Origin of the sequence: Achromobacter sp. ACM05 (genome assembly GCF_019218915.1) — a bacterium.
GTDB classification, from domain to species: Bacteria; Pseudomonadota; Gammaproteobacteria; order Burkholderiales; family Burkholderiaceae_B; genus Achromobacter; species Achromobacter animicus.
Map to the genome: position 1 here is coordinate 453,835 of NZ_JAHUWQ010000005.1, position 56,546 is coordinate 510,380.

54 protein-coding genes (2 of these 54 only partly in view) are annotated in these 56,546 nt (G+C 65.4%); 20 read left to right on the forward strand and 34 right to left on the reverse strand.

Translation table 11 applies throughout. From position 1 onward, the window contains the following. From rnc to KW836_RS26845, 15 genes are all read right to left on the reverse strand, one after another. Positions 1–130 carry the beginning of a ribonuclease III gene (rnc, locus tag KW836_RS26775; RefSeq protein ID WP_175122947.1) on the reverse strand. 632 nt of this gene lie to the left of the window's left edge, so 130 of the gene's 762 nt are visible here — the first part of the coding sequence; it begins with the start codon at positions 128–130; its stop codon lies beyond the left edge, outside the window. Positions 131–132: 2 nt separating this feature from the next. Further along, positions 133–1,020 carry a signal peptidase I gene (gene lepB / locus KW836_RS26780; protein WP_218345225.1) on the reverse strand — a complete coding sequence of 296 codons (888 nt, stop codon included), beginning with the start codon at positions 1,018–1,020 and terminating at the stop codon, positions 133–135. 22 nt (positions 1,021–1,042) lie between these two features. After that, positions 1,043–2,836 carry a translation elongation factor 4 gene (gene lepA, locus KW836_RS26785; RefSeq protein WP_191576748.1) on the reverse strand — a complete coding sequence of 598 codons (1,794 nt, stop codon included), beginning with the start codon at positions 2,834–2,836 and terminating at the stop codon, positions 1,043–1,045. Between the two features lie 292 nt (positions 2,837–3,128). Next, entirely contained in the window at positions 3,129–4,613 is a 1,485-nt protein-coding gene (locus tag KW836_RS26790) for a DegQ family serine endoprotease (RefSeq protein WP_175122950.1), read from the reverse strand. A gap of 38 nt (positions 4,614–4,651) precedes the next feature. Then, a complete protein-coding gene (locus KW836_RS26795) occupies positions 4,652–5,740 on the reverse strand; it encodes a MucB/RseB C-terminal domain-containing protein (RefSeq protein ID WP_218345226.1) in 1,089 nt (362 codons plus the stop codon). Then, positions 5,740–6,246, reverse strand: a complete 507-nt coding sequence (locus KW836_RS26800) for a sigma-E factor negative regulatory protein (protein WP_105237797.1) — start codon at positions 6,244–6,246, stop codon at positions 5,740–5,742. The genes KW836_RS26795 and KW836_RS26800 overlap by 1 nt, the downstream gene beginning before the upstream one ends. Before the next feature lie 12 nt (positions 6,247–6,258). Continuing rightward, a complete protein-coding gene (rpoE, locus tag KW836_RS26805; protein ID WP_008161984.1) occupies positions 6,259–6,858 on the reverse strand; it encodes an RNA polymerase sigma factor RpoE in 600 nt (199 codons plus the stop codon). Positions 6,859–7,350: 492 nt separating this feature from the next. Continuing rightward, the gene (gene fabF / locus KW836_RS26810; RefSeq protein WP_175122952.1) at positions 7,351–8,580 is read right to left on the reverse strand and encodes a beta-ketoacyl-ACP synthase II; all 1,230 of its coding nucleotides are present in this window, start codon (positions 8,578–8,580) and stop codon (positions 7,351–7,353) included. A gap of 183 nt (positions 8,581–8,763) precedes the next feature. Further along, positions 8,764–9,003 (reverse strand): acyl carrier protein, encoded by a 240-nt coding sequence (gene acpP / locus KW836_RS26815; RefSeq protein WP_003813816.1) that lies wholly within the window; start codon positions 9,001–9,003, stop codon positions 8,764–8,766. 191 nt (positions 9,004–9,194) lie between these two features. Further along, entirely contained in the window at positions 9,195–9,947 is a 753-nt protein-coding gene (gene fabG, locus KW836_RS26820) for a 3-oxoacyl-ACP reductase FabG (protein WP_175122953.1), read from the reverse strand. Positions 9,948–9,950: 3 nt separating this feature from the next. Further along, positions 9,951–10,886 carry an ACP S-malonyltransferase gene (gene fabD, locus KW836_RS26825; RefSeq protein WP_175137339.1) on the reverse strand — a complete coding sequence of 312 codons (936 nt, stop codon included), beginning with the start codon at positions 10,884–10,886 and terminating at the stop codon, positions 9,951–9,953. Between the two features lie 96 nt (positions 10,887–10,982). Further along, the gene (locus KW836_RS26830) at positions 10,983–11,969 is read right to left on the reverse strand and encodes a beta-ketoacyl-ACP synthase III (protein ID WP_218345227.1); all 987 of its coding nucleotides are present in this window, start codon (positions 11,967–11,969) and stop codon (positions 10,983–10,985) included. Beyond that, the gene (plsX, locus tag KW836_RS26835) at positions 11,969–13,036 is read right to left on the reverse strand and encodes a phosphate acyltransferase PlsX (protein WP_175137337.1); all 1,068 of its coding nucleotides are present in this window, start codon (positions 13,034–13,036) and stop codon (positions 11,969–11,971) included. The genes KW836_RS26830 and plsX overlap by 1 nt, the downstream gene beginning before the upstream one ends. A 59-nt stretch (positions 13,037–13,095) precedes the next feature. Continuing rightward, a complete protein-coding gene (rpmF, locus tag KW836_RS26840) occupies positions 13,096–13,278 on the reverse strand; it encodes a 50S ribosomal protein L32 (protein ID WP_006218037.1) in 183 nt (60 codons plus the stop codon). A gap of 52 nt (positions 13,279–13,330) precedes the next feature. Continuing rightward, complete coding sequence (locus KW836_RS26845) at positions 13,331–14,005, reverse strand: DUF177 domain-containing protein (protein ID WP_218345258.1); 675 nt, start codon at positions 14,003–14,005, stop codon at positions 13,331–13,333. A 72-nt stretch (positions 14,006–14,077) separates the two neighbouring features. Between KW836_RS26845 and KW836_RS26850 the strand changes: the two genes are divergently transcribed. From KW836_RS26850 to KW836_RS26860, 3 genes are read left to right on the forward strand one after another with little or no spacing between them, the layout of a single operon-like run. Continuing rightward, the gene (locus tag KW836_RS26850; protein ID WP_218345228.1) at positions 14,078–14,680 is read left to right on the forward strand and encodes a Maf-like protein; all 603 of its coding nucleotides are present in this window, start codon (positions 14,078–14,080) and stop codon (positions 14,678–14,680) included. After that, positions 14,677–15,387 carry an SAM-dependent methyltransferase gene (locus KW836_RS26855; protein ID WP_218345229.1) on the forward strand — a complete coding sequence of 237 codons (711 nt, stop codon included), beginning with the start codon at positions 14,677–14,679 and terminating at the stop codon, positions 15,385–15,387. Before KW836_RS26850 ends, KW836_RS26855 begins: the two co-directional genes overlap by 4 nt. 2 nt (positions 15,388–15,389) lie before the next feature. Further along, a complete protein-coding gene (locus KW836_RS26860) occupies positions 15,390–16,175 on the forward strand; it encodes an N-acetylmuramoyl-L-alanine amidase (protein WP_218345230.1) in 786 nt (261 codons plus the stop codon). A gap of 26 nt (positions 16,176–16,201) precedes the next feature. Here KW836_RS26860 and msrQ read toward each other — a convergent pair whose 3' ends face one another. The 4 genes from msrQ to KW836_RS26880 all read right to left on the reverse strand — a co-directional run bounded on the left by msrQ (position 16,202) and on the right by KW836_RS26880 (position 19,617). Further along, positions 16,202–16,849: a protein-methionine-sulfoxide reductase heme-binding subunit MsrQ gene (gene msrQ, locus KW836_RS26865; protein WP_218345231.1), complete on the reverse strand. Its 648-nt coding sequence runs from the start codon at positions 16,847–16,849 to the stop codon at positions 16,202–16,204. Positions 16,850–16,860: 11 nt separating this feature from the next. Then, on the reverse strand, positions 16,861–17,823 hold the full coding sequence (gene msrP, locus KW836_RS26870; protein ID WP_175122961.1) for a protein-methionine-sulfoxide reductase catalytic subunit MsrP: 963 nt from the start codon (positions 17,821–17,823) through the stop codon (positions 16,861–16,863). Positions 17,824–17,990: 167 nt separating this feature from the next. Further along, positions 17,991–18,653 (reverse strand): HAD family hydrolase, encoded by a 663-nt coding sequence (locus KW836_RS26875; RefSeq protein ID WP_175122962.1) that lies wholly within the window; start codon positions 18,651–18,653, stop codon positions 17,991–17,993. Position 18,654: 1 nt separating this feature from the next. Next, positions 18,655–19,617: an RluA family pseudouridine synthase gene (locus KW836_RS26880; protein ID WP_370633079.1), complete on the reverse strand. Its 963-nt coding sequence runs from the start codon at positions 19,615–19,617 to the stop codon at positions 18,655–18,657. 524 nt (positions 19,618–20,141) lie between these two features. Between KW836_RS26880 and KW836_RS26885 the strand changes: the two genes are divergently transcribed. Then, positions 20,142–23,240 carry an Rne/Rng family ribonuclease gene (locus tag KW836_RS26885; protein ID WP_218345233.1) on the forward strand — a complete coding sequence of 1,033 codons (3,099 nt, stop codon included), beginning with the start codon at positions 20,142–20,144 and terminating at the stop codon, positions 23,238–23,240. 118 nt (positions 23,241–23,358) lie between these two features. Here KW836_RS26885 and KW836_RS26890 read toward each other — a convergent pair whose 3' ends face one another. Continuing rightward, positions 23,359–24,255 carry a LysR family transcriptional regulator gene (locus KW836_RS26890; protein ID WP_175184242.1) on the reverse strand — a complete coding sequence of 299 codons (897 nt, stop codon included), beginning with the start codon at positions 24,253–24,255 and terminating at the stop codon, positions 23,359–23,361. 171 nt (positions 24,256–24,426) lie between these two features. Between KW836_RS26890 and KW836_RS26895 the strand changes: the two genes are divergently transcribed. Beyond that, entirely contained in the window at positions 24,427–25,362 is a 936-nt protein-coding gene (locus KW836_RS26895; RefSeq protein WP_218345234.1) for a dihydrodipicolinate synthase family protein, read from the forward strand. Positions 25,363–25,429: 67 nt separating this feature from the next. On the opposite strand, the gene KW836_RS26900 is transcribed toward KW836_RS26895, so the two are convergent. From KW836_RS26900 to argE, 7 genes are all read right to left on the reverse strand, one after another. Beyond that, positions 25,430–26,977, reverse strand: a complete 1,548-nt coding sequence (locus KW836_RS26900) for a UxaA family hydrolase (RefSeq protein WP_218345235.1) — start codon at positions 26,975–26,977, stop codon at positions 25,430–25,432. A 77-nt stretch (positions 26,978–27,054) separates the two neighbouring features. Next, complete coding sequence (locus tag KW836_RS26905) at positions 27,055–28,062, reverse strand: tripartite tricarboxylate transporter substrate binding protein (RefSeq protein WP_218345236.1); 1,008 nt, start codon at positions 28,060–28,062, stop codon at positions 27,055–27,057. Positions 28,063–28,365: 303 nt separating this feature from the next. Further along, positions 28,366–28,914 carry an acyloxyacyl hydrolase gene (locus KW836_RS26910; RefSeq protein WP_063956455.1) on the reverse strand — a complete coding sequence of 183 codons (549 nt, stop codon included), beginning with the start codon at positions 28,912–28,914 and terminating at the stop codon, positions 28,366–28,368. A gap of 287 nt (positions 28,915–29,201) precedes the next feature. After that, complete coding sequence (gene accD / locus KW836_RS26915; protein WP_175122969.1) at positions 29,202–30,077, reverse strand: acetyl-CoA carboxylase, carboxyltransferase subunit beta; 876 nt, start codon at positions 30,075–30,077, stop codon at positions 29,202–29,204. Between the two features lie 37 nt (positions 30,078–30,114). Then, positions 30,115–30,978, reverse strand: a complete 864-nt coding sequence (gene trpA / locus KW836_RS26920) for a tryptophan synthase subunit alpha (protein ID WP_218345237.1) — start codon at positions 30,976–30,978, stop codon at positions 30,115–30,117. 2 nt (positions 30,979–30,980) lie between these two features. Beyond that, positions 30,981–32,180, reverse strand: a complete 1,200-nt coding sequence (trpB, locus tag KW836_RS26925; RefSeq protein WP_175122971.1) for a tryptophan synthase subunit beta — start codon at positions 32,178–32,180, stop codon at positions 30,981–30,983. Between the two features lie 120 nt (positions 32,181–32,300). Further along, the gene (gene argE / locus KW836_RS26930) at positions 32,301–33,452 is read right to left on the reverse strand and encodes an acetylornithine deacetylase (RefSeq protein ID WP_218345238.1); all 1,152 of its coding nucleotides are present in this window, start codon (positions 33,450–33,452) and stop codon (positions 32,301–32,303) included. 190 nt (positions 33,453–33,642) lie between these two features. Here argE and KW836_RS26935 point away from each other — a divergent pair, with 190 nt between their 5' ends. After that, a complete protein-coding gene (locus KW836_RS26935) occupies positions 33,643–34,956 on the forward strand; it encodes an MFS transporter (protein WP_175122973.1) in 1,314 nt (437 codons plus the stop codon). Positions 34,957–35,052: 96 nt separating this feature from the next. Here KW836_RS26935 and KW836_RS26940 read toward each other — a convergent pair whose 3' ends face one another. Continuing rightward, entirely contained in the window at positions 35,053–37,332 is a 2,280-nt protein-coding gene (locus KW836_RS26940; RefSeq protein WP_218345239.1) for a bifunctional (p)ppGpp synthetase/guanosine-3',5'-bis(diphosphate) 3'-pyrophosphohydrolase, read from the reverse strand. Positions 37,333–37,440: 108 nt separating this feature from the next. Between KW836_RS26940 and KW836_RS26945 the strand changes: the two genes are divergently transcribed. Together KW836_RS26945 and KW836_RS26950 are read left to right on the forward strand one after the other, a co-directional pair. Continuing rightward, positions 37,441–38,274 carry a zinc-dependent peptidase gene (locus KW836_RS26945; protein ID WP_218345240.1) on the forward strand — a complete coding sequence of 278 codons (834 nt, stop codon included), beginning with the start codon at positions 37,441–37,443 and terminating at the stop codon, positions 38,272–38,274. Further along, complete coding sequence (locus tag KW836_RS26950; protein WP_218345241.1) at positions 38,271–38,780, forward strand: NAD(P)H-dependent oxidoreductase; 510 nt, start codon at positions 38,271–38,273, stop codon at positions 38,778–38,780. Before KW836_RS26945 ends, KW836_RS26950 begins: the two co-directional genes overlap by 4 nt. Before the next feature lie 106 nt (positions 38,781–38,886). Here KW836_RS26950 and KW836_RS26955 read toward each other — a convergent pair whose 3' ends face one another. Together KW836_RS26955 and pncB are read right to left on the reverse strand one after the other, a co-directional pair. Continuing rightward, a complete protein-coding gene (locus KW836_RS26955; RefSeq protein WP_056321843.1) occupies positions 38,887–39,237 on the reverse strand; it encodes a RidA family protein in 351 nt (116 codons plus the stop codon). 72 nt (positions 39,238–39,309) lie between these two features. After that, positions 39,310–40,485 carry a nicotinate phosphoribosyltransferase gene (gene pncB, locus KW836_RS26960; RefSeq protein WP_175122977.1) on the reverse strand — a complete coding sequence of 392 codons (1,176 nt, stop codon included), beginning with the start codon at positions 40,483–40,485 and terminating at the stop codon, positions 39,310–39,312. A gap of 157 nt (positions 40,486–40,642) precedes the next feature. Between pncB and fdxA the strand changes: the two genes are divergently transcribed. From fdxA to KW836_RS27020, 12 genes are all read left to right on the forward strand, one after another. Then, positions 40,643–40,966 carry a ferredoxin FdxA gene (gene fdxA, locus KW836_RS26965; RefSeq protein ID WP_006218015.1) on the forward strand — a complete coding sequence of 108 codons (324 nt, stop codon included), beginning with the start codon at positions 40,643–40,645 and terminating at the stop codon, positions 40,964–40,966. A gap of 43 nt (positions 40,967–41,009) precedes the next feature. Further along, entirely contained in the window at positions 41,010–41,810 is an 801-nt protein-coding gene (locus KW836_RS26970) for a ferredoxin--NADP reductase (RefSeq protein WP_218345242.1), read from the forward strand. 212 nt (positions 41,811–42,022) lie between these two features. Continuing rightward, entirely contained in the window at positions 42,023–43,249 is a 1,227-nt protein-coding gene (locus KW836_RS26975; RefSeq protein WP_218345243.1) for a polyhydroxyalkanoate depolymerase, read from the forward strand. A gap of 78 nt (positions 43,250–43,327) precedes the next feature. Further along, entirely contained in the window at positions 43,328–43,987 is a 660-nt protein-coding gene (rsxB, locus tag KW836_RS26980) for an electron transport complex subunit RsxB (RefSeq protein WP_218345244.1), read from the forward strand. Beyond that, complete coding sequence (gene nth, locus KW836_RS26985; protein ID WP_175122981.1) at positions 43,984–44,619, forward strand: endonuclease III; 636 nt, start codon at positions 43,984–43,986, stop codon at positions 44,617–44,619. Before rsxB ends, nth begins: the two co-directional genes overlap by 4 nt. A gap of 351 nt (positions 44,620–44,970) precedes the next feature. After that, positions 44,971–45,744 (forward strand): ABC transporter ATP-binding protein, encoded by a 774-nt coding sequence (locus KW836_RS26990; protein ID WP_175122982.1) that lies wholly within the window; start codon positions 44,971–44,973, stop codon positions 45,742–45,744. After that, positions 45,741–46,451 (forward strand): ABC transporter ATP-binding protein, encoded by a 711-nt coding sequence (locus KW836_RS26995; protein WP_062840538.1) that lies wholly within the window; start codon positions 45,741–45,743, stop codon positions 46,449–46,451. Before KW836_RS26990 ends, KW836_RS26995 begins: the two co-directional genes overlap by 4 nt. Positions 46,452–46,515: 64 nt before the next feature. Further along, positions 46,516–47,730: an ABC transporter substrate-binding protein gene (locus tag KW836_RS27000; RefSeq protein WP_056568137.1), complete on the forward strand. Its 1,215-nt coding sequence runs from the start codon at positions 46,516–46,518 to the stop codon at positions 47,728–47,730. Between the two features lie 99 nt (positions 47,731–47,829). Further along, positions 47,830–48,717, forward strand: a complete 888-nt coding sequence (locus tag KW836_RS27005; protein WP_175122983.1) for a branched-chain amino acid ABC transporter permease — start codon at positions 47,830–47,832, stop codon at positions 48,715–48,717. After that, positions 48,714–49,697, forward strand: coding sequence for a branched-chain amino acid ABC transporter permease (locus tag KW836_RS27010; protein ID WP_175122984.1), 984 nt, complete (start codon positions 48,714–48,716; stop codon positions 49,695–49,697). The genes KW836_RS27005 and KW836_RS27010 overlap by 4 nt, the downstream gene beginning before the upstream one ends. Positions 49,698–49,809: 112 nt before the next feature. After that, complete coding sequence (locus KW836_RS27015; protein ID WP_218345245.1) at positions 49,810–50,832, forward strand: ABC transporter substrate-binding protein; 1,023 nt, start codon at positions 49,810–49,812, stop codon at positions 50,830–50,832. Positions 50,833–50,920: 88 nt separating this feature from the next. Continuing rightward, positions 50,921–51,763, forward strand: coding sequence for a branched-chain amino acid aminotransferase (locus KW836_RS27020; protein ID WP_175122986.1), 843 nt, complete (start codon positions 50,921–50,923; stop codon positions 51,761–51,763). A gap of 99 nt (positions 51,764–51,862) precedes the next feature. Here the strand turns inward: KW836_RS27020 and KW836_RS27025 are convergent, their stop codons facing one another. The 4 genes from KW836_RS27025 to KW836_RS27040 form a co-directional block, all read right to left on the reverse strand. Continuing rightward, on the reverse strand, positions 51,863–52,624 hold the full coding sequence (locus KW836_RS27025; RefSeq protein ID WP_175122987.1) for an ABC transporter ATP-binding protein: 762 nt from the start codon (positions 52,622–52,624) through the stop codon (positions 51,863–51,865). After that, positions 52,624–54,459 (reverse strand): ATP-binding cassette domain-containing protein, encoded by a 1,836-nt coding sequence (locus KW836_RS27030; RefSeq protein ID WP_175122988.1) that lies wholly within the window; start codon positions 54,457–54,459, stop codon positions 52,624–52,626. The genes KW836_RS27025 and KW836_RS27030 overlap by 1 nt, the downstream gene beginning before the upstream one ends. Positions 54,460–54,462: 3 nt before the next feature. After that, complete coding sequence (locus KW836_RS27035) at positions 54,463–55,500, reverse strand: branched-chain amino acid ABC transporter permease (RefSeq protein ID WP_105237747.1); 1,038 nt, start codon at positions 55,498–55,500, stop codon at positions 54,463–54,465. A 178-nt stretch (positions 55,501–55,678) separates the two neighbouring features. Then, positions 55,679–56,546: the 3' portion of an ABC transporter substrate-binding protein gene (locus KW836_RS27040; protein ID WP_218345246.1), read on the reverse strand. It continues 296 nt past the right edge of the window; the window shows 868 of its 1,164 coding nt (coding positions 297–1,164); its start codon lies off the right edge, out of view — the gene reads right to left on this strand; the stop codon is at positions 55,679–55,681.

A 56,546-nucleotide genomic window follows, 5' to 3' on the forward strand; every position in this document is an offset into this window, starting at 1 on the left:
CGGAATCCCCAAGGAATTCCAACCGCTCGTTATGGCGCGCACCGTGGCTACGGTGCGTCAGCGCCTGTTCAAGCAAGGCCGCATCACCGAAGTGGTAATCCAGGCGGTTTTCTAGCGTGGCTAGCGACATAATCAGTTGAATCGGCCGATACGGCTCAGATCGCTGAAGTTCATCCAGATGAAGAAAGCGCGGCCGACGATGTTGGCTTCCGGAACGAAGCCCCAATACCGGCTGTCCGCGCTGTTGTCCCGATTATCGCCCATGGCGAAATAATTGCCCTCGGGTACTTTGCAGCGTACCCCATTGTGGCTGTATTGGCAGTTTTCACGGTACGGAAAAGTCCACCTCTCCGGGGAATACACCTGCGGAACCTTCTCTTCCAGCAGGATCTTGTGCTCAACGTCGCCCAACTTCTCTTTATATTGCGCGATGTATGAAACACGATCCGGCTCGAAATAGTCACCATCACGCACGTGCGGGACCAGTTCGCCATTGACATAAAGCTTCTTGTCGATGTATGCGACTTCGTCGCCCGGCAGGCCCACGACGCGCTTGATGTAGTCGACGTTCGGATCAACGGGGTACCGGAACACAAATACGTCGCCGCGCTTCGGCTCGCCGACGGGGATGACCTTCTTGTCGATCACGGGCAGGCGCAGACCATAGCTGAACTTGTTCACCAGGATCAGGTCGCCGGACTGCAGCGTGGGCAGCATCGAGCCGGACGGAATGCGGAACGGCTCGACCACGAACGAGCGCAGCATGAACACGAACAAGATGACGGGAAAGAAGCTGACCGCGTATTCGACCCACCAGGGCACGCGCCGCGCGGCGTCGCCGGCTTCGCGCCGCAGGCGCTCGGCCTCTTGCGCATCGCCCACCAGTGCCGCGTCGTATTGCGCCATCGCGGCCTGCGCACGGCGCTCACGCCCCTTGCGCAGTACGGCCAGATCGAGCACCCAGATAACGCCGGTAACCACCAGCAGAATAAAAAGGATCAGGGCAAAGTTCCAACTCATCAGCTAATCGCCTTCTGGGGTTCTATTTGTCTTCCACCTGCAGGATGGCAAGGAACGCCTCCTGCGGAATTTCCACGCTACCCACCTGCTTCATGCGCTTCTTGCCCGCCTTCTGCTTTTCCAGCAGCTTCTTCTTGCGCGAGATGTCGCCGCCGTAGCACTTGGCCAGCACGTTCTTGCGCAGCGCCTTCACGTTCTCGCGCGCGATGATTTCGGCGCCGATAGCCGCCTGGATGACCACGTCGAACATCTGGCGCGGAATCAGGCCGCGCATGCGGGTCACCACGTCGCGCGCGCGGTGGCGCGCGTTGCTGCGGTGGACGATGACGGCCAGCGCGTCGACGCGGTCGTTGTTGATCAGCAGGTCGACACGCACCACGTCAGCGGAGCGGTATTCCAGGAACTCGTAGTCCATCGAGGCATAGCCGCGCGACACGGACTTCAGCTTGTCGAAGAAGTCCAGCACGATCTCGGCCAGCGGAATCTCGTACACCAGGTGAACCTGGCGGCCGTGATAGCTCATGTTGACCTGCACGCCGCGCTTGTTGTTGCACAGCGTCATGACCGGACCGACATAGTCCTGGGGCATGAACAGCGTGACCTTCACGATGGGCTCGCGGATGTCCTGGATCTTGCCGATCTCGGGCATCCGCGACGGGCTTTCCACGGTGATCACGGAGCCATCGCGCTGCTCGACTTCGTACACCACCGACGGCGCGGTGGTGATGATGTCCATGTCGAATTCGCGTTCCAGACGCTCCTGCACGATTTCCATGTGCAAGAGGCCAAGGAAACCGCAGCGGAAACCGAAGCCCAGCGCTTGCGACACTTCGGGTTCGAACATCAGCGCGGCGTCGTTGAGCTTGAGCTTTTCGAGCGAATCGCGCAGTTGGTCGTATTCGGAGCTTTCGACCGGATACAGCCCGGCGAACACCTGCGGCTTGACTTCCTTGAAGCCCGGCAACGGGTTGGCGGCGGGCTTGTTGGCCAGCGTGACGGTGTCGCCGACCTTGGCGTCTTCAAGCTGCTTGATGCCGGCGATGATGAAGCCCACCTCGCCCGCCGACAGATGCGGACGCTGCTGCGACTTGGGCGTGAACACGCCGGTCTGCTCGCACAGGTGGGTGGCGCCGGACGCCATCAGCAGGATCTTGTCCTTGGGCTTGAGCACGCCGTTGATGATGCGCACCAGCATGACCACGCCGACGTAGTTGTCGAACCACGAATCAATAATCAGCGCCTGCAGCGGCGCATCGGGATCGCCTTCCGGGGCGGGCACGCGGGCCACGATGGTTTCGAGGATTTCGTCGATGCCCATGCCGGTCTTGGCGCTGGCCAGCACGGCGTCCGAGGCGTCGATTCCGATGACGTCCTCGACTTCCTGGCGGGCGCCTTCGGGATCGGCCTGCGGCAGGTCCATCTTGTTCAGCACCGGCACGACTTCCACGCCCAGTTCGATGGCGGTGTAGCAGTTGGCCACCGTCTGCGCTTCCACGCCCTGCGATGCGTCCACCACCAGCAGTGCGCCTTCGCAGGCGGACAGGGACCGGCTGACTTCATACGAGAAGTCCACGTGCCCCGGGGTGTCGATCAGGTTCAGGTTGTAGATCTTGCCGTCCTGCGCCTTGTAATGCAGGGCGGCCGTCTGGGCCTTGATGGTGATGCCGCGCTCGCGCTCGATTTCCATGGAATCGAGGACCTGCGCCGACATCTCGCGATCCGCCAGTCCGCCGCAGCGCTGGATCAGGCGATCGGCCAGGGTCGACTTGCCGTGATCGATGTGGGCAATGATGGAAAAGTTGCGGATATGCTGCATGCTTGAATTTATAAGGGACGGAACAGACGGCACACGGCCGGGAGACACCGCCGCCGGAATGTGCACGGCCGACGTGTGAGGCGCTGACGGGCTAGGCCCGGACAAAACTGAGGGGGCGCCAAGCGCCCCCTCTTGCGGCAACCAGCCATTTTAGCCGGTCTTGAGCCATTTTTTTTGTCCGGGGCGCGCCCCGGGACAAAAAGCGCCCTGGGGTGGCCGCACCTGGCGGTTTCCCGCCATGCTCGCTGCCCGGTGGCGGCGCCGGGCAGGCGCCCGCCGGTCCGGGCCGTCATCACTTGGACGCAGGCACCGCTACCCATTGCGTCTGGTCGCCACGGCGCACCAGCAGGCCCGTCGCGCGGCTCTTGTCCAGCTTGGCGACCAGTTCGCCGAACTGCTTTGCGCCGGTGACATCGGTGTCGTTCAGCGCCAACACGATGTCGCCTTCCTGCAGACCCGCCTTCGCGGCAGCGCCATCGGCAACCTTCACCTGGACGCCGCCCTTGATGCGTAGCTTCTTCTGGGTATCGGCGGGGACGTCGATGACGCCCAGGCCCAGCGCGTTGGTGACCTCAGGTTCCGGCGCAGGCTTCTTGCCGGCGGCAGCGGCCTTCTCGGTGGGGATCTCGCCCACCTTGACCGACAGCGTCATGCTTTTGCCCTTGCGCCAGATTTCCATGTCGGCGCGCGTGCCCGGCTTGGTCTCGCCGACGATGCGCGGCAGGTCGGACCAGCGCTTGATCGGTTCCTTGTTGAACTTCAGGATCACGTCGCCCGGCTGCACACCCGCCTGCTCGGCAGGGCCTTCGGCTTCAACGCTGCTGACCAGCGCGCCTTCTGCCTTGGGCAGGCCGATGGCCTCGGCCACATCCTTGCCGACTTCACCGATCTGCACGCCAACCCGGCCACGCGTGACCTTGCCGGTCGTGCGCAGTTGGTCCACCACGCGCATGGCTTCGTCGATCGGAATGGCCAGCGAGATGCCCATGAATCCGCCGCTGCGCGAGATGATCTGGGAATTGATGCCCACGACCTCGCCGTCCAGATTGATCAGCGGGCCGCCCGAATTGCCGGGATTGACCGCCACGTCGGTCTGGATGAACGGCAGGTATTCGCCGGTATCGCGGCCGATGGCGCTGACGATGCCGGAAGTGACGGTGGAATCCAGGCCGAACGGCGAGCCGATGGCGAGCACCCACTGGCCCTTCTTGAGCTTTTTGGGATCCCCGATCACCAGCGGCGTCATGTCCTTGGCTTCGATCTTGATGAGCGCCACGTCCGTACGCTCGTCCGTGCCGATGACCTTGGCCTTGAATTCGCGTCCGTCGGTCAGGGTGACGTAGATGTCCGTCGCGTCGACGACCACGTGGTTGTTGGTCAGGATGTAGCCGTCGGCCGACACGAAGAAGCCCGAACCCACGCCGCGCGGCACGGTGCGCTCTTCAGGCGGCGTCGGTTGCGGACGCTGGCGCGGATTGGGCGATTGCGGTCCGGGCGGCTGGAATTCGGGACCGAAGAACCAGCGGAACAGTTCGTAGGGATCGCTGCCGCCAGGACCATTGCCGCCGCCGCGCACCGGAACCGTGGCGGTCGTGCGGATGTTGACGACGGCCGGATCGGCCTTTTCAACGATAGCCGTGAAGTCGGGCAATCCGACCGCGGCAGGCGCCGTCTGCGCCACCGTCACCGGCACGTAGGCGGTGGACAGCATGGCCCCCGCCGCGACAGCCGCCAGAAAGCGCCGGAAAAAAGCGTTCGAGACCGTCATTGCTTTCATATGTCACTCCGAAATTGCTGCTTGCGGAACGGCGGGAATTATTTGGCCCCGCCCTCCGCGGGTGCGGCTGCCGCGGGTGCGGGAGGCACGTACTCAGTGGCCTGCGCAAGTTGTTCCAGCGTGGCGGCGGGCACTTCGCCCACCGCGGTCAGCCAGAAATCCGCAATGCGCGCGCCATATACATTGATCGCGCCGCGCTGGGACGCGCCGTGCGCCGGCTGGTGGTTGCGCTGGCTGTCATAGGGCTCGATGAAGACCGAGATTGCCGCCAGGCCGTCGGACAGCACCATCTGGCTGACCGGCAATCCGCGCTTCATGGCGCGTGAGACCTGCATGATCGTCTTGAAGCCGTCGGGCGCCGGAATGCGCCAACCCTGCGCCGCCAGGTCCACGGGCTGCATGTTGGCCTCGAGCACCTTCCAGTCGCGGGTATTCCAGCGCGAGGACAGCGATTGCGGATCGACTTCGGAGCCCAATCGCAGCGAGGTGAACGACACCTGCTCGACCACGCCACGCGCGGCATTGAGCGTCTGGGCCTTCAGCAGCAGATTGGTTTCGACGTCCGCGCACAGGCGATAGCCGTAACGCAGCTTGTCCAGCGGTTCGATCGTGATCAGCCGGCATTCGCGGCCAGCAACGCGGTGCGGCGTGGGTTCCGTGCGGATCTTGTAGTGTTCCGACAGGTTGGCCGGATCGCCCAGCAACAAGCCGGGGAAGCGATCTCCGCGGCGGCGCTCGACAAGCACGGTCTTGCGTTCGGGGATCAGGCACTGCACGTCGTCGTTGTGACGCAGGTATTCGCGCGGCTGGCCGTCAAGGATCTCGAGGCGTTCGCGCTCGCCGGTGCCATCCAGGACGTGCACGAGGCGCGAGGACTGGATAACGTCGCCCTGCTGATACATGAAGACGCCGGCGTAGTCCTGCTTGCGGGCCGCCTGCTGAATGCGCGTGAGCAGCTGCACGACGTCTTCAGTCTGGCCGGCCGGCGTGGCGCCAGCGGCGGCCGCGGGACCGTGCGCGGCAAGGAAAGCGGTGAGGAGCGTGGCGGCGAACCAGCCGGCGCGATGAGCCTGCCACGAGGCAGCTCGTCCCAGCACCGGCCAGCGTGATGGAAGCACAAGCGCCATCAACGTCCCGCTCCGACATCGAACGACACCTGCCGGACCGCGCTGGGGCCGGCCATCTGGCGATGGGCCTCCAGGTAGTCGCGCAGGCCCGAGTCGTCGGAGGCCGAAGCCGGCGAGCTGGCGTCGGCCAGCACGCGCACATCCGTCGCCGGCGAGCCGGTGACGTACGGCTGCGCCACCCACGCGACCGTGGCCACTGCGGCGGCGACGGCCAGGCCGGACAGGCCCATGCGCAACGGCGAGCGGCGCCGAGGCGCCGCTACGATGGGCAGTTCCGCGTCCAGCGCGCGCGCCAGACGGGCCGAGAAGGCCGCGCTGGGCGTCAGCGCCAGATCGGAATTGCGCAGGGAATCACCAATCAAATGATAGGTGTCCCAGGTCTGACGTCCCTCTTTGGACAACAGACTGGGAAGAATATCGTCGGAATCTTCTCCGTCCATCCAGGCGGAAACCGATTCCTCCCAGGAGGACTCGGCGATCTCAACGGATTTGGCTGCTGTTTGCATGACTGCCACTCCTTACCAGCGACGCTCGACATCGGTGTCGAGCAACGGACGCAACTTGGTCGCAATGGCTTCACGCGCACGAAAAATGCGGGAGCGCACCGTACCGATCGGGCAATCCATGCTCTGGGCGATGTCTTCGTAACTCATACCTTCGATTTCACGCAGGACAATTGCGGTGCGCAATTCTTCAGGTAGTTCCTCAATGGCCGCGTTCACCGTCTCGGCGATTTCGCGGCTGGCAACCATGGATTCCGGCGTGCTTATATCCGTTAGGTTGTCGGTTTCGTTAAAAGTTTCACCGTCTTCCGTTTCAATCGCGTTGGGCGCGCTGGGGCGCCGCCCCTGCGAGGCGAGCCAGTTGCGCGCCGTATTGATGGCGATGCGGTACAGCCAGGTGTAGAAGGCGCTTTCGCCGCGGAACTGGGGCAAGGCGCGGTACGCCTTGATGAAGGCCTCCTGCGCCACATCCTCGATTTCGGCGGGATCGCGGATCATCCGGGCCAGCAGACGGAGGATCTTGCGCTGGTACTTGAGCACCAGAAGGTCAAATGCCTTCTTGTCGCCCCGCTGCACGCGGGCGACAAGCTCGGCGTCGACTTCGCGCTCGCTCATGAGGCCTCCCGCAAAGGACGCGTCGGGCGTGCCTGCCGCGCCGTTCCCGCGACGAGGCGCAGACGGCGCCAGGATTCGGGTCGCAGCGTGTGCTTCCAGACGGTGAGGGTGATTTTGCTAGTGGTAAAGGCCGTACTCCCGGTGGGCAAAGGCTGCAGGATAAGCGTCAGCCACGCTGGGCCCCGTTGCTGGTCCAGGAGCAGCGCGTCCTGCCAGCCTTGCGGCCGGCGTAGCTGCCAGTGGCCAGTCCCGGTCGCGGTACGTAGCGCCGTTACCGGGGACGGGGCGTTCCGAGCCGAGTGTAACAGCCCGGCCAAGAGGAATAGAAGGGCCAGGAGCGCGGCCGCAGCCCAGGCATAACCATGCCAGGCTGCCGCTGTCAGCACGCTGGCCGCCGCAGCGGCCAGCGCCAGCCCGAAAAGCACGACGGCTCCCCTGGGCTGCGAGACAGGTAGGCGGAACGACCAACGCCCCCCGACCAAGTCGTCCAAATCAGACCCGGCGAACGGCCATCGAGCCGTTGGTGCCGCCAAAGCCGAACGAATTGGACAGACCCACGTCGATCTTCATCTGCCGCGCTTCGTTCGCGCAGTAATCCAGATCGCATTCCGGATCCTGATTGAAGATGTTGATCGTCGGAGGCGAGACCTGGTTGTACACAGCCAGCGTCGTGAACACGGCCTCGATGCCGCCGGCCGCGCCCAGCAGGTGGCCGGTCATCGATTTGGTCGAGTTGACCACCAGCTTCTTGGCGTGGTCGCCGAACGCCAGCTTGAGCGCGTCGGTTTCGTTCTTGTCGCCCAGCGGCGTGGACGTGCCATGCGCGTTGACGTACTGGACGTCTTCGGCATTCAGGCCGCCGTTGCGCAGCGCGTTGATCACGCCGCGGCGCGGGCCGTCCTTGTCCGGTGCGGTGATGTGGTGGGCATCGGAGCTCATGCCGTAGCCAGCCAGTTCACCGTAGATACGCGCGCCGCGCTTCTTGGCGTGCTCGTATTCTTCCAGCACCAGGACGCCAGCGCCCTCGCCCAGCACAAAGCCGTCGCGGTCGCGGTCCCAGGGACGCGATGCGGTCTGAGGATCATCGTTGCGGGTCGACAGCGCGCGCATGGCGGCAAAGCCGCCAATGCCCAGCGGCGACACGGTGGATTCGGCGCCGCCAGCCACCATGACGTCGGCATCGCCGTATTCGATAAGGCGTGCGGCATCGCCAATGCAATGCAGGCCGGTCGTGCAGGCCGACACCACGGCGTAGCTGGGGCCCTTCATGCCGTAGGCGATCGACAGATGCCCGGAAATCAGGTTGATCAGCGAACCCGGCACGAAGAACGGCGAAATGCGCCGAGGTCCCTTGGCAAGGTAATCGACCTGGGTTTCTTCGATGCGCGGCAGACCGCCGATGCCGGAGCCCACGATCACGCCGATACGCTCGGCGTTTTCTTCGGTGACTTCCAGGCCGCAATCGCGCCAGGCCTGCATTCCGGCAGCCAGGCCGTAATGGATGAACGTATCCATCTGGCGGGCTTCCTTGGCCGAAATATAGGTACTGATGTCGAAGTCTTTGACTTCGCCAGCAATGTGGGTGGTGATGGCCGAGGGATCGAAACGGGTGATGCGGCTGATGCCAGAACGTCCGTTGACGATATTGTCCCAAGCGGTGGTCAGATCATTTCCTACGGGGGAAACGATACCCAGGCCGGTGATGACGACACGTCGCTTCACGGATGACTCCTCAAACAGACAAAAGAAAGGCGGTTTTCGGGATGCGCTGCGCGTGTGGACCACATGAAGGCAGGTGAGGCATTACAACGCCCGACCTGCCGGTGGACCACACGGCACTCCTGAAACCGCCCTGATTCCAGGTTGGCCGACGTAATCGGGCAACCAGGACGATATAGGCTGAGCTTACTGCTTACCGTGCGAATTGATGTAGTCAATCGCTTGTTGCACGGTCGTGATCTTTTCGGCCTCTTCGTCGGGGATCTCGGTCTCGAATTCGTCTTCGAGGGCCATGACCAGTTCGACCATGTCGAGCGAATCGGCACCGAGGTCGTCAAGGAAGGAGGACTCGTTCTTGATCTCGGCTTCGTTGACGCCAAGTTGTTCAGCGACGATCTTCTTGACGCGCTGTTCGATGCTTTCCATGCAGATCTCCAATTGGGAAAAATCCCGCGAATTATAGCCAAGCGCGGAGTGATGCAACGCCTGACCGTGACAAAAATAACACCGCGCATTTGTTCTGTCGCCGAGACCGGCGCAGGTTGACCATGTGCGGCGTTTCCGGAGAATCGCGCGCCGCCTTGCCGGCTGCCCGGCGGCGGCGAGTGATTCGTGATTTATTGCATGTACATCCCGCCGTTGACGTGCAGGGTGGTGCCGGTAATGTAACCCGCCTGCGGCCCGGACAAAAAGGCCACGGCATGCGCAATGTCAGCCGGCGACCCCAAACGGCCCAGCGGAATCTGTTGCAGCAGCGCCGCGGTCTGGTTTTCACCCAGCGCACGCGTCATGTCGGTGTCGATGAAGCCAGGCGCCACGCAGTTCACGGTGATGTTGCGGCTGCCCAGTTCACGTGCCAGAGCACGCGCCATGCCCGCCACGCCCGCCTTCGCGGCTGCGTAATTGGCTTGGCCCGCGTTGCCGCTGGAGCCCACCACGGAAGTCACGTTGATGATGCGTCCCCAGCGGGCCTTCATCATGCTGCGCAACACGGCGCGCGACAGGCGGAAGACGGAAGCCAGGTTGGTGTCGATGACGGCCGACCAATCGTCGTCCTTCATGCGCATCGCCAGCGTATCACGGGTGATGCCGGCGTTATTGACGAGGATGTGCGGACCGCCGCCTTCCTTGCCCAGCGCGTCGATCAGCGCATCGCAGGCAGCGGCGTCGGTCACATCCAGCACCACGCCGCGGCCGCCGAAAGGCGCCAGCGCTTCAGTGATGCCAGCCGCGCCCGATTCGGACGTGGCGGTGCCGACGACGGTTGCGCCGCGCCCGGCCAGTTCCAGGGCGATCGCCCGGCCAATGCCGCGGGTCGCGCCCGTGACGAGCGCGATCTTGCCCTGCAGTTCGGTCGAGGTGTTGTCCATTGATCAGTTTCCGTTGACGGCTGCCATCGCCGCTTCCAGCGAAGCAGGATCGGTGATGGCCAGGCCGGTGAGTTCGGGGTCGATGCGCTTGGTCAGGCCAGCAAGCACCTTGCCCGGACCGCATTCGATGACGTGCGTGACGCCTTGCGCCTTCATGGCGCGCAGGGTTTCGACCCAGCGCACAGGATGCCACGCCTGACGAACCAGCGCATCGCGGATCGCGTCGGGGTCGGTGGGCGAAGCCACATCGACGTTGTTGATGACCTGCACTTGCGGCGCGGACACAGCGGCGCCGGCAAGCGCGCCAGCCAGCACGTCGGCGGCGGGCTTGAGCAGGCTGGAGTGGAACGGCGCGGATACGGGCAGCAGCAAGGCGCGCTTGGCACCGGCAGCCTTGGCCAGTTCGCAGGCGCGTTCAACCGCGGCCTTGTGGCCGGCGATCACGACTTGCGCGGGCGCATTGAAGTTGACGGCTTCGACCACTTCGCCTTGAGCGGCTTGCGCACACGCGGCGCGCACGGCGTCGTCGTCCAGGCCCAGGATGGCGGCCATGGCGCCGGTGCCGACCGGCACGGCGGCCTGCATGGCGTCGGCCCGCACGCGCACCAGGCGCACGGCGTCTTCCAGCGCCAGCGAACCGGCGGCGGTCAGCGCGGCGTATTCGCCCAGGCTGTGGCCGGCCACGACATCAGGCTTGCGACCGCCCGCGGCGATCCAGGCGTTATAGAAGGCAACGCCAGCGGTCAGCATGGCCGGCTGCGTATTGGTGGTCAGGTTGAGCTGTTCGACGGGACCCTGCGCGATCAGCGCGCCCAGGTCCTGACCCAGCGCCTGCGAGGCCCGTGCGACGGTGCCCGCGACCGCCGCCACGCCGGACCAGGCGTCCAGCATGCCGACAGCTTGCGAACCCTGGCCAGGAAAGACAAAAGCGATTTTCATGATTGAGCGTGTGGATTGATTCAGTGTCTGTGTGGAATGCCAGGCGCGCTCTCCGGCCGCCCGCGGCACACATGCCGCCGCGGCCAGGGCACACCCTTACATGCGAGCCAGTACCGAGCCCCAGGTGAATCCGCCGCCCACGCCCTGCATCAGGATGAGCTGGCCCGGCTTGACGCGGCCGTCGCGGCGCGCCGCATCGAGCGCAAGCGGCACGCTGGCCGCGGACGTGTTGGCGTGACTGTCGACGGTGATGACGACCTTCTCGACGGGCACGTCCAGCTTGCGAGCCAGGAAATTCAGGATGCGCACGTTGGCTTGATGCGGGATCAGCCAATCGACGTCGGCAACGGTGACGCCGGCTTCGGCGCAGGTGTCGCGCGCGGAGCGGTCCAGGACGGTGACGGCCTGCTTGAAGACGGCCTGGCCGTCCATGCGCAGGAACGGATCGCCCGTGACGTCGCCGTAGGCCACGTTGCCCGCGGCGCTGAGGATCTTCATCTGGCTGCCGTCGGCATGCAGTTGCGCGGCCAGGATGCCGGGCGTGTCGGAGGCCTTCAGCACAACAGCGCCGGCGCCGTCACCGAACAGCACGCAGGTGCTGCGGTCGTTCCAGTCGAGGATGCGCGAGAACACTTCGGCGCCGATCACCAGCGCGCAGCGCGCGCGGCCCGCGCGGATGAAGCTGTCGGCGGTGGTGAGCGCGTAGACGAAGCCGCTGCACACGGCCTGCACGTCGAACGCGGCCGAACCCTTGGCGCCGAGGTTGGCCTGCACCAGGCAGGCCGTGCTGGGAAACACGAAATCGGGCGTGGACGTGGCCACGATGACGAGATCGATATCGGAAGCATCAACGCCCGCATCGGCCAGCGCGCGGCGCGAGGCCTCGGTGGCCAGCTGGCTGGTGGTCACGCCACGCTCGGCCAGATGGCGCTGACGGATGCCCGTGCGCTCGACAATCCATTCGTCGGAGGTGGCGATATCGCGCGTCGCCAGTTCCGCAGCCAGTTCGTCATTCGAAACCACGCGTTCCGGCAAGAAGCTGCCGGTGCCCGCGATCACGGAGTATTTCATTGCGGTATCCATCAAGCGGTATCCCCAGCCACGTTGGGCGACGCCGCCGATGGGCGATCGCCGGATTGAACGCGCTTGGTAATTTGAGCGACCGTCTGCGCGGTGCGCTCCAGCAGTTTACTCACTACGGCTTCGCGCGCGCGTTGCAAGGCAAAACCGAAGGCGTAAACGTCCGCGGATCCGTGGCTCTTGATGACGACGCCACGCAAGCCGAGCAAAGCCGCGCCGTTGTAGCGGCGGTTGTCCACGCGGTTGCGCAGGCGGTTCAGCACAGGCTTGGCCACCGCGCCGGCGATCAGCGTGATCAGATTGCGCTTGAACTCTTCGCGAATGATGCTGGACAGCATCTTCGCCAGTCCTTCCACGGACTTGAGCACGACGTTGCCGACAAAGCCGTCGCAGACGACGACGTCGACCGTGCCCTTGAAGATGTCATTGCCTTCGACGTTGCCGTAGAAGTTCAGCGGGCTGCCTCGCAGAAGCTCGGCGGCTTCCTTGACGACTTCGTTGCCCTTGATGACTTCCTCGCCAATGTTCAGCAAGCCCACGGTGGGGTTGTCGCGATGGTCCACCGCCTGCGACAGCGCGGCGCCCATGATGGCGAATTGCAGCAGGTGCTCGGCCGTGCAGTCCACATTCGCGCCCAGGTCCAGCACCGTGGTGGCGCGGCCCGTCTGGTTCGGAATGGACGTGGCGATCGCCGGGCGGTCGATGCCGTCCAGGGTCTTGAGCACATAACGTGAGATGGCCATCCAGGCGCCCGTGTTGCCTGCGGAAATGCAGGCGTCCGCCCGCCCATCCTTGACGGACTGGGCAGCGAGGCGCATGGAGGAGTCTTTTTTGCGGCGCAGGGCGACCTCGACCGGGTCGTCCATGGTGACGACTTCGGAAGCCGCCACGATCTCAAAGCGATCGCGCGCCACGTTGCGGTGCTCGGAAAGCGCCGCTTCGATAGCGTCGGGAAGCCCGACCAGCAATAGCCGGGTGTCCGGAAATTGCCGGGCGAACTCGATCGCAGCCGGAATCGTGACGGGCAGACCGAAGTCTCCGCCCATACAGTCTATGGCGATGCGTATCACGGGTGCCAGGTATCAGCGCTCAGCCGAAATGGTCCGAGTACGAGTTCGGCCCGGGGGCCTTATTCGTCGGCCTTGGTCTTCAGGACCTTGCGGCCACGGTAGAAGCCGTTGGGGCTGATGTGGTGACGCAGGTGCGTTTCACCGGTGTTCGGTTCGATGGCGGTCGACGGGGCCACCAGAAAATCGTGCGAACGGTGCATACCGCGCTTGGAGGGGGACTTCTTGTTTTGTTGAACGGCCATGATGACTCCTAGAAACGGGGCGCATTGTACGCGATGCGGCCCGATGTTGATCTCAATCTTTGTGCTTCAGTTGTTCCAGCACCGCAAACGGCGACGGACGCTTGACAGCGGGCTCCTCTTCAGGAGCTTCGCTGGCCTTGGCCTGCGCGCCCGGGCATACATCATGCTTGGGCACATACGGAATGCTCAGAATGAGCTCATCTTCGATCTGGGCCAACAGATCAAAATGATGCGAACCCACCACCTTTTCAGGTAGCTGGGCCACAGAATCCCTTCCTACGCCTTCGTCGTCCTCGTCGTCGTCATCGTCGCCTTGATCGGCAAAGGAATGATCATCGTCGAGGTCGTCTTCGGATTTGACCAGTTGCAGCACGACTTCGCTGTCGACCGGATACGCAAACGGCGCATTGCACCGCTGGCACACAACCACCGGATTCGCCTTCACATGCAGGCGCAAAAGCGGTTGGCCCATCAGCAAGCCGGTTTTGCCTTCTTCGCCTTGCACGGACCAGGTCACAAGTCCGGCTTCGCCCAGCGGTTGCTCGGGCAGGCCATCGACCACGCGGGCAAGACGCACCAAGGCGATGCTGCCCTGCGCGCTTTTACCCAGACGGGCAAAGGCGAAGGCGTCGATGCGCTTGACGTCAGAGTCCGCCGCATTCACACCAGCACCGGCCGATCCGTCCGCGCGGCGACTCGCATCGCCAGGCTTTCCCTTCGGTGTCATGTTGATGTTCCTGCAAAAATGCCGCAAAACGTTAGATAATACTGTGACTTACGTATTACCGTCAAATGCCGCATGCCCCACAAACCTAGCTTGATCCTCGCGTCCAGCTCGCGATACCGCAAAGAACTGTTGTCGCGCCTGCGGCTGCCCTTTTCCGCGATTTCCCCCGATGTAGACGAAACGCCACAACCTGGCGAAACCCCCGAAGTGCTGGCGCTGCGCCTGTCCGTCGCGAAGGCGATGGTGGTGGCGGAAAAACATCCAGGCAGCATCGTGATCGGCTCTGACCAGGTTGCCACCGTGGACGGCGCCCCCATCGGCAAACCGGGCGACTTCACGCGGGCCCAGGCGCAACTGCGCGCGCTGTCGGGCAGACTGGTGGAGTTTCACAGCGCGCTGGCCGTGACCGACGGCCAACGCGTGGAAAAGGCCGACATTGTGACGCACTGCCGGTTCCGCCAACTGTCCGACCGTGCCATCGACGCCTACCTGCGCGCCGAAGAGCCTTACGATACCGCAGGCAGCGCCAAGGCGGAAAGCCTGGGCATTGCCCTGATGGAAAGCATTCAAAGCGACGACCCCACCGCCATCATAGGCCTGCCGCTGATCGAGTTGACACGCATGCTGGCAACTTTCGGACTGGATCCGCTCGACGCCCCGGGAGCATCCGCATGAACGGCGCCCTGCACCTGATTCCGGTCAGCCTGGGCGACGCGCCGCCCGAGCGCTGGCTGCCCGCCGACGTGCGCTCGTTAGCCGGCCGGCTGGACACCTACATCGCCGAGAACGCCAAGACCGCCCGCGCCTTCCTGAAGCTCATCGGCACCACCCGGCCGCTGCAGGAAATCACCATCCACACCCTCACCGACAAGGCCGACGCCCCGCAGATCAAGGCATGGCTCGACCCCGCAAAGCGCGGCGCGGAGATCGGCCTGGTTTCCGAGGCAGGCTGCCCCGCCGTCGCGGACCCCGGCGCCAAGATCGTGGACGCAGCGCACCGCATGGGGATCGCTGTCAAACCCTGGGTAGGCCCCTCTTCGATTCTGCTGGGCTTGATGGCCAGCGGCCTGGACGGGCAGCGTTTCGCCTTTCATGGTTATGCCCCGGTGGAACCCGGCGAGCGCGCCAAGCAACTGCGCGCCTGGGAGCAGCACTCGGCCCGCCACAACCAGACGCAGTTGTTGATCGAGACGCCGTACCGCAACGCGGCGATGTTTGCCACGCTGATCGCCACCCTGAAGGGCGACACCAAGCTGTGCGTGGCGCGCTCGATGACGACGGCAGACGAATGGGTGGTCACCCATTCGGTGGCCGACTGGAAGAAGTTGCCGGCGCCCCAGCTGGACAAGCTGCCGACGCTGTTCCTGTACCTGGCGCGCTGATCATGACCCGCCTATTTTCCACGCTGCTGGCCGCGGCGGTCCTGGCCGGCTGCGCGGCGCGCGGGCCCGCCGGCCTGGATCTGGACACCTCGATCACCGCCGTCAGCCAGAGCAGCCGGGTGCGATCCGTGGTCGTGCACTACACCACGGTCGACGACGCCGAGTCGCTGCGCCTGCTTTCCAAGGGCAAGGTCAGCGCGCATTACCTGCTGGACCTGGATGGCCGCGCCTATCGGCTGGTCGACGAAAACCGCGTCGCATGGCACGCAGGGGCCAGTTCCTGGTACGGCAACATCGCAATGAACAGCACCTCGATCGGCATCGAGATCGTCAATCCGGGCTGGACCGAAGGCAGCGACGGGGAGCGCGTGTGGCACCCCTATGACGACCGCCAGGTCCGGGCGCTGACCATCCTGCTGCGCGACATCATCCGCCGGCACAACATCGTGCCGGAGAACGTCGTGGGCCACAGCGACATCGCACCGCAGCGCAAGGTGGATCCCGGCCCGCTGTTCCCCTGGAAGACGCTGGCGGACGCGGGTATCGGGCGCTGGTACAACGAGGCAGGCGCGGCCCAGCATCTGGCTCGCCTGCAGATCGAGGGCGTGCCGGATGTCGCATGGTTTCAGAAGCAGCTGCAGCGGCTTGGCTACGCCAGTCCGCAGGACGGCACATTGGACCGCGCAACGATCAACACGCTGGCCGCGTTCCAGATGCACTACCGCCCTGCCCTGCACGACGGCCAGCCTGACGCGGAAACCGCGGCCATCATGCTGGCCATGCAGTAGCTGCGGCGCCTCAGCGCGCTAGCGGACTACGCCCGCGCGCGCCACCAGGCAACGACGCGCCAACCCAGCAGCAGCGCCAGCACCGCGGCGTAGATCGCGGGCTCGGACAGGTCATTCTTGCCCGCCTTGTGCCACCAGTAGTGCAGAATCGCCAGCAGGCCGATGGCATAGATGGCACGGTGCAGCGTCTGCCAGCGCTTGCCCAACCGCCGCATCGCCCACTGCGTCGAGGTGGCAGCCAGCGCTGCCATCAGCACGAAGGCCGAAAATCCCACCATGATGAAGGGACGTTCGACGATGTCACGCACCATTTCGGCGGGTTCGAAGCCACGGTCCCACCACACCCACGCCATGAAATGCAGCGCCGCGTAGAAGAAAGCGAACAATCCGCACATGCGCCGGACGCGTACCAGCGCGGGCTGACCCGTGAGACGGCGCAGCGGCGTGATGGCCAGGGTGACCAGCAGGCATACCAGTGCCCAGGTGCCAGACGATCGCGTCAGGAATTCAACGGGATTGGCCGTGAGGCCGTCGTGCATCCCCAGCCATATCCAGCGCGCGAACGGCGCCAGGCCCAGCAGAAAGAGCAGCGGCTTGAAGCGCCCGATCGTCCGGGCCGAGAGCTGCGCCTTCCTGGGTGCCGCAGCCGAGGCAGCGCGAGGAGCAACGGACACGGATCAGCGCCTCAGTAATTGGCCTTCAGGTCCATGCCCTGATAAAGCGACGCCACCTGATCGCCGTAGCCGTTGAACATGAGCGTCTTGCGCTTGGGCGTGAACAGGCCGTCCTCGCCGATGCGGCGCTCGGTGGCCTGGCTCCAGCGAGGATGCGCGACGTTAGGGTTCACATTGGCGTAGAAGCCGTATTCTTGCGGGGCCGACTTGACCCAGGACGTGACGGGCGGCTTTTCCACCAGCCGGATCTTCACCAGCGATTTGCCGGACTTGAATCCATACTTCCACGGCACGGCCAACCGCAGCGGCGCGCCGTTCTGGTTGGGCAGCACGCGCCCATAGACGCCAAAGACCAGCATCGCCAGCGGATGCATGGCTTCGTCCAGGCGCAACCCCTCCACATACGGCCACTCCAGGATGGCAGCACGCACGCCCGGCATATTTTCCCGCTGAACGGCAGTGACAAATTCGACGTACTTGGCGTTGCCATTCGGCTCCACCTGCTTGAGCACCTCGGACAGCGAATACCCAACCCACGGAATGACCATGGACCAGCCCTCGACGCAGCGCAGGCGGTAGACGCGGTCTTCCATGGGCGCGAGCTTGAGCAACTCTTCGATGGTGAACGTGCGCGGCTTGTTGACCTCGCCCTCGACGCTCACGGTCCACGGCCGGGTCTGCAACTTGCCGGCATTTTTGGCCGGTTCGCCCTTATCTACGCCGAACTCGTAGTAATTGTTGTAGGACGTGATGTCAGCCAGGGACGTCTGCTTGTCCATGATGCTGAACGCAGGGTTGGACTTGCCCGGCAGCGCGCCGGCGTCCTGCGCGTGGGCGGCGCGCGTAGCCCAGCCGGGCAGCCCGACGGCGGCAGCGGCAGCGCCAGCGCGCAACATGAGTTCGCGGCGCGATCGCCACACGGCCTCGGAAGTGATCTCGGACGGCAAAAAGTCGTCGGGCTTGCGTATCAGCATCGTAATCTCCGGTATGGCGCCGCGCTCCGTGAGCGCGCGCCCGCGTCAACCATGGACGCTGGACGGGGCTATCTTATTCCGCGGCGGTCTTGCGAAGCACGCGCAGCGCCTTGCGGATAGACCCGCCGGACCGGCGGACGTTCCTGCCGGCCTTCATCAGCCAGAGCCTACGCGCCGGCACTCACGCGCGGCATAAGCCATTCGCGCACGAGCGGAACGGTGTCCAGCACTGCTTGCGGGGCACATCCCTCAAGCTCCTTCAGGGTGTGTGCCCCGTAGGTGACCCCCAGGCCGTGCACACCCGCGTTGCAGGCCATCTGCAGATCGTGCGAGGTATCGCCCACCATGATGACCCGCGACGGATCCACGTCCAGTTCCTGCATCAGTTCGTGCAGCATGGCCGGATGCGGCTTGCTGAAGGTCTCGTCGGCGGTGCGGGTCGCGTCAAACAGTGGGCCCAGGCCGGTCGCGGCCAGCGCGCGCGTCAGGCCGACGCGGCTCTTGCCCGTGGCGACAGCGAGCCGCACGTTCTGGCTGGCCAGGTCGGTCAGCAACTCGTTGATGCCCTCGAACAGGCGCAATTCCGGGTCGCGCAGCAGGTAGTGCGTGCGGTAGCGCTCAAGGAAGCGAGGCAGCATGGCCTGCGTCAATTCGGGGACGGCACGGCGCAACGCGCTTTCGAGCGAAAGGCCGATGACCCAGCTCGCCTCGGACGCGGACGGCACCGCCAGATCCAGATCGCGGCAAGCGCCCTGAATGGCGGCCACGATGCTGTGCGTGGAATCCATCAGGGTGCCATCCCAGTCAAAGACGACCAGCGAATACGACATATCAGGCAGACTCCAGTATTTTCAGGATGTTCCGGCAAGCTGGCGGCAGCTCGGCGGTCAGTGTCATGACCTCACCCGTCAGCGGGTGAGGCAGGGTGAGGCTGTGAGCGTGCAGGAACATGCGGTTGAAGCCCTGCCGCGCGAATTGCGCACGTACGTCGTCGTGGCCGTATTTGTCGTCCCCGACGATAGGAAAGCCGCTGGATGCCAGATGGACCCGGATCTGGTGGGTGCGTCCGGTGCGCAGCTCGGCGTCGACCAGACTGTAACCACCAAAACGCTGTTTGAGCGTGACAACCGTGTGCGCCGTCTGCCCGTCCGGATCCACCTTGACGCGGCGCTCGCCGGACTGCGTGGTCCATTTGGTCAGGGACAGCTTGATGTGCTGGCGGTCGTTGACCCAATCGCCCTCGACCAGCGCGAAATAATGCTTGTCGCTCCGGCCCTCGCGCAGCATGGCGTGCAGCGCCAGCAGCGCGCTGCGCTTCTTGGCGACCATCAGCAACCCAGAGGTTTCGCGGTCCAGCCGGTGCACGAGTTCCAGGAACTTGGCCTGCGGGCGCGCGGCGCGCAGTTGTTCGATCACGCCGAACGAGACCCCGCTGCCGCCGTGGACGGCAACGCCAGCGGGTTTATCCACGACGAGCATGGCGTCGTCTTCGAAGACGATCGGAAATTCGGCGGCGGGCACGGGACGGGGCTTGCCGGGGTCCGGAAGGCGCAGGGGCGGAATGCGGACCACATCGCCCTCTTCGATCCGGTAATCCACCTGGATGCGTCCCTTGTTGACGCGGACTTCGCCGCCGCGGATCGCCTTGTAGATGTGCGTCTTGGGCACCCCCTTGCACAGCCGCATGAGGAAGTTGTCCAGACGCTGGCCGGCATGCTCGGCGCCCACTTCAACCATGCGGACGGCGGGGGCTGCTTTAGACGCGGATACGGGGGAGGAAGTTTCTTTGCGCATTGCGGAAAGCGACATATAATCGGGACAGCCTTAAGGGGCTGAACTAGCCGCCTGGCGTAGAGATGCAACCAACACGCAACTCCGTCGAGCGCGCGGGCCGCCATTGTACTGCCTGCTCATTCAACCCCTGGGTCTCTTGGTCGCCGGCGCAACCGAGCCCTGCGGAATAGTGGTGTGGCATTCATCTTGCCCGCTGTTCCGGCAGGTCCGTTGCATGCCGCAAGCGGCTCTGAAGCACTGCAAGAATCGTCGCATATTTAAAGCACCAGCTGCGTGTGGGCAACCAATCCGACCGCAGCTGCCGTTCACAGCATTTTTTCCGTCAAACCACATTCAGTGAAGCTGACCCTCCTGCTGACAGAACCCCGTGCCCCACGGCACGACGTGCCCGCCTGACCCGCGGCGGATACGCCTGGGCGCCGCCCAGGTACGGTCCGCACCTTCTTGCCCGCTTCAGCCGCAGCCCGAGTGGCCCGAGGTCACGCGCCGATATCGGCGCGTCATGACAACGGAGAAACCCTCTCATGAAGCGCATGCTGTTCAATGCGACGCATCAGGAAGAATTACGCGTCGCTATCGTCGATGGGCAAAAACTCATCGACCTTGACATCGAGACTGCCGGCCGCGAACAGCGCAAAGGCAATATCTACAAAGGTGTCATCACCCGGATCGAACCCGGCCTCGAAGCTTGCTTCGTCAACTACGGCGAAGACCGTCACGGCTTTCTGCCCTTCAAGGAAGTTGCGCGCAGCTTCTTCAAGGAAGGCGTCGATGTCCGTACCGCCCGCATCCAGGACGCCCTGCGCGAAGGCCAGGAACTGATCGTCCAGGTCGAAAAGGAAGAACGCGGCAACAAGGGCGCAGCCCTGACCACGTTCATCTCGCTGGCTGGCCGCTACCTGGTCCTGATGCCCAACAACCCCCGCGGCGGTGGTGTTTCGCGCCGCGTCGAGGGCGAGGATCGCCAGGAACTGCGCGACACGATGGAACAGCTCGACCTGCCCCAGGGCATGAGCATCATCGCCCGCACCGCAGGCATCGGCCGCAACGTCGAAGAACTGCAATGGGACCTGTCCTATCTGCTGCAGCTCTGGACCGCCATCGACGGCGCCGCGCGCGACAACTCCGCGCCCATCCTGATCTATCTCGAATCCAGCCTGGTCATCCGCGCGATCCGCGATTACTTCTCGCCCGAAATCGGCGAGATCCTGATCGACACCGACGAGATCGCCGACCAGGCCACCGCCTTCATGAGCGTGGTGATGCCGGACAACGTCCAGCGCGTCAAACGCTACCGGGACGACATCCCCCTCTTTTCGCGCTTCCAGATCGAACACCAGATCGAAACGGCCTACTCGCGCACGGTGCAACTGCCCTCGGGCGGCGCCATCGTGATCGATCACACCGAAGCCCTGGTTTCCGTGGACGTGAACTCGGCCCGCTCGACCCGCGGCGCCGACATCGAGGAAACCGCGCTGCGCACCAACTCGGAAGCGGCCGACGAAGTGGCCCGCCAGTTGCGCCTGCGCGACCTGGGTGGCCTGATCGTCATCGACTTCATCGACATGGAAGACAGCAAGAACCAGCGTGCCGTCGAACAGCGCCTGCGTGATGCCCTCCATTTCGACCGTGCCCGCGTCCAGATGGGCAAGATCTCGCGTTTCGGCCTGATGGAACTGTCGCGCCAGCGCCTGCGTCCGGCCCTGAACGAAGGCTCGCACATCACCTGCCCGCGCTGCAACGGCACCGGCGTGATCCGCGACGCCGAATCCAGCGCCCTGCACGTCCTGCGTCTGCTGCAGGAAGAAGCCATGAAGGAAAACACCGCGGCAGTCCACGCCCAGGTGCCCGTCGACGTGGCCACGTACCTGTTGAATGAAAAGCGTGCCGACATCACCAAGATGGAAGCCCGCCTGAAGGTCAACCTGATGCTGATCCCCAACAAGCATCTGGAAACGCCGCACCATCACATCGAGCGCCTGCGCCACGATGATCCCCGCCTGGAAGAGCTGAAGACCAGTTTCGAACTGGTGGAAGCGCCGGCCACGGATGCGCCCTGGCAGCCGCGCGAAAGCGAAATCAAGTCGCGTCCGGAAGCCCTGGTCAAGGGCATCACGCCGTCGCAGCCCGCCCCCGTCTCGACGCCCGCAGCGCCGGCCGCCGCACCCGCCGCGCCCGCGGCAGGCGCCGGTCTGGGCGGCCTGTTCAAGCGTCTGGTCAGCTGGCTGACCGGCGGCTCCGAACCCGCCAAGCCCGCCCCCGTAGCCGCCGAAGAAACCGCCAAGCGCGCGGGCTCGTCGCGTGGCAAGGGCCGCAGCGGCCATGACGGCCAGGAACGCCGCGGCGAACGCCACGGCTCCGACCGCAACCGCAACCGCCGCGGCGAAGGCCGTGGCGAAGGCGCCGAGGCCACCGAAGGCGGCCGTCACCACGTCCGCGGCAACCGCCGCTCGGATGGCGAACGCGGCGAACGCAACAATCGTGGCGAAGGCCGCGGCGAGCGCGACACCCAGGCGGCCACCCAGGCAGCCCTGGCATCCGCCCGTCCGGAACAGACGCCCGAACTCAACGGCGAAGACACCGGCGCAGGCCGCAATCGCCGCCGTGGCCGTGGCCGTAACCGCCGCGAGGAAGGCCAATCCGACGCGCCGATGAGCGAACAGGAAAGCATGGTCGCCGCGCTGGCCCAGACGGTCGCCACCGCGCTGCCTGACGCCAAGTCGGATACCAAGCCCGCTGCCGAAGCCCTGGACAATGCTGACGCCGACGAACAGTCCGCCGACGCGTTTCCGGGCGCTGAAGGCGCCGAAGGCGCCGCGGACCCCGAGCGCAAACGCCGCCGCCGCCGCAGCCGCCGTGGCCGCCGCAGCCAGGACGAAGCCGGTCTGGCCGGTAGCGACGAACTGCAGGAAGACGGCGCCGAAGACGCCGGCGAACAGCAAGCCGAAGGCGTCGCCGCCCAGGCTGCTGAGCCGGTTCAATCGGCCGCCGAGCAAACTGCTCCTGCCGCCGCGCAGCAGGTTCAAGCCCCGGCCCAGCCCGTGCAGACCGCCGCCCAGCCTGAGCAAACGCCGGTCGAACCGGTTCAAGCCCCCAAGGCTGAGCCCGTCCAGGCCGCTGCCGAGCCCGTGGTTGCGCCCGCCGCCGAACCCGCGGTGAAGCCCGCGGTCGAGCCGGCAGCCCAGCCCACGGCTGAGCCTGCCGCTCAACCCGTGCAGACCGCGCCGCAAGCGACCCCGCCTGTCGCCGTGCAACCCGCCAGCGAGGCTTCGGTCCCCGCTGCGCCGGTGCAGACGCCGGTGGAAGCGCCCGCCGCCGAGCCCGTGGTCCAGACGCCGGCAGTGGCCGCTGCTCCCGTCGCACCGGCCCCCGCGCCGGTCGCGCCGGCCAGCGCGCAACAGCCCATCGTGGTCCCTGCCGTTGCCCCGGCCGCCAAGGCGCAAGCCTTGCACGACGTGGTCAATGCCGCCGGCCTGAAGTGGGTGGAAACCGATCCGGAACGCCACGCGCAAACGCAGCAGCGCATTGCCGCCTCGTACGCGCCGGTCCGCCTGGGCCGCGAACGCAAGCCGGTGACGCCCGTCTCGAACGAGCCGCTGGTTCAGGTCGAAACGCGCCACTAAGCCGCACGGCCGTCAGGGCCTGGCCCTGACAGGCAAAACACCCCGCACACCGGAAACGGTTTGCGGGGTGTTTTTTTGTGGCCTCAGTATGTGCGGGCGGCGTGCCGCAACCGATGCCTCAGTCGCCCACGGAGCGGCGCGATTGCGGATCCAGCGCCCGACCCGCCTCTTCCACAAAGGCTTCCGCCAGCGCCGAATGCGGCATGTGGCGCGCCCACAGGATGCCCATCCGGCGCAACGGCGCACGCCCGGGCAGAAGCACCCGCTTGACGCGGCGGCTGTCGAGCGAGTCCGGCGCCCAGTCGGGCACCAGCGACACGCCCAAGCCTTCGGAGACCATGCAGGCAATGCCCATCAGCCCATCGACCTCCAGCCGCTCGCGGGGCGCGATGCCGTGCTGGCGCAGGTACTGGTCGGCCAGGCGCCCGCCCCAGACGTTGCGGTCATAGCGGATGAAGGGCTGGGTGCGCATCAGCTCGTGCGCATCGTTGCCCGGCGTATCGGGCGGCGCGAGCACCACCAGCGGCTCCTCGGTCACCAGCTTCCACGCATAGCCCTTGGACAGGTTGAACTGCGGCTTGACGATGAACGCCGCGTCCAGGTCGCCGTTGATGACGCGGTGGTACAGATGGTTGGAAGTGCCGGGTTCCATGAAGACCGCCAGCTTGGGCATCCGCCGATACAGGCGGGCCAGCACGATGGGCATGATGCCAGTCAGTGCCGAGGCCGAGACGCCCAGGCGCAGCTCGCCCAGCGGCGCGTCGTCGGTGGCGCTGGCGCGCAGATCGCGCACCTCGCGCAGCACGCTGCGGGCGCGCTCCAGCACCTTCAAGCCGGCTTCGGTCGCCTTGACGCTGCGGCCGACGCGCTTGACCAGCGTGGCGCCCAGTTCTTCTTCCAGCGTGCGCACGCGCGCGGCGATGGCGGCGGGCGTCAGGTCCAGCCGCCGCGCCGCCTCGGCCAGCGATCCGCTTTCGATGACAGACACAAAGCTCTGCACATATCGCGTATCCACGGTCTCCCCTTCTTTTGGACGTGTGGCGCGCTCTGCGGCAAACCACAACAATTTTATGGATTGAACCCATTAAACAGCAGATGTTCGTTGGGCGGATCGGTGCCAGAATCGGAAATCGCAGCCGCGCGGCCGCGGCGCGTCCTTTTCACCCATCCAATAACGAGTAGAGACATGACGACCCCTGCCCGCATTCCCGGCGTCTTTTCGCCGGTCCTGACGCCGTTCGATGAACGCTACCGCCCGGCCTTGGGGCGCTACGTGAAGCACTGCCGCTGGCTGCGCGAACAGTCCGTCGGACTGGCCATTTTCGGCACCAACTCCGAGGCGAATTCGCTGTCGCTCTCGGAAAAGCACACGCTGCTCGATGCGCTGCTGGAAGCCGGCGTGGAGCCGTCTGCGCTGATGCCCGGCACGGGCGCGTGCGCGCTGCCCGACGCCATTGCGTTGACGCAGCATGCCGTGCGCAGCGGGAGCATGGGCGTGCTGGTGCTGCCGCCCTTCTACTACAAGGGCGTCAGCGACGAAGGCCTGTTCCGCTACTTTGCCGAGCTGATCGAAGGCGTGGGCGACGACAAGCTGCGCCTGTACCTGTATCACATCCCGCCCGTCAGCCAGGTGCCGCTCAGCCTGGACCTGATCGACCGCCTGCTGACCCGCTACCCCGGCATCGTGGCCGGCGTGAAGGACAGTGGCGGCGACTGGGCCAACACGGCGGCGATGATCGAGCGTTTCACGCCGCGCGGATTCCAGGTGTATGCGGGCAGCGAGGCATTCCTGCTGCAGACCCTGCGCGCAGGCGGCGTGGGCTGCATCACGGCCACGGGCAACGTCAATCCGGGTCCCATCGTGGCGCTGCAGCAGCGCTGGCAGGAGGCGGATGCCGACGAGCGCCAGGCCGGGCTGAACGCCACGCGCAACGTGTTCCAGCAATTCCCGATGATTCCCGCGATGAAGGCCGCCATTGCCTGGAAGTCGGGCGATGCGGCGTGGGCCACGGTGCGTCCGCCCCTGGTCGAGCTGAATGCCGCGCAGACGGACGCACTGAAGACCGCATTGCAGGCCAACGGCTTCGACATGCCGGGCGCCGACTCGTTGTCGGACGTCTGAGCGTCCGATCCGGTGCGCGGACGGTCACGCATGACCGTCCGCTGGTCTTCACGCGTTGCGGAAGCGGTCAGCTCACGACGCCGATGTTCCAGGGCACGAACTCGTGATCGCCCAACCCCAGCAACTCGCTCTTGCTGCGCGCGCCCGAGGCCACGCGCAGGATCTCTTCGAAGATGCGATGCGCCACCTCCTGCAGCGTGGCGTTGCCGTCGAGGATGTCGCCGCAATTGACGTCCATGTCTTCGGTCAGCCGCTCGTACATCGGCGTGTTGGTGGCAAGCTTGATCGACGGCACCGGCTTGGCGCCGAACATCGACCCGCGGCCTGTCGTGAAGCAGATCATGTTGGCGCCGCCGGCGATCTGCCCCGTGGCCGACACCGGATCAAATCCCGGCGTGTCCATGAACACCATGCCGGGCTGCCGGACCGGCTCCGCGTAGCGATAGACCTCCATCAGCGCTGTGGTGCCGCCCTTCATCGACGAGCCCAGCGACTTCTCGAAGATGTTGGCCAGACCGCCCATCTGATTGCCGGGACTGACCTTGCCATTGATCTGCACGTCGCGGCCCGGGGAATACTCTTCCTTCCACCAGCGGATGCGCTGGACCAGCTTCTCGCCCACTTCCCGGCTGCGCGCCCGTGACGTCAGCGTATGTTCGACGCCGTAGATTTCCGGCGTCTCGGACAGGATCGCCGTGCCGCCGTGACGCACCAGGATGTCCATGGCCGCGCCCAGCGCAGGGTTGGCGGTGATCGACGAGAAGCCATCCGACCCGCCGCACTGCAGGCCGATCTTCAGGTGACGCGCGGACACCGGCTCGCGGCGCACCTCGTTGGCGGCGGGCAGCATGGACTTCACTGCGGCGACGCCGGCTTCGATCGTTTTGCGGGTGCCGCCGGTCTCCTGCATGATGAACGTCTGCAGCCGCGCACCCGCTTCCAGGCCCTGGTCCTTGAGCAGCGCATCGAGCTGATTGCGTTCACAGCCCAGGCCGACGATCAGCATGCCCGCGAAGTTCGCATGACAGGCGTACCCGCCCATCGTGCGCCGCAGGAGGTCCATGGGCTCGCCGGACATTTCCATGCCGCAGCCCATGCCGTGGCTTAGCGCGACGACGCCATCCACGTTGGGATAGGCGGCCATCACCTCGTCCGTGAAGGCGGACGCAATGCGATGCACCACCGTGGCCGAACAATTCACCGTGGCAAGGATGCCGATGTAGTTGCGCGTGCCCACCTGACCGTTCGCCCGCACGATGCCTTGAAATCGCGCCTGCTCCGATTCAGGCAGCACGGGCGTCGGCACATAGTTACGAGCATGTGCGTAGTCGCGGTCGAACTCCTGGAAGTCCATGTTGTGCGAATGCACGTAGGTACCGGCGGGTATGTCCGTGGCGGCAAAGCCGATGCACACGTTGTATTTCAAGATGGGTTCGCCCGCGCGCAGGTCGCGCGCCGCGATCTTGTGCCCGGCGGGCACCTGGCTGCGGCTGACCAGGCCCTCGGCAGGCACGGCGGTGCCGATGCCGATAGGCACGCGCGCCACCACGACGTTATCGGCGGAATGCAGCCGGATGACGGGGCCGGCGGCGCGTTTTTCGGTGAAGTCGATCATGTCGTTGTCTCGGATGGATGAAGGGGCGCCCGGCTTAGGGGCGCCCGGCTGAGCGGCGCCCAGGCGAAGCGTCCAGGCTATTCCGGCTTGATGCCGATATCGCGGATCAGCACCGACCAGCGCGGCAGTTCGGCGCCGACGAAGCGGCTGAAGTCGGCCGAGTCGCTGCCGACCACGGTGAAGCCCTGCTCGCTCAGCTTGGCCTGCATGTCGCGCTGCTCCAATGCAGAGCGGATCGATGCGGAGAGCTTGTCGACCACGGGCTTGGGCGTCTTGGCCGGCGCAAAGACGCCGTACCAGGTCGACACCTCGAAGTCCTTGAAGCCCGATTCGGCCAGCGTCGGAATCTCGGGCGCCTTCGGATCGCGTTTGAGGCTGGTGATGGCGAGCGGACGGACCTTGCCCGACGCGATGTGCGGCAGCGCCACCGGCAGGTTCGCGAACATGTAGGGCACATGACCGCCCAACACGTCGGCAATGGCCGCGGACTCGCCCTTGTACGGCACGTGCGTGACCTTCGTGCCGACCCGGTGCGCGTACAGCTCGCCCGCGATGTGCTGCGGGCCGCCCTGACCGGACGACGCGTAGCTCAGCGCACCGTTGCCGGCCTTCCGGATGTGCTCGGTGAGTTCACCGACGCTCTTGACGTCGATCAGCGCCGGATTGACCACAAGGATCAGCGGCATGGTCACGACCTGCGATACCGGCTCGAAATCGGTCTCGGGCTTGAACGGCAGCGTGGGGAACAGCGACGGCGCCACCACCATGGTGGATTGCGATCCCAGGAACAACGAATAGCCGTCCGCGGGGGAACGCGCCACATTGTCGGCCGCAATCGTGCCCGTTGCGCCCGCGCGGTTTTCCACCACGACCTGCTGGCCCAGGCTCTCGGCCATCTTGGCGCCGACCAGCCTGGCTACGATATCCGCGCCGCCGCCCGGCGCGAAGCCAACGACCATGCGCAAAGGCTTGTTCGGGAAGTCGTCGGCCAGGACGGCGGACGAGGCGGTGGCCAGGGCAAGGGCCAGGCCAGCGGCGCCGGCCATGCGCGCCAAGCGGCGCGCCTGCGTACAGGGGTGTTTCATCTGAGTCTCCGTGTGCCGCCTGCCGGATCTGGCCGTGCCCGCGCGCGCAGCGGCGGATCGGAAGCCCGAGCGACGGCTCGTTGTGGTTTTGGGTGCTGCCAGGGCATTCTGGCCATTGCACTCAACACCAACAAGTACGTGGACACGCAGTCAAAACATAATTTTTTTGTCGTTTCTGCGCTGATGCACACGCGGGACACGCACACGGGCAACGCAAAAAAAAACCACCCAGATGGGTGGTTTTCAAGATCTGCGAGCGGGGCGCGCAATTACGCGAGTACGCGCCGCACCGGCGCCATGCGATCAGAACTGGTACGTGTAGGTGAGCTGCACCACGTCCAGGCCCGGGTTCGGGCGCTTGATGCTGGCGTTCGAGAAGTGCGAATACCGCACGCCGATACGGTTGTTAGGCGTGACCAGGAAGCCCACGCCGACGTGGTCGCCGAACTGGAAGGCCGTACTAATGTTTTCGTCGGCAAAGCGCGTGCTGGAGAACAGCGTGGCGCCGATACCCGCTTCGATGTAGAAGCGTTCGCCGGTCCACCAGCGGAACATCGGGATGGCGCTGAACTGCCAGACGTGGCCCGGCGAACGCGAGCCGTCGGCTTGCCAATACGACGCGCCGAATTCGGGCGTCAGGTCCAGACGACCCCAGTTGCCGCCGAATTGATAGGTCCAGAGCGAGGCAGTCTCGTAGTTCAGGGTCAGGCGCTTGTAATGGTCGCCAATGCCATAGTGCAGGCTGACGCCACCTTGGGTGCCCTCGGACGACTGGGCGCTAGCAAAGGTGGCAACCCCTGCCAGGGCAAGGCCGGCAAGGCGCGTCAGCATTTTCTTCTTCGTCGACTGCATGGGATCAACTCCATCTATTTCTGGACTAACGGGGAACATTAGCAAAATCCGGACCAACACGCTGCGCGCATGTCGCAATATGGCAACAAAGCGCCGTGAAAAAGACTGTTCCGAAAATCGCGGGATTCACGCAGGTGAAATTGCGCTAGGCGGCTGGAGCAAGTCTCGTGCCCAGGGGTTCACCCTGCTGCGGAAAAACAAAATGCCGCCAGGCGCGAGAAGCGACCGGCGGCATGTCTATGGATGCCGATGCAGCCGCAAACGGCAGCCCGGCAATGTCGGCCCGATCAGGCGGTGACCACGTCCGCCGGCTGGTTGGTCAGCAGCGCCAGCAGGCGGGCGATTTCCTCGCGCAATTGGCGGCGGTCGACAACCATGTCGATGGCGCCCTTCTGCAGCAGGAACTCGGCGCGCTGGAAGCCTTCGGGCAGCTTTTCACGCACGGTCTGTTCGATCACGCGCGGACCGGCAAAGCCGATCAGGGCCTTGGGTTCGGCGATGACCACGTCGCCCATGAAGGCAAAGCTGGCCGACACGCCGCCCATGGTGGGATCGGTGAGGACGCTGATGAACGGCAGGCCGGCGGCCGACAGGCGGGTCAGCATGGCGTTGGTCTTGGCCATCTGCATGAGCGACAGCAGGCTTTCCTGCATGCGCGCGCCGCCCGAGGCGGCTACGCAGATGAACGGGGTCTTGTTGTCGAGGGCCGCTTGGGCGCCGCGCGCAAAGCGCTCGCCCACCACCGAGCCCATCGAGCCCCCCATGAATTCGAATTCGAAGCAGGCCAGCGTGGCGGGCACGCCGCGGATCGAGCCGCTCATGACGACCAGCGCGTCGCTTTCGCCCGTTGCCTTGACGGCCTCTTGCAGACGCTCGGGGTACTTGCGCGTGTCCTTGAACTTCAGGGTGTCGACCGAACGCGTGTTCTGGCCGATTTCAACGCGGCCTTCCATGTCCAGCAGCGAATCGATGCGGGCGCGAGCCCCGATCCGCATGTGGTGGTCGCACTTGGGGCAGACGTGGAGGTTGGCTGCCAGGTCTTCGCTATACAGCACCGATTCGCACGACGGGCATTTCACCCAAAGGCCTTCGGGCACGCGGCGGGCGCCGCTGTCGCTGGTTTTGTTGATGCGAGGCGGCAGGAGTTTATCGATCCAGCTCATTGAGTATTCATCCCGTTTGAGATCGCGACCCGGCCGCTCAGGCCGACGCGTTCTCTCGTTTTACTTGATCCAGCGCCTGCCGGATGGTGCGCAGCCAGCCGCTGGCGGCGGCGACTGCGGCGTCGGTTTGCTGGGCAGCCGGCGCGTTGGCGACCGCCTGCTCCATGGTTTCAATCAGTTTGCTGCCGATGACGACCGCATCGGCGGCGCGCGCCACGCGCTGGGCGCTTTCGGCGTCGCGGATGCCGAAGCCCACGCCAACCGGGATGTCGCGCACGTGGCGGCGAATCACGGCCACGCGATCGGCGACGTCGTCGGTGTTCAGCGAGCCAGCGCCCGTCACGCCCTTGAGCGACACGTAGTACACATAGCCGCGTGCCACGGCCGCGACGGCCTTGATGCGGTCTTCAGTGGAGGTGGGCGCCAAGAGGAAGATGGGCGCAATGCCGCGTTCGCCCAGGGTGGCGGCGAACTCGATGACTTCTTCGGGCGGGTAGTCCACGACCAGTACGCCGTCCACGCCGGCCTGCGCGGCACGGCTGGCGAATTCGGCTTGGCCCATGCGTTCGATGGGATTGGCGTAGCCCATCAGGACCACGGGCGTCTCGGTGTCGCGCTGGCGGAAGTCGGCCACCAGCTCCAGTACGCGGGCCAGGCCCACGCCTTGTGCGATGGCGCGGTCTGCGGCGCGCTGGATGACCGGGCCGTCGGCCATGGGATCCGAGAACGGCACGCCCAGTTCGATGACGTCGGCGCCGGCGTCAACCAGCGCGTGCATCAGCGGCACCGTGGCGGCGGGGGAAGGATCGCCGGCGGCGATGTAGGGAATCAGGGCCGCTGCGCGGCCGGATTCTGCGGTGCGCGCGAAAGCCGCGGCAATGCGATCGGTGCGGGTTGTCATGTTCAGAGCTCGATGCCGGCGCGTTCGGCGACGGTGTGCATGTCCTTGTCGCCGCGGCCAGACAGATTGACCAGGATGACGGCGTCGCGCGGTAGCGTGGCGGCCATCTTGACGGCCTGGGCGATGGCGTGCGACGACTCCAGCGCGGGCATGATGCCTTCGATGCGGCAGCAGTCGTGGAAGGCCTTCAGGGCTTCGTCGTCGGTGATGCCGACGTACTCGGCACGGGCCGAATCCTTGAGCCAGGCGTGTTCCGGACCGACGCCGGGGTAGTCCAGGCCGGCCGAGACGGAATGCGTTTCTTGAACCTGGCCGTCGGCGTTCTGCATGACGTAGGTGCGGTTGCCGTGCAGCACGCCCACCTGGCCCGCGGCCAGCGATGCGGCGTGCTTGCCGCTGTCCATGCCCTCGCCCGCCGCCTCGACGCCGATCAGGCGCACGTTTTCGTAGGGGATGTAGGGATGGAAGATGCCCATGGCATTGGAGCCGCCGCCCACCGCCGCCACGACGTAGTCGGGCTGGCGGCCGATGGCCTCGGGCATCTGCGTCAGGCATTCGTTGCCGATGACGGTCTGGAAGTCGCGCACCATGCGGGGATAGGGGTCGGGACCCGCCACCGTGCCGATGATGTAGAACGTGTTTTCGATGTTGGTGACCCAGTCGCGCATGGCTTCGTTCAGCGCGTCCTTCAGGGTGCGCGAACCGGAGTTCACGGGCACCACCGTGGCGCCCAGGAGCTTCATGCGGTAGACGTTGGAGGCCTGGCGGCGCACGTCTTCGCTGCCCATGTACACCACGCATTCCATGCCGTAGCGGGCCGCGACCGTGGCGGTGGCCACGCCGTGCTGGCCGGCGCCGGTTTCGGCGATGACGCGCGGCTTGCCCATGCGCTTGGCCAGCAGAGCCTGGCCGATGCAGTTATTGACCTTGTGCGCGCCGGTGTGGTTCAGGTCTTCGCGCTTGAACCAGATCTGGGCGCCGCCCACGAGTTCAGACCAGCGCCGGGCGTGGTAGACCGGGCTGGGCCGGCCCACGAAATGCTTGAGCTCGTAGTTGAACTCTTCGAGGAAGGCGGGATCGACCCGGTAACGGTCATAGGACGCGCGCAGGTCGTCAAGCGCGTGCATCAGCGTTTCCGCCACGAAAACACCGCCATAAGGCCCGAAATGGCCCTTGGCATCCGGAAAGTCGTAAGGTTTCACCACAGCATCTCCCCCGGGATCGCGGCAGGCCAATGCCAGCCGCAAATCCGGTTTGCAACCCGGCATTTTACCTGACGCGGACGGCACCGGCGTGCCGCCCGCTCCCGGGCGCCCCGCGCGTCAGAGGGACTGGCCCATGCGGCGCAGGAAGGTTTCGCACGCGGCCATCTGGTCCAGGGCCACGTATTCGTTGGGCTTGTGGGCCTGTTCGATATGGCCGGGGCCGCAGACCACCGTGGGGATGCCGATGCCCTGGAACAGGCCGGCTTCGGTGCCGTAGGCAACCTTGCGCGTGGCGCGGTCTTCGGTCAGGGCGCGCACCAGCTGGGTGATGGCGGCTTCTTCCGAGGCTTCCAGCGCGGGCGCGGCGGCGCCAGTCTCGATCTCGATGGTGGCGCCGTCGAATTCGGCCTTCATCTTCGGCAGCAGCTCTTCGCGCACGTATTTTTCGACTTCCGCCTGGATGTCGTCCGGACGCATGCCCGGCAGGTTGCGGAATTCGTAGGTGAACTCGCACAGCTCGGGAATGGTGTTGACCGCGATGCCGCCCCGGATCTGGTTGGTGGTCATCGTCGAGAACGGCACGTCGTAGAACTCGTCGTAGGGGCCGTTGGCCTTGAAGCTGTCGGCCAGGTCGCGGATGCGGCAGATCAGGCGGGCGGCGTATTCGATGGCGTTGCAGCCGCGCGGCGTGAGCGACGAGTGGGCCGCCTTGCCGTGCACCTTGCAGCGAAAGAGGTTGATCCCCTTGTGGGCCACGACCACCTGCATGCCGGTGGGCTCGCCCACCACGCAGCCCTCGGGACGGATGCCGCGCTCGTGCAGGTCTGCCAGCATGTACGGCGCGCCGGCGCAGCCGACTTCCTCGTCGTAGGAGAACGCCAGGTGGATCGGCTTCTTGCGCGGCATGGCCAGGAATTCGGGCACCAGGGCCAGCGATCCGGCGATGAAGCCCTTCATGTCGCAGGCGCCGCGGCCATAGAGCAGGCCGTCTTTTTCGACGAGTTTGAACGGGTCCGTGCTCCAGTCCTGGCCATCCACGGGCACCACGTCGGTGTGGCCCGACAGGACGATGCCGCCCTGCTGGTTGCCGTCTTGTGCCGGCAACGTGGCAAAGAGGTTGGCCTTGGTGCGCTCGGGGTTGTGCGCCAGCCATGCCTCGACGCCCTGGCCCTTGAGCCAGTCACGGACGGTTTCGATCAGGGCAAGATTGGAATTGCGGCTGGTGGTGTCAAAGCCAACCAGCGTTTCCAGCCAGGTGCGCGCGTTCATGTCACTACTCTCGTGGGGAAAAGACGCAGTGTAAAGCCAGGCGGCGGCCGCGTCCCGGACGAGCGCCGTCTGGATGGCCGGTTTACGAGGCGCAAGCTTCCGATCGGCCGCTTTTCGGACGACGCGCAAGACGGCCGGGGCGGCACCGCCTAGAATGTCGCCCGGAAATTAAAGCCCCCAAGGAGATCCCGTGCAGCACAAAGCAGTCCCCACACGCAACATCGTGGCAGCGGTAATAGGCAACGCGCTCGAATGGTATGACTTCCTGGTGTTCGCGTTCATGACGCCGATCATCGCCAAACTGTTCTTTCCCACCGACCCCAGCGTCCCCGGCAGCGAACTGAACGCCATCCTGATGACCACTGCCATCTTCGGCGTGGGCTTCTTCATGCGCCCGGTGGGCGGCATCATCCTGGGCCTGTACGGCGACCGCAAGGGCCGCAAGGCCGCCATGGTGCTGGTGACCTCGCTGATGGCCGTGTCCATCGCGCTGATCACGGTCGCCCCGACCTACCACGCGGCGGGCATCCTGGCCCCGATCTTCATCCTGATCGCGCGCCTCCTGCAAGGCTTCTCGGCCGGCGGCGAATTCGGCACGTCGACGGCGCTGCTGATCGAAATGGCCCCCAACGGCAAGCGCGGCTTCTATGGCTCGTGGCAGATGGCGGGCCAGATGCTGGCCCTGTTGATCGGCGCGGCCTGCGGCACGCTCATCACCGAGTTCTTCACCGAGCAGCAGATTGCCGACTGGGCATGGCGCCTGCCCTTCGCCTTCGGCCTGGTGATTGTGCCGATCGCCATCTATATCCGCCGCAACGTCGACGAAACCGACGCCTTCAAGCAGATGAAGGAAGCCGACCGCCAGGCCGCCGAACGCGGTGAAGTCAAGCGCCTGTCGCTGGGCCAGATGCTGCGCACCCACACCCGCGAGACGCTGATCGGCGTGGGCCTGGTGGTGACGGCCACGGTGTCGATCTACATCACGTTTACGTATCTGGTCACCTATTCGACCAAGGTGCTGATGCTGCCGCTGAACCAGACCTTCCTGGTGCAGATGGCCGGCGCGGCCCTGATGGTGGTGCTGACCCCGTTCATGGGCGCCTGGTCCGACCGCATCGGCCGCCGTCCGCTCGTGATCGGCTCGCTGATCGGCTACCTGATCGTGCTGTACCCGCTGTACTTCTGGCTGTCGGACGCGCCGTCGATCGGCCGCCTGCTGACCGTGCAGGTCGTGGTCTGCATTTTCGTGTCGGCGTTCTTCGGCGTGTTCAGCACGGTGATGGCCGAGCTGTTCCCGGCGCGCGTGCGTTCGGTTGGCCTGTCGCTGGCCTATAACGTGGCCGTGATGATCTTCGGTGGCTTCGCACAGTTCATCGTGACCTGGCTGATCAAGACCACCGGCTCGCCCATGGCGCCGGCCTACTACGTGATGTTTGGCGTGGCGCTGGGTCTGGTCGCCGCGTTCTACATGCGCGATCGTGCGCATGAAGAACTGGAACACTGAGGCCTGAACCGTCGCGTGCCGCCGCCTGGCCTTCGCGCCAGCGGCGGGCACGGCGGGAAATGATCCGGCAGCGGTTCTCGCTGCCGGAAACTGCGCCTAGCGGCGCATCGCCGACGACACGCCCGGCACTTCGGCCAGCGCATCCAGCGCGCGGGACAGCGATTCACCGCCGCGCACCTCCACCGTGAACACCATATGGGCAAGCGACTGCTTGCTCTGCGTGTTCACGCCCACGACGTTCAGGCGCAGGCGCGCAAACACTTCGGACAGGTCGCGCAACAGGCCCGAGCGGTCATGCGCGCGCACGCTGATGTCCACCGGATAGAAGGTGTCGGCCGTTTCGCCCCACGCCACTTCGATGACGCGCTCGGGCTCGCGCGCAGCCAGTGCCAGATAGCTGTGGCAGTCGCGGCGATGGATGGACACGCCGCGCCCCCGCGTCACGAAGCCGGAGATCGCATCCGGCGGCGCCGGGCGGCAGCATCGGGCCAACTGCGTCAGCAGTGACCCCACCCCCACCACCAGCACGCCGCTCTTGCCGCTTTTCTCGGCGCTGCCGGCGCTGGCGTGCCGCAAGGCCGCCGGCGTGGGTTCGACCGCGGGCGCCGGCTGCTGGAACACCGCGTCGATCTGGCGCAGGCTGAATTCTTCCTTGGCGGCGGCGACGTAAAGGTCGTCGGCCCGCGCAAAACCCAGGTTCTGGGCCAGCTGTTCCAGATTGATGGCCGTCTTGCCCAGGCGCTGCAATTCCTTTTCGACAAGCGCCTGCCCCTGCGTGATGCGCTGCTGCAGTTCAATCGCGTTGAACCACATCCGCACCTTGGCGCGGGCGCGCGGGCTGGCCAGAAAGCCAAGCTGGGGATTGAGCCAGTCGCGCGACGGGCCGCCGGACTTGGCGGAGATGATCTCCACGGTCTGGCCGGTGGACAGGTGCGTCTGCAGCGGCACCATCTGCCCATCGACGCGCGCGCCGCGGCAGCGGTGGCCCAGGTCGGTGTGCAGGTGATAGGCGAAGTCCACCGGCGTGGCGCCGGCGGGCAGTTCAATCACGCGCGCCTGGGGCGTCAGCACGTAGATGCGTTCGTCGGTATGCGCCGGCGCCGTCACCGCGCCGCGGCTCTTGCCCGCGGCGGCCCGGCCCGTGGCGGGCTTGGCGGGCTCGGGCGGCGTGTTTTCGCCACCCTCGACATCGGTGTTCCAGGCCAGCAGCTGGCGCATCCAGGCAAGCTGCCGGTCGTATTCGCTGGAAGCCGCGACCTGCCCGCCCTTGGCGCCCGCTTCCTTGTAGCGCCAATGCGCGGCCATCCCGTATTCGGCGAACTGGTGCATCTCGCGCGTGCGGATCTGCACTTCAAAGGGACGGCCATCGTCGTCGGCCACCACCGTGTGCAGCGACCGGTAGCCGTTGGGCTTGGGCCGCGAGATGTAGTCGTCGAACTCGTCGGACAGCGGCGTCCACATCTCGTGCACCATGCCCAGCGCCGTGTAGCAGGCGCGCACGTCGTCGACGATGACGCGCAGCGCTCGCAGGTCGTACATCTGGGAAAAATCCAGACGCTTGACGCGCATCTTGTTCCAGATGCTGTAGATGTGCTTGGGCCGGCCGCTGACCTCGGCGTCGATGCCGGTCTTGGCCAGCGCCTGCTGCAGGCGCGTGATGGCGCCCGCGATGAAGGCCTCGCGCTCGACCCGCTTTTCTTCGAGCAGGCGGGCGATGTGCTTGTACTTGTCGGGTTCGAGGAAGCGGAAGGACAGGTCTTCCATTTCCCACTTGATTTGCCAGATACCCAGCCGGTTGGCGAGCGGCGCGTACAGGTCCAGCGTTTCGCGAGCGAAGCTGGGCGAGCACGGCGCCTTGCTCTCGGCGTGCCAGCGCAGCGTGCGCAGCCGGGACGCCAGGCGCATCAGCACGATGCGCAGGTCGGCCGCCATGGCCAGCAGCATCTTGCGCTGCATTTCCTTCTGCGAACCGCTTTCGGCCGACGCATCGCTGGCCTGCCGGGCCACCACGCCCAGGCGCAGCAACGCATAGGCGCCCTGCACCAGCCGCGCGATTTCCGCGCCGAAGGCGACGGCGATGGGATCGTTGCGCAACGAGGGCGCGGGCGCCATCAGATCGGTGGGCAGCGCGGCCAGGAGGGCGGCGGCGCGCGTGGCGGCATCGGTGTGCAAGGCCGCCAGGATACGGACGACGCCGGCGGCATGGCCGGCCAGCGGCTCACCCGTCAGGGCGTTCTGGCCCTGGAAGCGAGGCTCGGCCCAGCAAGCGACCCGGTCCAGCAATGCCAGGCCCTCGGCATCCAGGCCCGCTCCGGCCTCCTGCCGCCAGGAAGCGTCAAATGGCGAAGGCGCATCGGGAACGGGCGGGGCGGACATGACGGGGCGTAGCGCAGGTATCGGGTTGAATATTTCGACACTCTACACTAGGGTTCAGTCACCCTGAACACACTGCCGCATCCCGGCATATGGAAGGAACCAAAGCTTATGTTGCGCTGGCTGAAGGGCCGCGGCGCCCGCCCGTCCGAGGTCGCCGAGATGCAGGCCCGCATCCCGCCCGAACTCTGGCGGCAGGTGCTGGACACCTACCCATTCCTGGCGGCGCTGACCGAAAGCGAAGCCGCCCAATTGCAGGCGCGCGCCGCCTGGCTGCTTGCCAGCAAGACGATCAATGGCGCGCAGGGGCTGGAGGTCTCGGACTTCATGCGGCTGTCCATCGCCGCACAGGCCTGCCTGCCCATCCTGAATCTCACGCCCGAACTGTACGAGGGCTGGGACGAGATCATCGTGTATCCCGCGAGCTTTCGCATCCCCCGGACGCGCGAGGACGAGGACGGGGTGGTCCACGAGTACATCGAGGACGCCGCGGGCGAAGCCTGGGAAGGCGGGCCGCTGGTCCTGTCGTGGGAAGACACGCAGCTGTCCGAGGGCGGCTTCAACGTGGTGATCCACGAGTTCGCCCACAAGCTGGACCTGCGCTCGGGCTTTGCGGACGGCATGCCGTCGTTGTCGGCGCATCCCGACATCAAGCCGCGCGCGTGGCGACAGGTGCTGGACGACAGCCTGGACCGCTTCATCGCGGCGGTCGACGCCGTGGAAGCGGCGATTCCGCACGACGTGGACCCCGAAAGCGAGGAAGCGGACGCCTGGTACGGTCAGTTGCCGATGGATCCCTACGCCGCCACGGACGAAGGCGAGTTCTTCGCGGTCAGTTCGGAACACTTTTTCGTGGATCCCTTTCCCATGCAGCAAGCGCTGCCCGAGTGGTATGCCATGCTGCGGGCCTATTACCGGCAGGATCCGCTGGAGCGATTCGCATGAAGCAGTTGCTGATCGTCTGGCATTCGCGCACCGGCGCGGCCGAGCAGATGGCGCAGGCCGCGGCGCGCGGCGCGGCGTCGGCGGCCGCTGCCCTGGAGCAGCCTGACGATCTGCGCATCGAACTGCGGCGCGCGCAGGACGCCGATGCCGACACCTTGCTGGCCAGCCAGGGGTTCCTCTTCTGCGCCCCCGAAAACCTTGCCAGCCTGAGCGGCGAAATGAAGGAGTTCTTCGACCGCAATTACTACGCGGTGCTGGACCGCATCCAGGGACTGCCCTATGCCGCCCTGATCAGCGCGGGCAGCGACGGCTCGGGCGCGGCCCGGCAGGTCGAACGCATCTGCACCGGCTGGCGGCTGACGGCGGTGGCGCCGGCCGTCATCGTGAACATGGGCGCGCAGACGGCGGCGCAGATCCTGGCGGCCAAGACGGTGCCGACCGCGGATCTGGTGCGCTGCGAGGAACTGGGCGGCCTGCTGGCGGGGATGATGCTGATGGGCGCGTGAGGCGGCGCTCTGCACCACCGGTGTCTGACATCAGAGCAAAAAAAGCCCTCGGCTCACGCCAGAGGGCTTTTTCACAAGACCAGCCGCAGCCGGCCCTGACCGTTCATCAAAGCGCGGCCGTCACCACGATCTCGACCTTGTAGTCGGGGTTGGCAAGGCGGGCTTCAACGGTGGCGCGGGGGGGCGAGTTGCCGTCGGCGACCCATGCGTCCCAGGCCTTGTTCATGCCGTCGAATTCCTTCATGTTGGCCACGTAGATCTGGGCCATCAGGATCTTGGTCTTGTCGGTGCCGGCTTCGGCCAGCAGGCGGTCGATCGTGGCGAGCACTTGCTCGGTCTGACCGGTGATGTCCAGCGTGGCATCGTCCGGCACCTGGCCTGCCAGGTAGGCCACGCCGTTGTACACGGCCATGTCCGACAGGCGCTTGGTCACGTGAAAGCGCTTGATGCTGCTCATGAGAATTCCCCTAGAGTCGAGTGGTTTGGGTGGAACTGGGCAAAGCTGCCCGCGTGCGGCGCGCGGGCGTCGTCAGGCGGGCGGCAATTGGAAAACCTGGCGCAGATAGGCCAGGTAGGCGGGATCGTCGCACATCGTCTTCTCGGGCGCATCCGACACCTTGGCCACCGGCTGGCCGTTGCAGCGGACCATCTTCATGACGATCTGCAGCGGCTCGTGGCCGAGGTCGTTGGTGAGGTTGGTGCCAATGCCGAAGGACACCTTGCAGCGCCCCGAGAACTGGCGCGCCAGCTCGATGGCGCGCGGGAAGGTCAGCGAATCCGAGAACACCAGGGTCTTGGCGCGCGGATCCACGCGGTTCTTGCGGTAGTGCTCGAGCAGACGCTCGCCCCAGATGAAGGGATCGCCGGAATCGTGGCGCGCGCCGTCAAAGAGCTTGCAGAAATACATGTCGAAGTCGCGCAGGAACGCATCCATGCCGTAGACGTCGGACAACGCGATGCCGAGGTCGCCGCGGTATTCCTTGGCCCACACTTCCAGCGCGAACACCTGCGAATCGCGCAGGCGCGGACCGAGCGCCTGGCAGGCCTGCAGGTATTCGTGGCCCATGGTGCCCAGCGGCAGCACGTCGTGCTCTTTGGCGAGCAGCACGTTGCTGGAACCCGCGAAATGCGGCCCCATCTCGGCTTTCAGGGTGGTGACGATCTCTTCGTGCCAGGCCTTGGAGAAGCGGCGCCGCGTGCCGTATTCAGCCACGCGGAAGTCGGCCAGCGCGGGATCATCCAGCACGAGGTGCATCTTGGACTGCAGGCGCTTGCGGCCTTCTTCCCAGTCCGGATGCTTGCGCGTGTTGCGGAAATAGACCTCGTTGACGATGGCCAGCACAGGGATCTCGAACAGGATCGTGTGCAGCCACGGGCCCTTGACCTCGATGCTGATTTCACCGGGTCCCTCGCCCTCGCTGATGTGGATGCAGCGCTCGGGCATGTGGAACAGACGAAGGAAATCAACGAAGTCGCTTTTGATAAAGCGCAAGTTGCCCAGATATTTAAGTTCGTCGTCCGTGAAGCGCAATTGGCAAAGCTGATGCACTTCCTGGCGGATTTCGTCCATATAGGGGCGCAAATCCACGCCCTTTGTACGGCATTTGTACCGGTACTCGACCTGGGCAGCGGGGAAATGATGCAGCACCACTTGCATCATGCTGAATTTATACAGGTCGGTGTCGAGCAGCGAAGTAATAATCATGATTGCGCGTTTCGTTTCGCGACACCATAGCATGAAGAACAGGGCCTTCGGCACGAAGTGCCACGCTGTCAATACGGGTATTGCCGACACATCCGCGCGGCATTGGGTAAAATCCGCCCATTAAGACACATCTGCCGCCGAGCCCCGGAGTTCCTGAATGACCCACGTAGTCACCGAAAACTGTATCAAGTGCAAGTACACCGATTGCGTCGACGTGTGCCCGGTGGACTGTTTTCGTGAGGGTCCGAACTTCCTCGTGATCGACCCGGACGAATGCATCGACTGTGCGGTCTGCATCCCCGAATGCCCCGCCAACGCGATCTACGCCGAAGAAGACGTGCCGCAGGACCAACTCAATTTCATCGCGCTGAATGCTGAACTCTCTCCGGAATTCGCCAGCATCAGCCGTGCCAAGAAGCCCCTGCCCGACGCCGACGACTGGAACGGCAAGCAGGACAAGCTGCAATACCTGGAAAAGTAATCCACGGGCGCCGGCCAGGCCGGCGCTTTCGTGCGATGTCCCGATGACCGACGACTCCAAATACACGCGCCAGACCATCACCAGCGTCCACACCTGGGTGCCGGACAAACTGTTCTCCGTGCGCGTGACGCGGGACGAAGCCTTCACGTTCCTGCCGGGCCAGTTCGCCCGGGTCGGCCTGCCCGGCGCTGAAGACCCCGATGGTCCGCCCACGATCTGGCGCGCCTACTCCATGGTGTCGGCCCCGCATGAGCCGGGCCTGGAGTTCTATTCCATCGTCGTCCCCGAAGGCCTGTTCAGCCCGCGCATGGCGCGTCTGCAGCCCGGCGACGCGCTGTATGTCGAAAAGGCCCCCTACGGCTTCCTGACGCTGGAGCGCTTTGCGCCCGGCGGCGACCTGTGGCTGCTTGCCTCGGGCACCGGCCTGTCGGCGTACCTGTCCATCCTGCGCGACCCCGCCGTCTGGCGCGCCTACAACCGCATCATTCTGGTGCACGGCGTGCGCACCGCCGCCGAACTCGCCTACCGCGCCGAAATCGACGGCTGGCGCCGCGATCCGGCCCTGGCCGACGTCTTTGCCGCCGACCCCGGCAAGCTCGTCTACCTGCCCATCGCCACGCGCGAACCCGTGCCCGGCATGCCGCAAGCGCGCATCACCACGCTGATCGCCGACGGCCGCCTGGAGCAGCTGGCCGGCCAGCCGCTGGATCCCGAGACCGCCAAGGTCATGCTGTGCGGCAACCCCGCCATGCTGACGGAGGCACGCAAATTGCTGGGTGATCGTGGGTTCAAGCCCGGGCGCCGCGGCATTCCGGGCAACCTGGCGGTTGAAAACTACTGGTGATCCGCCACCGCGTGGCGTAGTCCGTAAATCCACCATTTGGTATCACCGCAAGGCATTAACGCGGCCCTAAACTGGTGCGTAACACATGACGGGTCGCTTTTTAGCAACAAAACAGGGCTGTTTGCCGGACATTCTTCAGGCTGATTGGAAATATCGTTACGCCCCGGAGCAATAATCGGGGCACACGCTCGACCCAGAAGGACTTCCCCGAAATGCTGTACCAATTGCACGAAATGCAGCGCGCTTTCCTGACTCCGTTCGCTGCATTCACGGACGCCGGTTCTCAGCTGTTCTCCAGCCCCTACAGCCCGCTCGCCTATACCCCGATCTCCCGCCAGATGGCTGCCGGGTACGAGCTGATGACCCGTATCGGCAAGGAATACCAGAAGCCCGCCTGGAATCTGCCCACCACCCAGATTGGCGGCAAGTCCGCCCGCGTGATCGAAGCCGTTGCCCTGGACAAGCCCTTCTGCCGCCTGGTGCACTTCCAGCGCGACGTGCGGCTGGCCGGCAAGGATGATCCGAAGGTCCTGCTGGTCGCCCCGCTCTCCGGGCACCACGCCACCCTGCTGCGCGACACCGTGCGCGCCCTGCTGCCCAATCACGACGTTTATGTGACCGACTGGGTCGACGCGCGCATGGTGCCGCTGGCAGCCGGTCCCTTCCATTTGAACGACTACGTGCGCTACGTGCAGGACTTCATCCGCCACCTGGGCCCGGACGTTCACGTCATTTCCGTCTGTCAGCCCACGGTGCCGGTGCTGGCCGCCGTGTCCCTGATGGCGTCCGCCAACGATCCCTGCCAGCCGCGCAGCATGGTGATGATGGGTGGCCCCATCGACCCGCGCCAGTCGCCCACGCAGGTCAATCGCCTGGCCACCACCAAACCTTATTCGTGGTTCGAGAACCAGGTGATCCACCCCGTGCCGCCCCGCTATCCGGGCGCCGGCCGCCGCGTGTATCCGGGGTTCCTGCAGCACGCGGGATTCATGGCCATGAATCCGGACCGCCACATGAAGTCGCATTACGACTTCTACCTGGACCTGCTGCGTGGCGACGACAGCGACGCCGAAGCGCACCGCCGCTTCTACGACGAATACAACGCCGTGCTGGACATGCCGGCCGAGTTCTACCTGGACACGATCCGCATGGTGTTCCAGGACTTCGACCTGCCCAACGGCACCTGGGAAGTCGACGGCAAGCTGGTGCGCCCGGCTGACATCAAGAGCGTCGCGCTGTTCACCATCGAAGGCGAACTGGACGACATTTCCGGTCAGGGCCAGACGCGCGCCGCGATCAAGCTGTGCAAGAACATCCCGGCCGACCGCAAGTCGCACTACACCGCGCCGAACTGCGGCCACTACGGCATTTTCTCGGGCCGCCGGTGGCGCGAAATGATCTGTCCTAAAATTGCCGAGTTCATCCGGCAATCGGCTTGACGACGGCCCCGCGCCGGCCGCCGGCAACCTGATCCGTACCCCGGGGCCCGAGCGGCCCCTTTTCATTACTGGCTTTACATGTCCTGTCGCTCATTAGCCGACCGCGTTGACGCCTTGCTGCCTCAGACGCAATGCACCAAATGCGGTTACGACGGCTGCCGGCCCTATGCCGACGCCATCGCCGAGGGCGCCGCGCCGATCAACCGCTGCCCGCCCGGCGGCGACGACGGCGTCGCCGCACTGGCCGCGCTGCTCGGCACGCCTCTCCTGCCGCTGGATCTGTCGCGCGGCGAACCCGGGCCGCTGCTGGTCGCGCGCATCGACGAATCGCATTGCATCGGCTGTACGCTGTGCATCCAGGCCTGTCCGGTCGACGCCATCGTCGGCGCGAACAAGCACATGCACACCGTGCTGGACGACTGGTGCACGGGCTGTGACCTGTGCGTGGCGCCCTGTCCGGTGGACTGCATCGAGATGGTGCCGGCCGGGCGCGCATGGACCAGCGAAGACGCCGCAATCAGCCGCCAGCGCCATCGCAACCACCTGGCGCGCGCCGAGCGCCTGGCGGCCGACAACGCGCGCCTGATGGCGCCCGACATCCCGGAAGCGCCCGCCCCCGCCGCGCCCGCTTCCGAGGACGCGCAAAAGGAGGACGCGCAAAAAGAAGACCGCAAGCGCTCCGCCATCGAATCCGCACTGGCCCGCGCCCGGGCCCGCCGCAATCCCACGCAGTCATGAACGCCGCCAAACGCCGAGAGATCTTTGCCCGCCTGCATGCGGCCAACCCCAGCCCCACCACCGAACTGGAATACGACACGCCGTTCCAGTTGCTGATTGCCGTGCTGCTGTCGGCGCAGGCCACGGACAAGTCGGTCAACATCGCCACGCGCAAGTTCTTTCCGCAATACGGCACCCCTGAGGCACTCGCGGCGCTGGGCGAGGAAGGACTGGCCGACTACATCAAGACCATTGGCCTTTTCCGCACGAAGGCAAAGAACGCGATCGCCACCTGCAAGATCCTGATCGAGCAGCATGGCGGCCAGGTGCCGCAGACGCGCGAGGCGCTTGAAGCCCTGCCCGGCGTGGGCCGCAAGACCGCCAACGTGGTGCTCAACACCGCGTTCGGGCAAGCGGCGATGGCAGTGGACACGCACATATTCCGTGTCTCGAATCGCACCGGTATTGCGCCCGGAAAAAACGTGCTGGAAGTCGAGCTGAAACTGATGAAGTTCGTGCCGCAGGAATATCTGCTGGACGCGCATCACTGGCTGATTCTGCACGGCCGCTACGTCTGTGTGGCGCGCAAACCGAAATGCCCCCAATGCGGCATTTCCGATCTCTGCGAATTCAAGCAGAAAACCCCTGCATAAAGCATCCGTTCGCGCACGCGGCCGCAGATTATGCGAGTGGAAAACCGGGTTTTCCCTCGCCTATTCGCGCATGACATCTTGATGACGATCAACGCGTAATTGCTGCAATGCATTTGCATATCGGGCTCCCTTTCTCCCCATATGCAGACAGCATTGTCGGCATGCCGACAATTGCCCTTTCCGCAGTGCAAAACCTATGACAAACCCTCATGGAATTTTGATTGCGACGTCCGCATACTCGCCGGCAACTCATAAGAAAACTACGCACGAAAACAGTTTTCGAACCCTGCGGGGGCCTGACGCAATGACGCCAGGCAGAGACCATATAAATACAACGCTGGTGCAGCGAACATGGATGACACAATCCTGGAGACAAAAGGCCTCACCAAGGAGTTCCGCGGCTTCGTCGCGGTCAACGGGGTCGATTTGCGTATCAAGCGGGGCGAGATTCATGCCTTGATCGGGCCTAACGGCGCGGGCAAGACCACATGCTTCAACCTGCTGACCAAATTCCTGGCGCCCACGTCGGGCAGCATCAAGTTCAATGGCATCGACATCACCGGCGAGCGCCCCGCGCAGATTGCCCGGCGCGGCATCATCCGGTCGTTCCAGATCTCGGCGGTGTTCCCGCACCTGACCGTGCTCGAGAACGTGCGGATCGGCCTGCAGCGCAAGACCGGCCTGTCCTATCACTTCTGGCAAAGCGACAAGCGCCTGGCTGCCCTGAACGAGCCCGCGCGTGCGCTGCTTGAACAGGTGGACCTGGGCGGCTTTGCCGACGAAACCACGGTCAACCTGCCGTACGGCCGCAAACGCGCGCTCGAGATCGCCACCACGCTGGCAATGGAGCCCGAGCTGATGCTGCTGGACGAACCCACCCAGGGCATGGGCCACGAAGACGTGGACCGCGTCACGCAACTGATCAAGCGCGTGAGCGCCGGGCGCACCATCCTCATGGTGGAACACAACATGAATGTCGTGTCCTCCATCGCCAACACCATCACCGTGCTGGCGCGCGGCTCGGTGCTGGCCGAAGGTTCCTACGCCGAAGTCTCCCGCCATCCGGCCGTGATGCAGGCTTACATGGGCACGACCGACGGCGAACTTCAAGGAGCGCACGCATGAGCACCCCCGCACTCGAAATTTCGGGCCTCAACGCCTGGTACGGGGAATCGCATATCCTGCACGGCGTGGACATGCGCGTGGGACAGGGCGAAGTCGTCACGCTGCTGGGCCGCAACGGCGCCGGCCGCACCACGACGCTGCGCGCCATCCTGGGCCTGACCGGCTCGCGCAAGGGTTCGGTGCGCATCCATGGCACCGAAGCCATCGACCTGCCTACCTACAAGATCGCCCACCTGGGCGTCGGCTATTGCCCCGAGGAACGCGGCATCTTCGCCAGCCTGTCCTGCGAAGAAAACCTGCTGCTTCCGCCCGTCGTCGGCTCGCTGGGCGGCGGCATGTCGCTGGCCGAGATCTACGACATGTTCCCCAACCTGCAGGAGCGCCGCAATTCCCCCGGCACGCGCCTGTCGGGCGGCGAACAGCAGATGCTTGCCGTCGCGCGCATCCTGCGCACCGGCGCCAACCTGCTGCTGCTGGACGAAATCTCCGAAGGCCTCGCGCCCGTCATCGTGCAGGCGCTGGCCCGCATGATCACCGCGCTCAAGCAGCGGGGCTACACCATCGTCATGGTGGAACAGAATTTCCGCTTCGCCGCGCCGCTGGCCGACCGCTTCTACGTCATGGAGCACGGGCAGATCGTCGAGCACTTCGAAGCCGCCGAACTTTCAGAAAAACAGGACACGCTCAACGAACTGCTGGGCGTCTAAAGCAACCTGTGTCATCCGCCGGAACCCCGGCAAACACCACACTGTAGGGAAGAGGAGTCATCCCATGAAGCTGCACACCATCACTGCTGCACTGGCCATGGCGGGCCTGGGATTCGCGGGGGCAACCGCCCACGCTCAAGGTATCTCCGACGATGTCATCCGCATCGGCTTCATCACCGACATGTCGGGCGTGTACTCCGACATCGACGGCAAGGCGGGCCTGGAAGCCGTACGCATGGCGGTCGAGGACTTCGGCGGCACGGTCAACGGCAAGAAGATCGAAATCGTCTCCGCGGACCACCAGAACAAGGCCGACGTCGCCTCGGCACGCGCCCGCGAATGGTTCGATCAGCAGAAGGTCGACGTCATCATCGCCGGCACCAACTCGGCCACCAGTCTGGCCATGGCAGCGGTTGCCGCTGAAAAGAAGAAGCCCTTCATCGCAGTGGGCGCCGGCTCGTCCGACCTGACCAACGCGCAATGTTCGCCCTACACCGTGCATTACGCCTACGACACCGTGGCGCTGGCGCGCGGCACGGGTTCGGCAGTGGTGAAGGACGGCGGCAAGAGCTGGTTCTTCCTGACTGCCGACTATGCCTTCGGCCACGCGCTCGAGCGCGACACGATGGCGGTCGTCAAGGCCGCGGGCGGCGAAGTGAAGGGCCAGGTGCGCGCACCGCTGGGCGCCTCGGACTTCTCGTCCTTCCTGCTGCAGGCGCAATCGTCCAAGGCGCAGATCCTGGGCATGGCCAATGCCGGCGGCGACACCATCAACACGGTCAAGGCCGCCAACGAATTCGGCGTCACGCAGACCATGAAGCTGGCCGGCCTGCTGGTGTTCATCAACGACGTGCACTCGCTCGGCCTGGATGCCACCAAGGGCATGTACCTGACCGACGGCTGGTACTGGGATCAATCCGACGCCTCGCGCGCCTGGTCCAAGAAGTTCGAGTCCAAGGTCGGCCGCAAGCCGTCCATGCTGCAGGCGGGCGATTACTCGTCGGCGATGTTCTACCTGAACGCCGTCAAGGCCACCGGCTCGGATAACGGCGACGACGTGATGAAGTGGATGAAGTCGAACAAGGTGAACGACTTCTTTGCCCAAGGCGGCGTCGTGCGCGAAGACGGCCGCATGGTCCACGACATGTACCTGATGCAAGTGAAGACCCCGGCCGAATCCAAGGGCCCGTGGGACTACTACAAGGTGGTGGCGACGCTGCCTGGCGACGAGGTCTACACCAAGTTGTCCGAGTCCACCTGCAAGCTGGTCAAGAAATAAACCGGCCCCTGTGATCCCGGATGCGGTCCGGGCCGATGGCCCGGCCGCATTCCTCCTGACTAGCTCGCTTCCTTCCGTACCGCGCAGGACTTTCACAAGATGACTGACATTTTCGGCATCCCCATACAGGCCTTGTTCGGCCAGCTGTTACTGGGCCTGGTCAACGGTTCCTTCTATGCAATGCTGTCGCTCGGACTTGCCGTCATCTTCGGGCTGCTGAACGTCATCAACTTCGCCCACGGCGCCCTCTACATGCTGGGCGCCTTCGTCGCATGGATGGGGCTTTCGTACTTTGGCCTGAACTACTGGATCATGCTGATCCTGGCGCCGCTGATCGTGGGGCTGTTCGGCATCATCATTGAAAAACTGCTGCTCAAGCATCTCTACAAGCTCGACCACCTGTACGGGCTGCTGCTCACCTTCGGGCTGACGCTGCTGATCGAGGGGCTGTTCCGCAGCTTCTATGGCGTGTCGGGCCAACCCTATCCCACGCCCGAGGCCCTGCGTGGCGCCACCAACCTGGGCTTCATGATCCTGCCGAACTATCGCGGCTGGGTCGTGGCGGCGTCGATCATCGTCTGCTTCGCCACGTGGTACGTCATTGAACGCACCCGCCTGGGCGCCCTGCTGCGCGCCGGCACCGAGAACCCGCGCCTCGTGGAATCCTTCGGCGTGAACGTGCCGCGCATGATCACGCTGACCTACGGCTTCGGCGTGGCGCTGGCGGGCTTTGCCGGCGTGCTGGCCGCGCCGGTGCTGCAGATTTCGCCGCTGATGGGCTCGAACCTCATCATCGTCGTGTTCGCGGTGGTCGTGATCGGGGGCATGGGGTCCATTTTCGGCGCCATCGTCACCGGGCTGGGCCTGGGCGTGATCGAGGGCCTGACCAAGGTGTTCTGGCCCGAAGCGTCCAGCACGGTCGTCTTCATCATCATGGCCATTGTTCTGTTGATCCGCCCGGCCGGGCTGTTCGGAAAAGAAAAATGAATCGTCAATTCCTGGGCTATGCGGTCCTGGCCATCGTGGTGGCCTTGCTTCCCTTCGCCGGCGTGTATCCGATCTTCGCCATGAAGGTCATGTGCTACGCCCTCTTTGCGTGCGCCTTCAACCTGCTGCTGGGCTTCACGGGGCTGCTGTCCTTCGGCCATGCCGCGTTCCTGGGCAGCGCGGCCTACGCGGCCGGGCACAGCATGAAGGTCTGGGGCCTGCCGACCGAGCTGGGGCTGCTGTTCGGCGTGGCCGTGGCGGCGCTGCTGGGGCTGGCCATGGGCGCGCTCGCCATCCGCCGCAGCGGCATCTACTTCTCGATGATCACGCTGGCGCTGTCGCAGATGGTGTTCTTCTTCTTCCTGCAGGCCAAGTTCACGGGTGGCGAAGACGGGCTGCAGAGCGTGCCGCGCGGCACCTTGCTGGGACTGGTCGACCTGTCCAAGGACATCAACCTGTACTACCTGGTGATGGCCATCTTCATCATTGGCTATTTCATCATCTGGCGCACGGTGAACTCGCCCTTCGGCCAGGTGCTGCAGGCGCTGCGCGAGAACGAGCCGCGCGCGATCTCGCTGGGTTACGACGTGGACCGCTTCAAGCTGGTGGCCTTCGTGCTGTCGGCCGCGCTGGCCGGCCTGGCGGGCGCCACCAAGACGCTGGTGTTCGTGTCGGCCACGCTGTCGGACGCCACCTGGCAGATGTCCGGGCTGGTGATCCTGATGACGCTGATCGGCGGCCTGGGCACCCTGACCGGCCCCGTGCTGGGCGCGTTCATCGTGGTGCTGCTGGAAAACAAGGTGGGCGACTTCGGCCAGATGATGGCCAACCTGACCGGCGTCGAATGGTTCCTGCGTCTGGGCGAATCGGTCACGATCGTCAGCGGCCTGATCTTCGTGATCTGCGTGCTGGCCTTCCGGCGCGGCATCGTGGGCGAGCTGGGCGCCCTCTTCAACCGCCGCCGCACCGCCCGCGCGTGATCTGACGCTTCGGTGGATTGACCCTCGGGGCCGCGCATCGCGGCCCCGTTGCATTGGGGCGCGCGCCATCGCCTCGTACAATGGCAGGCACCCCACTACACAGGTGCCGACCATGCGCATCACGCATCTCGTTCCCGGCCTCGGCGCGCTCGCGCTGGCCGCCGCCCTGCTGTCCCCCGCCGCGGCCCAGGCAGCCACCGCCACCCCGGTATGCGAAGTCGACCGGCCCATCCGTTTCAGCGGCCTGAACTGGGAATCCAACCTGGTGCTTGCCGGCATCGAGCGCTACGTGCTCGAACACGGCTACGGCTGCAAGACATCTGTCGAAATCGGCGAAACCCTGCCCATGCTGGCCGCCTTGCAGCGTGGCGACGTCGACATCACGCCCGAGGTCTGGCCCGGCCAGATCGAAGGCGCCTGGAAGAAGGCGCTGGCCAGCGGCAAGGTGCTGGGCGTGGGCCACGTCTATGACGCAGGCGAAGGCTGGTATGTGCCCCGCTACACCGTGGAACGGCATCCCGAGCTCAAGTCCGCCGCCGACCTGGCGCGTTTCAAGGAAGTGTTTGCCGACCCCGAAGACCCCGGGCGCGGCCGCATCTATGGCTGCCCGGCGGGTTGGGCGTGCGGCACACTGAACGACAACCTGCTGCGCGCCCTGAAGCTGGACAAGGATTACTCCCTGTTCGCGCCCGGCTCGGGCGCGGCACAAAAGGCGGCGATCGTGTCGGCCTACAAGCGCAAGCGCGATATCGTCTTCTACTACTGGACGCCCACGTCGCTGGTTGGCGCGCTGGATCTGGTCAAGCTGGAACTGCCCGCCTTCGATCAGGCGGCCTACACATGCATGACCGACCCCAAGTGCGCCAATCCCGTGGCCACGCAGTTCAAGCCCAACCCGGTCGTCACGGGCATGAATGCTGAATTCGCCAAACAGGCGCCGCGCGTGACCGAGTTCCTGACCAAGCTGACGGTGCCGGACGACGCCATCGATGCCACGCTGGGCTGGCTGGAAAACGAAGGCAAGGAACCCGAGGACGCGGCGCGTTACTTCCTCAAGCAGTACGCGCCTGTCTGGCGGCAGTGGGTGCCTGCGGATGTCGCCGACCGCGTGCAGGCAGCGCTGGCCAAGGAATAACAGTCCCGCTCATGTATTCTGGCGATTCGGCGTTCCGGACCCGCTCCGCGCCCGATCGCCAACCCGATTCAAGCCAAGGAAAACAATCATGGATGCCTTGTTCTGGCACAACGGTCACTGGACCACTGAAAACCCCAAACTGCTCGGCCCGGCCGACCACGCCTTCTGGATGGCCAGCATGGTCTTCGACGGCGCGCGTGCCTTCCGCGGCCTGACGCCCGATCTGGACCTGCACTGCCAGCGCGTCGTGCGCTCGGCGGAAAAGATGCTGATGAAGCCGCAACTGGCCTGGGAAGAAATCCAGGACCTGTGCCTGCAGGCCGTGGCGCGTTTCCCGGAAGGGTCCGAGCTCTACATCAAGCCGATGTTCTTCTGCGCCGACGGCTTTCTGCTGCCCGACGCCGAAAAAACGCAATTCGTGCTGCACGTGTTCAAGGTGCCGATGCCGGGCGACCAGGGCTTTTCCGCCTGCTTCTCCAGCTTTGCGCGCTCGTGGCCCAATATGGCGCCCACCGACGCCAAGGCATCGTGCCTGTACCCCAACGGCCAACGCGCCATCCGCGAAGCCGCCGAAAAGGGCTTTGACAACGCCATCATGCTGGACGGCGCAGGCAACCTGGCCGAATTCGCCACCAGCAACCTGTGGCTGGCCAAGGACGGCGTCGTCTCCACGCCCGTGGACAACGGCACCTTCCTGAACGGCATCACGCGCCGCCGCGTGCTGGCGCTGCTGAAGGCCGACGGCATTGAAGTGCAGGAACGCAGCCTGACGCGCGCCGACGTCGAAGCGGCCGACGAAGTGTTTTCGTCGGGCAACTACGGCAAGGTGGTGCACGTGAACCGCGTCGAAGACCGTCCGCTGGAGTACGGCCCGATCGCGCGCCGCGCGCATCAGCTGTACATGGAATACGCGGAAAGCACGCGTCGTTGATTTGCCGGAACTGGCCAGCTTGCGACAACAGCCGCGCCAAAGCAAAACGCCGAGGCCTTATCGGCCGCCGGCGTTTTTTTGTTCCATCGGGCAGGAAACTCAGGCCGCTTCCGCGCCCTTGCCCAGACCCAGATAGCTCTCAATCACCTTCGGATCGCCAGCCAATTCCCGCGCCGGCCCGTGCAGGATGACCTCGCCGGTTTCCAGCACATAGCCGTAATCGGCCACCTGCAAGGCCGCGCGGGCGTTCTGCTCGACCAGCAAGATCGCCACGCCGGTCTCGCGCAGGCGCGCGATGATGTGGAAGATCTCGCGCACGATGCGCGGCGCCAGCCCCAGGCTTGGCTCGTCCAGCATCAGCAGCGTCGGCTTGGCCATGAGCGCGCGGCCCACGGCCAGCATCTGGCGCTCGCCGCCGGACAAGGTGCCGGCCTGCTGGGCGCGGCGCTCGCGCAGCCGCGGGAACAGATCGAACACTTCGTTCAGCGTGTCGCGCCAGCCGCTTTCGCGGGCACGATACCGCCGGAAGCCGCCCAGCAGCAGGTTGTCTTCGACCGACATGGTGCCGAACAGCTCGCGGCGCTCGGGCACCAGCGACATGCCCGCCGCCACGCGACGTTCGACCATCCAGCCCGACACGTCCGACCCGGCGTAATGCACGGTGCCGGCGGCGTGGCCGGTCTGCGGCAGCGAACCCATGATGGCGTTGAGCATCGTGGACTTGCCGGCGCCGTTGGCGCCGATCACGGTGACGATGCTGCCGGCCGGCACGCTGAGCGTGGCGCCGGCAAGTGCGCCGACCTTGCCGTAGCGGGCCGACAGGTTGCTGACTTCAAGAACGGGGGAATTCGTTGTGCTCATCACACGCCCCCCGCCGACACGGGCTTGGCCTGGTCCGCTTCGGGCAGGTCGTCGTCGATGCCGCCCAGATAGGCTTCGAGCACCGCCGGGTTCTTTTGCACGTCGGCCGGCACGCCTTCGGCCAGCTTCGTGCCGAAATCCATCACCACGAGGTGGTTGGTCAGGCGCATCACAAAATCCATGTCGTGTTCAACGAGCAGAATGCTCATGCCTTCCGCGCGCAGCTGTTCCAGCACGCGCGCCAGGTCCTGCTTTTCCTTGTAGCGCAGGCCGGCGGCCGGTTCGTCCAGCAGCAGCAGCACGGGATCGCACGCCAGCGCGCGGGCGATTTCCAGGATGCGCTGCTGGCCCAGGGCCAGGTTGCCTGCCTGTTCGTACAGGTATTCGCCAAGGCCCACGCGCTTGAGCTGCTCGGCCGCTTCATGCAGGAGCTGCGCTTCGCGGGCGCGGTCCGAATGCAGCGCGCCCGACAGCACGCCCACGTCCGAACGCAGATGCGCGCCCAGCGCCACGTTTTCCAGCACGGTCATGCCCGGCAGCAGTTGCACGTGCTGGAACGTGCGGCCCACGCCCATCTTGGCGATCTCGCGCGCCGAGCGGTTGTCGATGCGCTGGCCCATGAACGTGACCTGGCCGCGCGTCACCGGCAGCACGCCGCTGATCAGGTTGAAGGTCGTGCTCTTGCCCGCGCCGTTGGGACCGATGAGGCCCATGATCTCGCCCGAGCTGACCTTGAAGGTGATGTCGTTCACCGCCACCAGGCCGCCGAATTCCTTGCGGATGGCATCCACTTCCAGCACGACCTGGCCAGGCTGCGGACGCTCGCGCGTCGGTAGGGCCGGGGCCGCGGCAGGCGGCGCCAGGTTGCGGCGCGAACCATTGGCGCCCGTGATGTTGCCCCACCAGCCCGCCAGGATCGGCCACAGGCCGTTGCGCGCGTATTGCAGCATCAGGATCAGCAGCACGCCGAAGACGATCATCTCGAAGTTGGCGTTGGTGTCCAGCAGCTTGGGCAGCAGGTTCTGCAACTGATCCTTCAGCACCAGGATGACGCTGGAGCCCAGCAAGGCGCCCCACACGTAACCCGCGCCGCCGACGACCGCCATGAACAGGTACTCGATGCCGTAGTTCAGGCCAAACGGGCTGGGGCTGACGGCGCGCTGCATGTGCGCATACAGCCAGCCCGACACGCAGGCCAGCAACGCCGCCCACACGAAGATGACGATCTTGTAGGCAGCGGTGTTGACGCCCATGGACTCGGCCATGCCCGCCCCGCTCTTGAGCGCGCGGATGGCGCGGCCGGGACGCGAGTTGAGCAGGTTGCGCGTAGCCCACAGCGCCAAGAGGACGCAGACCCAGATCAGGTAATAGATGTGGCGGCCGTTGGCCAGCGAGATACCGAAGATGCTGATGGGCTCGATGCCGGCGATGCCGTCATGCTTGCCCAGCCAGTCGATATTGCCGAACAGGTAATACAGCGACAGGCCCCAGGCGATGGTGCCCAGCGGCAGGTAGTGGCCCGACAGGCGCAGCGTGATCGCGCCCAGCAGATAGGCGACGACGGCGGTCAGGATCAGACCCGCAGGCAGCGCCAGCCAGGGCGACACGTCGTACTGCGTCGTCAGGTAGGCGGTGGTGTAGGCGCCCAGGCCGACGAACGCCGCCTGGCCGAAGGACGTCAGGCCGCCGACGCCGGTCAGCAGCACGAGGCCCAGCACGACCAGGCTGGCCAGGCCGATGTAGTTCAGTTGCGTCACCCAGAACTCGGGCGTGGCCGACACCATCGGCAGGCCCGCCAGGACGACGAGAAAAACGGCAAGCAGAATGCGGTTCATGGCTTATTCCTCTTCGTCCGCGTGATGGGTGCTGAACGAACGCCAGACCAGAACCGGGATGATCAGGGTGAAGACGATCACTTCCTTGTATGCGCTGGCCCAGAACGACGAGAAGGATTCCAGCACGCCGACCAGCAGCGAGCCGGCCGCGGCGATGGGATAGCTGGCCAGGCCGCCGATGATGGCGCCGACGAAGCCCTTCAGGCCGATCAAAAAGCCCGTGTCGTAATAGACCGTGGTGATGGGCGCGATCAGCATGCCGGACATGGCGCCGATGCCCACGGCCAGCGTGAACGTCAGCGAGCCCGACATGTTGGTGCTGATGCCCACCAGGCGCGCGCCACGGCGGTTGACGGCGGTGGCGCGCAGCGCGCGGCCATACAGCGTCTTGCCGAAGAAAACCCACAAGGCAATGATGAGCAGCGCGCACGTGGCGACCACGAACAGGCTCTGCGCGGACCACGTCATGAAGCCCAGGTCGACCTGCCCGCTCACGAATGCCGGGGTGCGCCAGCCTTCGGCGCCAAAGAACACGAGCGCCAGGCCCATGAGCGCAAAGTGCACGGCGACCGATACGATCAGCAGCACCAGCACGGTGGCTTCGGCGAGCGGCTGGTAGACGATGCGATAGACCATCGGACCCATCGGAATCACCAGGAACAGCGTCAGCAGCATGTTCAGCCACAGCGAATTCTCGGGACCGGTGTAGCTCTTGGTCAGCCAGAACAGCGCCAGCGGCAGCACGACGCACGTGGCGATGGTCTTGGGCAGGGCCGCGGCGCTGCGCGTGCGCACGGCGCGCACCAGCTCAAGCGCCAGGCACACCAGGCCCAGCAACGGCAGCAGATAGGCGGTGCCCGGCACTTTGCCGTCCACCAGCATGGCCAGGGTCAGGGCGCCGAACGCCACAAACTCGCCCTGGGGAATGAAAATGACGCGCGTGACGGCGAAAACCAGCACCAGAGCCATGCCCAGGAGGGCATAGATGGCGCCGTTGACGACACCGTCTTGCAGCAGGATCAGCGCAATTGAGGAATCCATCTAACAACTACCTTGTGGTTTCTTGGTGTCCCGACCCCATCCGGAACACTGATACGACACACCGGCCGGAAAGGCCGGTGCGAAGTCCTGCCGGGCGCGGCGCGGCGGGCGGAGAGCCGCCCCCCGCGCGATCGGGCGCCCGTCATCGGGCGGCCCGCGCTCGGGCGATCCAGGGGATTTACAGATCGGGCTGGTAGACCCACTTGCCGTTTTCCACCTTGACGATGACGCGCGAGCGCTCGTCAAAGCCGGCGTGGTCCGTGGGCGACATGTTGAACACGCCTTGCGACACGGCCAGGTCCTTCACGCCTTCCAGTGCATCGCGCATCGCGACACGGAACTCAGGCGTGCCGGGCTTGGCGCCCGACTTCAGCGCCACGGGCAGCGCGGCGACGACCAGTTGGCCGGCATCCCACATGTGGCCGCCGAACGTGTTGGTCGAACCGGCGCCGTTGGCCTTCTCGTAGGTTTCCACGTAGGCCAGCGCCGACTTCTTGACCGGATTGCTGTCGGGCAGTTGCGCCGCGACCAGCAGCGGGCCGGCCGGCAGGTACATGCCGTTGCAGTCCTTGCCGCAAACGCGCAGCACGTCGTTGTTGGCGGCGCCGTGGGTTTGATAGATGGTTCCGCCGTAGTTGCGGGCCTTCAGTTCCTTTTGCGGCAGCGCGGACGGAGTGCCGGCGCCGGCGATCAGGATGGCGTCGGGCTTGGCGCCGACCAGCTTGAGCACCTGGCCCGTCACGCTGGTGTCGGTGCGGCCATACTTTTCGATGGCGACGATCTCGATGCCCTTGGCCTTGGCGGCCTTCTGCATCACGTCGAGCCAGCCGTCGCCGTAGGCGTCGGCAAAGCCGATGAAGCCCAGCGTCTTGACCTTGGACTTGGCCATCGCGTCGGCCAGGGCGCCAGCCATCAGCGCGTCGTTCTGCGGGGTCTTGAAGACCCAGCGGCGCTTGTCGTCCACGGGTTCGACGATCTTGGCGCTCGCGGCCACGCTGATCATCGGCACCTTGGCTTCGGCAGCCACGTCGACCATTGCCAGCGAG

What these genes read in the sequence shown, in the direction of transcription:
- lepB (WP_218345225.1), bottom strand. Translation starts at nt 1,020, where the DNA reads ATGAGTTGGAACTTTGCCCTGATCCTTTTTATTCTGCTGGTGGTTACC.
- lepA (WP_191576748.1), bottom strand. Translation starts at nt 2,836, where the DNA reads ATGCAGCATATCCGCAACTTTTCCATCATTGCCCACATCGATCACGGC.
- KW836_RS26790 (WP_175122950.1), bottom strand. Translation starts at nt 4,613, where the DNA reads ATGAAAGCAATGACGGTCTCGAACGCTTTTTTCCGGCGCTTTCTGGCG.
- KW836_RS26795 (WP_218345226.1), bottom strand. Translation starts at nt 5,740, where the DNA reads ATGGCGCTTGTGCTTCCATCACGCTGGCCGGTGCTGGGACGAGCTGCC.
- KW836_RS26800 (WP_105237797.1), bottom strand. Translation starts at nt 6,246, where the DNA reads ATGCAAACAGCAGCCAAATCCGTTGAGATCGCCGAGTCCTCCTGGGAG.
- rpoE (WP_008161984.1), bottom strand. Translation starts at nt 6,858, where the DNA reads ATGAGCGAGCGCGAAGTCGACGCCGAGCTTGTCGCCCGCGTGCAGCGG.
- acpP (WP_003813816.1), bottom strand. Translation starts at nt 9,003, where the DNA reads ATGGAAAGCATCGAACAGCGCGTCAAGAAGATCGTCGCTGAACAACTT.
- fabG (WP_175122953.1), bottom strand. Translation starts at nt 9,947, where the DNA reads ATGGACAACACCTCGACCGAACTGCAGGGCAAGATCGCGCTCGTCACG.
- fabD (WP_175137339.1), bottom strand. Translation starts at nt 10,886, where the DNA reads ATGAAAATCGCTTTTGTCTTTCCTGGCCAGGGTTCGCAAGCTGTCGGC.
- KW836_RS26830 (WP_218345227.1), bottom strand. Translation starts at nt 11,969, where the DNA reads ATGGATACCGCAATGAAATACTCCGTGATCGCGGGCACCGGCAGCTTC.
- rpmF (WP_006218037.1), bottom strand. Translation starts at nt 13,278, where the DNA reads ATGGCCGTTCAACAAAACAAGAAGTCCCCCTCCAAGCGCGGTATGCAC.
- KW836_RS26845 (WP_218345258.1), bottom strand. Translation starts at nt 14,005, where the DNA reads ATGACACCGAAGGGAAAGCCTGGCGATGCGAGTCGCCGCGCGGACGGA.
- KW836_RS26850 (WP_218345228.1), top strand. Translation starts at nt 14,078, where the DNA reads ATGCCCCACAAACCTAGCTTGATCCTCGCGTCCAGCTCGCGATACCGC.
- KW836_RS26855 (WP_218345229.1), top strand. Translation starts at nt 14,677, where the DNA reads ATGAACGGCGCCCTGCACCTGATTCCGGTCAGCCTGGGCGACGCGCCG.
- KW836_RS26860 (WP_218345230.1), top strand. Translation starts at nt 15,390, where the DNA reads ATGACCCGCCTATTTTCCACGCTGCTGGCCGCGGCGGTCCTGGCCGGC.
- msrP (WP_175122961.1), bottom strand. Translation starts at nt 17,823, where the DNA reads ATGCTGATACGCAAGCCCGACGACTTTTTGCCGTCCGAGATCACTTCC.
- KW836_RS26875 (WP_175122962.1), bottom strand. Translation starts at nt 18,653, where the DNA reads ATGTCGTATTCGCTGGTCGTCTTTGACTGGGATGGCACCCTGATGGAT.
- KW836_RS26880 (WP_370633079.1), bottom strand. Translation starts at nt 19,617, where the DNA reads ATGCGCAAAGAAACTTCCTCCCCCGTATCCGCGTCTAAAGCAGCCCCC.
- KW836_RS26885 (WP_218345233.1), top strand. Translation starts at nt 20,142, where the DNA reads ATGAAGCGCATGCTGTTCAATGCGACGCATCAGGAAGAATTACGCGTC.
- KW836_RS26895 (WP_218345234.1), top strand. Translation starts at nt 24,427, where the DNA reads ATGACGACCCCTGCCCGCATTCCCGGCGTCTTTTCGCCGGTCCTGACG.
- KW836_RS26900 (WP_218345235.1), bottom strand. Translation starts at nt 26,977, where the DNA reads ATGATCGACTTCACCGAAAAACGCGCCGCCGGCCCCGTCATCCGGCTG.
- KW836_RS26905 (WP_218345236.1), bottom strand. Translation starts at nt 28,062, where the DNA reads ATGAAACACCCCTGTACGCAGGCGCGCCGCTTGGCGCGCATGGCCGGC.
- KW836_RS26910 (WP_063956455.1), bottom strand. Translation starts at nt 28,914, where the DNA reads ATGCAGTCGACGAAGAAGAAAATGCTGACGCGCCTTGCCGGCCTTGCC.
- accD (WP_175122969.1), bottom strand. Translation starts at nt 30,077, where the DNA reads ATGAGCTGGATCGATAAACTCCTGCCGCCTCGCATCAACAAAACCAGC.
- trpA (WP_218345237.1), bottom strand. Translation starts at nt 30,978, where the DNA reads ATGACAACCCGCACCGATCGCATTGCCGCGGCTTTCGCGCGCACCGCA.
- argE (WP_218345238.1), bottom strand. Translation starts at nt 33,452, where the DNA reads ATGAACGCGCGCACCTGGCTGGAAACGCTGGTTGGCTTTGACACCACC.
- KW836_RS26940 (WP_218345239.1), bottom strand. Translation starts at nt 37,332, where the DNA reads ATGTCCGCCCCGCCCGTTCCCGATGCGCCTTCGCCATTTGACGCTTCC.
- KW836_RS26945 (WP_218345240.1), top strand. Translation starts at nt 37,441, where the DNA reads ATGTTGCGCTGGCTGAAGGGCCGCGGCGCCCGCCCGTCCGAGGTCGCC.
- KW836_RS26950 (WP_218345241.1), top strand. Translation starts at nt 38,271, where the DNA reads ATGAAGCAGTTGCTGATCGTCTGGCATTCGCGCACCGGCGCGGCCGAG.
- KW836_RS26955 (WP_056321843.1), bottom strand. Translation starts at nt 39,237, where the DNA reads ATGAGCAGCATCAAGCGCTTTCACGTGACCAAGCGCCTGTCGGACATG.
- pncB (WP_175122977.1), bottom strand. Translation starts at nt 40,485, where the DNA reads ATGATTATTACTTCGCTGCTCGACACCGACCTGTATAAATTCAGCATG.
- fdxA (WP_006218015.1), top strand. Translation starts at nt 40,643, where the DNA reads ATGACCCACGTAGTCACCGAAAACTGTATCAAGTGCAAGTACACCGAT.
- KW836_RS26970 (WP_218345242.1), top strand. Translation starts at nt 41,010, where the DNA reads ATGACCGACGACTCCAAATACACGCGCCAGACCATCACCAGCGTCCAC.
- KW836_RS26975 (WP_218345243.1), top strand. Translation starts at nt 42,023, where the DNA reads ATGCTGTACCAATTGCACGAAATGCAGCGCGCTTTCCTGACTCCGTTC.
- rsxB (WP_218345244.1), top strand. Translation starts at nt 43,328, where the DNA reads ATGTCCTGTCGCTCATTAGCCGACCGCGTTGACGCCTTGCTGCCTCAG.
- nth (WP_175122981.1), top strand. Translation starts at nt 43,984, where the DNA reads ATGAACGCCGCCAAACGCCGAGAGATCTTTGCCCGCCTGCATGCGGCC.
- KW836_RS26990 (WP_175122982.1), top strand. Translation starts at nt 44,971, where the DNA reads ATGGATGACACAATCCTGGAGACAAAAGGCCTCACCAAGGAGTTCCGC.
- KW836_RS26995 (WP_062840538.1), top strand. Translation starts at nt 45,741, where the DNA reads ATGAGCACCCCCGCACTCGAAATTTCGGGCCTCAACGCCTGGTACGGG.
- KW836_RS27000 (WP_056568137.1), top strand. Translation starts at nt 46,516, where the DNA reads ATGAAGCTGCACACCATCACTGCTGCACTGGCCATGGCGGGCCTGGGA.
- KW836_RS27005 (WP_175122983.1), top strand. Translation starts at nt 47,830, where the DNA reads ATGACTGACATTTTCGGCATCCCCATACAGGCCTTGTTCGGCCAGCTG.
- KW836_RS27010 (WP_175122984.1), top strand. Translation starts at nt 48,714, where the DNA reads ATGAATCGTCAATTCCTGGGCTATGCGGTCCTGGCCATCGTGGTGGCC.
- KW836_RS27015 (WP_218345245.1), top strand. Translation starts at nt 49,810, where the DNA reads ATGCGCATCACGCATCTCGTTCCCGGCCTCGGCGCGCTCGCGCTGGCC.
- KW836_RS27020 (WP_175122986.1), top strand. Translation starts at nt 50,921, where the DNA reads ATGGATGCCTTGTTCTGGCACAACGGTCACTGGACCACTGAAAACCCC.
- KW836_RS27025 (WP_175122987.1), bottom strand. Translation starts at nt 52,624, where the DNA reads ATGAGCACAACGAATTCCCCCGTTCTTGAAGTCAGCAACCTGTCGGCC.
- KW836_RS27030 (WP_175122988.1), bottom strand. Translation starts at nt 54,459, where the DNA reads ATGAACCGCATTCTGCTTGCCGTTTTTCTCGTCGTCCTGGCGGGCCTG.
- KW836_RS27035 (WP_105237747.1), bottom strand. Translation starts at nt 55,500, where the DNA reads ATGGATTCCTCAATTGCGCTGATCCTGCTGCAAGACGGTGTCGTCAAC.